We start from the raw sequence: 56,956 nt of genomic DNA, 5'->3' as shown, positions 1-56,956 counted from the left end.
GAAAAATAGATAGCGCCAGACGCGAGTCAAGGCGCACACGGAAGAACTCCCCCTGCTCAAAATGCGGCATCGCAACATAAAGACACGCCAGCGCCCCGCAGCAAGACGGCTACAATCAGCGCCGGAAGAAGGGGCCTGGCCCCTCCGTACAGTCAATATTGAAGGGAAGCAGAATGGAGTGCGTAGTTAAGTGGGTTGGCGACATGACCTTCATCGCGGAAACGGGCTCCGGCCATATCGTCACCATGGATGGTGCCCCGGAAGCGGGCGGGCGCGATCTTGCCCCCCGGCCGATGGAGCTGATGCTGGCCGGCGCAGGCGGCTGCACGGCGTTTGACGTCGTCCTGATCCTCAAGCGCGGCCGGCAGGATGTGCGGGACTGCAGCGTCCGCCTGACGGCGGCTCGCGCCGAAACCGACCCCAAGGTGTTCACCCGCATCGCGTTCCACTACACCGTCACGGGGCACGACTTGAAGCCGGAAAGCGTCGAGCGCGCCATCAAGCTGTCCTCCGACAAGTACTGCTCCGCCACGATCATGCTCAGCAAGACCGCTGACATCGAACACACCTGGGAAATCGTTCAGGTCTAGGCGTCGCCCGGATCAAAGCCAGTACGCAACACCGGTCATGAGCTTCGAGGTGGCCTTCATGGCTGCCTTGACCGGGGCTGGCAATTCAACCGCACCAAGGCGCACAGCCGTATCGGCATGCGCAACCTCGTCGATCTTCATCTGCTCCACGATCTCACGGGAGCGTTGATCCTGCTCCGGCAAGCGATCGAGGTGGCTATCCAAATGCGCCTCGACCTGGCGCTCGGTTTCGGCCAGGAAGCCCAGATTCACGCCGTCACCAAAGCGGGCTGCCACCATTCCGATGGCCAGCGATCCGCTGTACCAGAGTGGGTTCAGGAAACTCTTCCTCCCACCTAGCTCCGCAATCCGGCGTTCGGTCCACGCCAGATGTTCCGTCTCCTCGTGCGCAGCGCCGGCCAACGCTTCCTTGATGCCCTCATTGCGGGACATCAGCGCCTGCCCCTGATACAAGGCCTGGGCGCAGATTTCGCCACAGTGGTTCACCCGCATCAGAGATGCAGCATGACGCTTCTCCTGTTCACTCAGGTCGGCCTCAGGCAGCGCCTCGCCTGGCACCGGGCGCACGGAGTAGGCATCCGCAAAAACCGTACGCAAGGCCTTGTCAAAACCAATGATCAACTGATCCAGCATCGCAGCAACTCCACTCGAAATTTGACGTCAACGCAGGCCCGCCGCCTGCCGCAGGGATCGCACGATCTCTTCGCGGTTTGGCAGGATGGTCCCCCGCGGACAAAAGAAATCCATCGCCAGCAATGCGTACTGACGGTTAAATGCGTTGTCTGAAATCCTCTGCCAGTCGCTAGCGCGAGGCCTGATCCACTCCCGGTCATTGCGGCCTATCGCGTAGAGCTTGCGCTCCGCCTTTTCACAGCGGATACCCTCGAAACTCACGTTCTGGGCACCACCCGCAGCACGCACAACCAATGTAAAGCGCACGACACCGTCTTCCGCAAGCGTCAGCGATTTTTCATCAATGAAGGACAAGGAGGTTGATTCGGTCCCCAAGTCGAGGGGGATCAGATTGGCGCGCTCGGGAAATGCCGGAAGCTCCGGCTCGATTTCCTTCCAGGCGGCCTTGGTTTCTCCTTCAAACAGGGAGGTACGACCACCGGCACATCCCACGAGCGCGACGCTTGCCGCAGCAAAGAAAAACGGAATGCATGAGCGGGCCAAACGGGAAACTGCAGCCATCGGGTTTCAAAGGGAAGGATGGAGAAGAGCCGCGATTCTACTCCCCTCCCCTTTCGCCAGGCCAAACCCGCGCTGCGCCCGGCACTTGCCGGCCCGCCAACTCAACTCCTGATGGCAGCCTCGATCTCGGCAAACGTACGCGCCACCTCCGTGGTCTGCAGGGGAATGCCCATCTGACGTGCAATCTGCGAGGCCGAGAAAATGCCCCGGATCACCGGCGCCATACCGCCCTCCTCTTCCACCACGAGCGCATGCTGCCGCCCACAGGCCTTGAGCATCGCCACGACATGCCCCACCTCCGCACGCAGGACATCGGACATCGTCACCGCATCGAGCTCTTCGGTGGCCACCATGATGTCACGCACGGTCAGTTCCTCGTGCCGAGACATCCGCTCCCGTGCAACCCGCGTGGGTTTCTCGCCCAACAGATCGTTGGACGTGATGATGCCCACCACGCGGCGATCGTTATCCGTCGCGAAGAGCATCCGCACGCCGCGCAGAATCATGCTGTGATTGGCTTCGACCAGCGAAACCGTATCGGAAATGGTTGCCGCGGGAATTCGTCGCAGGTCGGTCATCACTTCAATGGCCGGCGACGACGCAACAACCTTTGTCAGGCTCCAGGCATCCGCGACTTCGCAGGTGCCGCTCTTGACCCGGAACTGCCGGATCGGCTGATAGTGCAAGCGCTCCATGGTGTCTCCTCCCGATGTGCCCCTACAGCGATGAACCAAGACTACCTGACGGCAATCCCGGACCCGTCGTCGCGTAGAACTCGACGACAAAAATCAGCAGCAATCGACCGGTGAGACAAAAAGACGCGTGCCGAGTTTCAACTCGGCACGCGTCTTGTCAGGAGAGGGAGGTTTTTCCCGGAGATTCCGGGGTCACGACGATCGGTCGGTAACTTTCCGGGATATCGAGGGTTCGATCACGGAACAGCAGGCGGGACAATTCAAGCAGCGCCGCCTGATAAACACCGCGCTTGAACTCGATGACCGCCTCAAGGGGCACCCAATAATAACTCCAGCGCCAGGCATCGAACTCCGGGTGAGTACTTGCACGCAGGCAAACGTCGGAATCGCGTCCCACCAGTCGCAACAGGAACCAGATCTGCTTCTGGCCGCGATAGGTGTTACGCCATTCCCGCTTGATCCAGTGCTTGGGCACGTCATAGCGCAACCAGCCGCGTGTGCGGCCGATGATACGAACGTGCTCAGGCTTCAAGCCGACTTCTTCAAAGAGCTCACGGTACATGGCCTGTTCCGGCGACTCGCCGTGCTTGATTCCGCCCTGCGGAAACTGCCAGGAATGTTCTCGTATCCGTTTGCCCCAGAAAACCTCGTTGCGCGCATTCACCAGAATGATGCCGACGTTAGGCCTGTAGCCTTCACGGTCGAGCATGGTGCAACCTTTAATTCATGAACTGTGCGGAATTCTTCCATATTTCCCCTTGCCACGGAAGCCGACGCCCCGAATCGGTGCAATGCAACAGAAGCGGCGCCAAGGCGCAAGGTGCACGTTAAAATTGCATGCTGTACTAACAATGGACTCCGTCATGCGTGCCTCCCAGTTCTTCCTCTCCACCCTCAAGGAAGCCCCTTCCGACGCGGAAGTCATCAGCCACAAACTGATGATGCGCGCGGGGCTGATCAAGCGCCTCGCCGGCGGTATCTACACCTGGATGCCTCTGGGCCTGCGCGCCCTGCGCAAGGTGGAAGCCATCGTGCGAGAGGAGATGAACCGGGCCGGCGCCATCGAAGTGCTGATGCCCGCCGTGCAGCCCGCCGAGCTGTGGCAGGAGTCCGGCCGCTGGGACTTCTACGGCCCCGAGCTGCTGCGCTTCAAGGACCGCCACGACCGTGATTTCGTCGTCGGCCCGACCCACGAGGAAGTCATCACCGACGTGGTGCGCAAGGAACTGAAGAGCTACCGCCAGCTGCCCAAGCACTTCTACCAGGTCCAGATGAAGTTCCGCGACGAGATCCGCCCCCGTTTCGGCGTGATGCGCGGCCGCGAATTCGTCATGAAGGACGGCTACTCGTTCCACAGCTCCTTCGAGGACCTGCAGCGGGAGTACCGCAACATGTACGACACCTACCACCGCATCTTCAACCGGCTCGGCCTGAAGTTCCGCGCCGTGGCGGCGGATACCGGCTCGATCGGCGGCACCGGCTCCCACGAATTCCATGTGATCGCCGAAACCGGCGAGGATGACATCGCCTACTGCCCGGACTCCGACTACGCCGCCAACGTGGAGCTCGCCGAAGCCCTGGCACCGGCCACCCCGCGCCCCGCCGCCAGCGCTGCGCTGACCAAGGTGCACACGCCCGGCGCCAAGACCATCGACGAACTGGCTGCCTTCCTGAAGATCCCCGCCACCGAGACCGTCAAGGCCATCGTGGTGGATGGCGACGAAGCGTCCGGCGGCAAGCCCGTGCTGTTCCTGCTGCGTGGCGACCACGAACTGAACGAGGTCAAGGCCCAGAAGGTGGCGGGCGTCAAGAATCCGCTGACCTTCGCCTCTCCGGCCTCCATCCTGGCCGCCTTCGGCGCCAACGCCGGCTCCCTCGGCCCCGTCGGCTTCCAGGGCCGCGTGGTCATGGACCGCACCGTTGCGGCGATGGCCGATTTCGTCACCGGCGCCAACGAGGACGACTACCACTACACGGGCGTCAACATCGGCCGTGACTTCCCCGAAGCCGAAGTGGCCGACCTGCGCAACGTCGTCGTCGGCGACCCCTCGCCGGACGGCAAGGGCAGCCTCAACATCTGCCGCGGCATCGAAGTCGGCCACATCTTCCAGCTGCGCACCAAGTACTCCGAAGCCCTCGGCTGCAAGTTCCTCAATGAGCAGGGCAAGGAACAGGTCATGGAGATGGGCTGCTACGGCATCGGCGTGTCGCGCATCCTCGGCGCTGCCATCGAGCAGAACAACGACGCCCGCGGCATCATCTGGCCGGACGGCATCGCCCCCTTCCAGGTCGCCATCGTGCCGATGGGCTACGCCAAGTCCGAAGCGGTGCGTGAAACCGCCGACAAGCTGTACGGTGAACTGGTCGCGGCCGGCATCGATGCCTTCCTCGACGACCGGGACGAGCGTCCGGGCTCCCTGCTGGCCGACAACGAGCTGATCGGCACGCCGCACCGTGTCGTCATCGGCGACCGCGGCCTGAAGGAAGGTGTCGTCGAATACCAGGGCCGCCGCGACGCCGAAGCCACCAAGCTGGCCGTTGGCGACGTCGCCGCCACGGTCATCGCCAAGCTGAAGGGCTGAGAAGCATGCTGCCCATGCGTTCCATCGTCGCCCGCCTGCTGGCCACCTGCCTGCTGGGCGGAACGACGATGGCGCATGCCGGCAACCAGACCTACGAGCCGCTCGCCGCCAGCGTGCAGGCTGCGCTGCATGCGGCCGTCGCCGACCAAGCCCCGCTCGACCCGAGCTTCGATCGCTCTCCCGAGCGGGCCCGCTGGCTGGCCGAGATGTCCCGCCGCCTGGCCAAGCGCATCCCCGACGAAACCTATCGCTCCGAGCTCCTTAGGGCGATCCACTACGAAGCCACCCGCGCCGGCCTCGATCCCCAACTGGTGCTGGGCCTGATCCAGGTGGAAAGCGGCTTCAAGAAATACGCCCTGTCTTCAGCGGGCGCCCGTGGCTACATGCAGGTCATGCCGTTCTGGGTCAAGCTGATCGGCAACCAGGAGAGCAATCTCTTCTACATGCGCACCAACCTGCGCTTTGGTTGCACGATCCTGCGCCATTACCTGGACATCGAGCGGGGCGACCTGTTCCGCGCGCTGGGGCGCTACAACGGCAGCCTTGGGCGGCCCGAATACCCGAACATGGTGCGTGCCGCGTGGGAGCACAACTGGGCCTATCCGAACTTCCGACTGGCTCAGAACCCTTAAAAACAAACGGGCGCCACACAGCGCCCGTTTGTTTTTGCATCAACAGAAGCTTCAGGCCGTGATGATCCCGCCGCCCAGGCAGACCCGGCTTTCGTAGATCACCACGCTCTGCCCCGGCGTCACCGCCCACTGGGGTTGCGCGAAGGCGATCTCGGCGCGGCCGTCGGCGAGCGCGTCGATCTCGCAGGGCGCATCCGGCGTCCGGTAACGCGGCTTGGCCGTGTAAACCCAATTGGTACGCGGATCCTGGCCGGACACCCAGCTCAGGTCGGTGATGATGAGGCGATCCTTCAGCAGCGCCGGGTGATCGTGCCCCTGCACCACGTACAGCACGTTCTTCGCCATGTCCTTCTGCGCCACGTACCAGGCATCGTGCTCACCCGCGTCATCCTGGTTGCCCTTGATGCCGCCGATCTGCAAGCCCTTGCGCTGGCCGATGGTGTGATGCATCAGGCCCTGATGCTGGCCGATCACCTTGTCGCCTTCCAGCGTACGGATCTCGCCCGGCTTGGCCGGCAGGTAGCGGGACAGGAATTCGCGGAACGGGCGCTCGCCGATAAAACAGATGCCCGTCGAATCCTTCTTGGCATGCACATGCAGGTTGGCGGCCTCGGCCATCTTGCGCACGTCGCGCTTGTAGAGATGGCCGATGGGGAACAAGGCCTTCGACAGCTGAGCCTGGTTCAGGCGGTACAGGAAGTAGCTCTGGTCCTTAGTGCCGTCTTCCGCCTTAAGCAACTGGTACTCGGTGCGCCCGTCGTTGGTCCATTTGCGCACCTGGGCGTAATGCCCGGTGGCGATACGGTCCGCGCCCAAAGCCAGCGCGTGATCGAGGAAGGCCTTGAACTTGATTTCCGAGTTGCACAGGATGTCCGGATTGGGCGTGCGACCCGCCTCGTACTCGCGCAGGAAATCGGCGAACACCCGCTCCTTGTATTCCTTGGAGAAGTTCACCACTTCCAGCTCGATGCCCAGCACGTCGGCCACCGACACCACGTCCACCAGGTCTGCCCGGGTGGAACAGTATTCATCGTCGTCATCGTCTTCCCAGTTCTTCATGAACAGGCCGACCACGTCGTAGCCCTGCTGCTTGAGCAGCATCGCCGCCACGGACGAATCCACGCCGCCGGACATGCCGACGATGACTTTTTCCTTACGAGACATTCGGTCCTTCTCCATCCAGCCAATCTTCCAGGGGCAACACCACGGCAGGATCGCCGTGCTCCCCAAACCAGGAGTCCACTACGAATCGCGCCCCACCCACCGGCGCGGCTGCGTCCTTTTCGCGAATCACCGCCGAGAAATGCTGGGCAAGCAGCCAGCGCACCCGGCGATGCACTTCATCCACCACATGAAAACGCAGCATGCCGCGCCGTTCCAGCATCTTCAACAGGCGCGTCGTCGTCTCTGCATGATCGATGCAGTCCATCTTGCCGAGCACATCGTCATCGAGGAAATCCCCTGGCCTGTCGGCATGAATCGGCGACTGCTCGCCAGCCCAGCGATAAAGCTGCCCGATGACCTGGGCCAGAATGGCCCGTTCCTCGAGCGGTGACTCGGCCCGCTGCAGGTGTTCGCCAGCCTCGGCGAGGCGCACGTCGGAATACACAACCGTAACCTCGCTCAGGCAGCCGTAGTTGAAACACACCACAACCTGCTCGGCGGCCTGCGCAGCACCAAAGCACAGCAACAACGCCGCGGCCAGCCCCCACCTGCGCACCATCAGGCGTCGTAATGACGCACCAGATCCAACGGATAGCGCCGACCGGCAAGATAATCCTCGCAACATTGCAGGATCAGCGGGCTGCGATGGCGCTCCCGCGTCTCCCGCAACTCGTCCAACGTCAGCCACACGGCCCTCACGATCCCCGAATCCAGCTGCCGGTCCGGATCGAAACCGGTCACACTGCCGCCAAAAGTGAAACGCAGATACGTGATGTCGCTATCGGGCTTGGGCCACTGGTAGATTCCCACCAGAAACTCCGGCCGGAAGTGATGAGCGGTTTCCTCGAGCGCTTCGCGGGTTACCGCCTGCAGCAGGGATTCCCCCCGATCCAGGTGCCCGGCCGGCTGATTGAAACGCAGACCGGTCTCGGTCTCCTCCTCGACGACCAGGAAGCGCCCGTCACGCTCGACCACGGCCGCCACCGTCACATTCGGCTTCCAGACTCTCATCGCCATCCCGCTGCGGACAAAGGCGGCATTTTACCCCCTTCCGGCTGAGGGTCCGCAGTCCCCGCGGAATGAGCTAGAATCGTGGGCTCGAAATTTACTGTTTTCAGCTGGAGATCCCCACAATGTCAATGGCAGACCGCGACGGTTTCATCTGGTACGACGGCAAGCTCGTGCCGTGGCGCGAAGCGACCACCCACGTGCTCACCCACTCCCTGCACTACGGCTTGTCCGTGTTCGAGGGCGTCCGCGCGTACAAGACCGTCAAGGGCACGGCGATCTTCCGTCTCGCCGAACACACCCAGCGCCTGCTCAACTCCGGCAAGATCTACATGATGAACATTCCTTACTCTAAGGAAGTTCTGATGGAGGCCCAGCTGGAAGTGGTCCGCGCCAACAAGCTCGAATCCTGCTACCTGCGCCCGATCGCCTTCTACGGCTCCGAAAAGATGGGCATCTCCACCAAGGGCGCCACCATCCACGTGGCCATCGCCGCCTGGCCGTGGGGTGCCTACCTGGGTGAAGACGGCCTCGAAAAGGGCATCCGCGTGAAGACCTCGTCCTTCGCCCGCCACCACGTCAACGTCACCATGCCGCGCGCCAAGCTGGCCTCCACCTACGCCAACTCCATCCTGGCCAACCTGGAAGCCACCGAAGCCGGCTACGACGAAGCCCTGCTGCTCGACACCAACGGCTTCGTCGCCGAAGGCGCCGGCGAAAACCTCTTCGTGATCAAGGACGGCGCCATCTACGAACCCGAGATCGCCTCCGCGCTGACCGGCATCACCCGCGCCTCCGTGATCCGCGTGGCCAAGGAATTCGGCCTCGACGTGGTTTCCAAGCGCATTACCCGCGACGACATCTACATCGCCGATGAAGCCTTCTTCACCGGCACGGCCGCCGAAGTGACCCCGATCCGCGAACTGGACGGCCGCACCATCGGCGAAGGCAAGCGTGGCCCGATCACCGAGAAGCTGCAGAGCCGCTTCTTCCAGATCGTCGGCGGCCAAGCCCCCGAATACGAAGAATGGCTGTCTTACATTTAAGATCCCACGGAGCAACCCATGCCTGAAAATCAGGACAAGTCGAAGCCGATCGAAGTCACCGCCCACGAGCTGCCGCTGCACTGCCCGATGCCTGACGCCCCATTGTGGGCACGGCACCCGCGCGTCTTCCTTGACGTCACCAAGGAAGGCGAGGCAACCTGCCCGTACTGCGGCGCAAAATACGTCTTCACGGGTGAACTACCCAAGGGACACCACTGAGGCTCCTCATCGGACCACAGTCAGAACGGGGGCGGCAACGCCCCCGTGTCGCATGCGAACGTCCATTCGAGAAACCCGCATGAGCAACCCGATCTACACCTCCCCCGAAGACGCCGAAGCCGCTTTCTACGCCGCACTGACCCGCGCCGACATCGACGGCATGATGGCCGTCTGGTCGGAGGACGAGGAGGTCGTTTGCGTCCAGCCCGGTAGCATCCGCCTCGTCGGGCTCGCCGCGATCCGCGAATCCTGGCGCCAGCTCTTCGCCAGTGGCACCCGCATCAACGTCAATATCAGCCACCCGGTCCGCTGGGTCAGCGTCATGACGGCCGTGCACACCCTGCAGCAGCATGTGCACGTAGAGGGCGACGACCGCCTCCACCCACCGATCATCGCCACCAACGTATTCACCCGCGGTGCGCTGGGCTGGCGCATGGTCATGCATCACGCCTCCCTTGCGCCCGACATGGACAGCCTGCACAGCAACGACGCCCCCCACGTGGTCCATTGACAACCAACTCACCAGCCACAGGGGACTATGTCGCCCCCCGCTGGCTTCCCGGCGGACATGCCCAGACCATCTGGCCGCTGCTACGCAAGGGGCCGCTACCGGCCTTCCAGCGTGAGCGCTGGGATACGCCAGACGGCGACTTCATCGACCTCGACTGGTTGCCGCATCAACCCGACGCACCGCTGGTCGTCCTCTTCCATGGTCTCGAAGGCTCGAGCCGGTCGCCGTACGCGCGCCACCTCATGCGACATCTGGCGGAACAAGGCTGGAATGGCGTGATCCCGCATTTCCGCGGCTGTTCCGGCGAACCCAACCGCCTGCCCCGCGGCTACCACGCCGGTGACGCCGACGAAGTCGGCTGGATCCTGGAGCGCCTGGCCAGTCTTTTTCCGACGCAGCCCCGCTACGCCGCCGGTGTCTCACTCGGTGGCAACGCCCTGCTTCTGTGGCTCGGCACCCGCGGCAACGCGGCCACCGGGCTGCTCACCGCCGCCGCTGCAATCTGCCCCCCGGTCGACATGACGGCGACGGGCCACGTGCTGGCCCGCGGCTTCAACCGCCTCTACACCCGCCACTTCCTGGCCACCCTCAAGCACAATGCAGCCGTCAAGCTGAGCCAGCATCCGGGGCTTTTCGACGGCCAGACCATGGGGCGCACGCGTACGCTGTACGAATTCGACGACCTGGTGACCGCTCCCCTGCATGGCTTTCGAAGCGCGGACGACTACTGGCACCAAGCGTCGAGCAAGCCACACTTGCGAGGAATCCAGGTACCGACCCTGCTCCTCAATCCCTTGAATGATCCATTCCTGCCCGCCCATCATCTACCGGGCCGGCAGGATGTTTCCGACATGGTGCTGCTGGAACAGCCCCCGGAGGGCGGCCACGTGGGTTTCGTCAGCGGCGCATGGCCCGGTCACCTGCACTGGCTGCCGCAGCGCATGCTGTCCTTTTTTCAGACAGGACGCTGATCACTCCAGCTGCCAGCCAGGCAGATCAGCAAGAAAACGTTAAATCCCGTGCCACCGACCCACCCAGTCGTCATGGTGCACCGCGTATAATCGAACCCTCATCGTTTCCGACCGGAGTCCACAGCATGTTCGTTCCCGCCCCAGAGATCTTCAAGGCCTATGACATTCGCGGCATCGTTAACAAGACCCTGACTGCCGAAGCCGTACGGGCGATCGGCCAGGCCCTCGGTTCCGAAGCAGTTGCCCGCGGTCAGAAAGCCATCGCAGTGGGACGGGATGGGCGCCTCTCCGGTCCGGAGCTGGCCGGTGCGCTGGCCGACGGCATCCGGGCCGCCGGGGTCGACGTCATCGACGTCGGCTGTGTACCGACCCCGCTCACCTACTTCGCCGCCTACGAACTGGGCACCCACTCCTGTGTGTCCGTCACCGGCAGCCACAACCCGCCCGACTACAACGGCCTGAAAATGGTCCTCGGCGGCCAGACCCTGTTCGGCGAACTGATCCAGGGCCTGCGCCAGCGCATCATCGACGGCAACCTCGTAACCGCCGCCGAACCCGGCAAGCTTACCCACGCTGACGTAGTGCCCGCCTATGTCGAAAAAATCGTCGGCGACGTGAAGCTGTCCCGCCCGATGAAGGTCGTCATGGATTGCGGCAACGGCGTAGCCGGTGCGGTCGCGCCGGAACTCTTCAAGCGCCTCGGCTGCGAGCTGGTCGAACTGTTCTGCGACGTGGACGGCAATTTCCCCAATCACCACCCCGATCCCTCCAAGCCGGAAAACCTTCAGGACGTGATCCGCGCCCTGCGGGAAACCGGCGCGGAAATCGGCCTGGCCTTTGACGGCGACGGCGACCGCCTGGGCGTCGTCACCAAGGATGGCGAGATCATCTTCCCCGACCGCCAGCTGATGCTGTTCGCCGAAGACGTGCTGACCCGCGTTCCCGGCGGCGAGATCATCTACGACGTCAAATGCACCCGCAACCTGGCCGGCTGGATCAAGGACCGCGGCGGCAAGCCCACCATGTGGAACACCGGCCACGCGCTGGTCAAGGCCAAGCTGAAGGAAACCGGCGCCCCGCTGGCCGGCGAGATGAGCGGCCACGTGTTCTTCAAGGAACGCTGGTACGGCTTCGATGACGGCCTCTACACCGGCGCGCGCCTGCTCGAGATCCTGTCCCGCCACACCGACGCCAACCCGGTGCTGAAGGGCCTGCCGAACGCCACCAGCACCCCCGAACTGAACATCAAGATGAACGAAGGCGAGCCCTTCGCGCTGGTGGACAAGCTCAAGGCCGAAGCCCAGTTCAACGGCGCGGAAAGCATCCTGACCATCGACGGCGTGCGCGTCGAATACGCTGACGGCTTCGGCCTGGCCCGTCCGTCGAACACCACGCCGGTCGTCGTCCTGCGTTTCGAAGCCGACAACCAGGCCGCCATCGAGCGCATCCAGGCCGATTTCCGCCGTGCCATCGAAGGCGTCTGGCCGGGCGTCGCGCTGCCGTTCTGATCCATCCGGCCGGGCTTGCCGCTCCATCGCCAAGCCCGGCTGGATGGTTTTTTACACAAATCGCTTCCTCCCTTGTGAGAAAAAAGTGAGACTGGCGGCTGGCAACAGCCGAGCAGCCCTCACCGGGACGCTGTCATAAGTTCCACGCCTCGATGGAGGAGCAGCCATGAAGGCTGTGCCCACTTTTCAGTCGGCAAGCTTCAGCGCATCCCAATTCCGGACACGGCTGATCATCGCCGTGGTTTTGCTGAACCTGATGGTCATCGGCCTGGCCTTCCAATCCCTGTACCAGGGGCTGGAACAGTCGCGGGCACGCGCCATCGTCAACACCCGCAATCTGGCACAGCTGCTCGATCACGACATAGCCGCCATCTTCGATCGCATCGACCTGACGCTTCAGGCCCTCGTAGACGATCTCGACGATGGCCTTGCGAGCAAGCACGACACCAAGCGCTACCAGAGCATTGTCCAGCAGCACTTCGCCAGGCAGCCTGCCCTGCACAGCCTGCTGGTCGTCGATGAACGGGGCAGCCTGCTCGCCAGTAGCGGCCAGTTGAACCGGACCCCCGCTCTGCTGGCCGATCGAGATTATTTCCGGCGCCACCGCGACTCGGCATCGGCCGGCCTCGTCATATCCGCACCCCTGCAGGGACGTGTCGGCGGAGAGTGGATCATCACCTTGAGCCGCCGCATCAATGCCAGCGACGGCCAGTTTGCCGGCATCGCCGTCGCCAGCATCCGCCTGGCCCACCTGCGCGAGCTGTTTGCTGGTATCAATCTCGGGCCGGGCGGTGCGATCACCCTGCGCGATACCAACCTCGGCCTGGTCACCCGCCATCCAGCGCCAAGCACACCCGAGGTACAGATCGGCTCACGAGCCGTCTCCCCCCAGCTCGCCGCCGCAATCCGGGCCAATCCAGAGCAGGGAGCCTATCTCGCCGTCACGCAGATCGACGGCATCGAACGGACCAATGCCTATCAGCGCATGGACCACTACCCTTACTACATCATCGTCGGGCTGGCCGATGACGACTACCTGCTCGGCTGGTACCGGGAACTCACCAAGACGGCCGTACAGGTCGCTGCTTTCATAGTGGCAACCCTCCTCATGCTGAGCCTGCTGATCCACACCTGGTCGCTCCGGGAACGGGATCTGAAGCACATCGCCAGCAAGGAACTGGAACTGCGCATCCTGCTCGACACCGCGCCCGACGCGATCATCATCATCGACTCGTCCGGGCATGTCCGCCGTGCCAACCAACGCGCACTGAGCACCTTCGGCTATCAGTACGAAGACCTGATCGGACGCCCCGTCGGCAACCTGCTGGCATCCGAGTGGAGCGAGCTGGCCCAGCCGTCCCAGTCCGTTGCCGACGTGGACCTCATCGCCCTCGCAGCGGATGGCCGCCGCTTCCCGATCAGCGCCAGCATGACCCCGACCGAAACCGAGAGCGGGCGCATGGCGACGCTGGTGATCCGGGACAGCAGCGAACGCCGCGAGCGGGAAGATGCCCTGCGGCTGGCGTCGCTCGTCTACCAGGCGGTCGGCGAAGCCATCATGGTCACCGACACCACCAATCGCATCGTCGCCATCAACCCCGCCTTCACCCGGCTCACCGGCTTCACGCCCGAAGAGGCGATTGGGCAACAAGCCGCCTTTTTCAGCTCCGGGCGCCACGACCACACCTTCTTCCGCAACATGCGGGAAAGCCTGGACGCCACCGGCACCTGGAAAGGGGAAATACTGAACCGCCGGCGCGACGGGGAAATCGCAGCCGACTGGCTGATGATCAACACGATCTACGACGACAACGGCCAGGTGCAGTGGCGGGTCGGCATGTACTCCAGCGTTACCGAACAGAAGCGCGCGGAAGAGCAGCTATGGCGGCAGGCCAGCTACGACTCGCTGACAGACCTGCCCAACCGCCGCCTGCTGCTGGACCGCCTGCAGCAAGACATGAGCATTGCCGACCGCACAAAGACAGAAGTCGCGCTGCTACTGGTGGACCTCGACTACTTCAAGGACGTTAACGACCGCCTCGGCCATCTGGCCGGCGATCAATTGCTGGTCGAAGTTGCCCACCGCCTGGAGTTCTGCATCCGCGAGATGGACACCGCGGCCCGTCTCGGCGGCGATGAATTCGCCGTGCTCCTGGGCGGCATCACGAATCGGCAGCACATCGAGCCCATCGCCCAGTCGATCCGCAGCGCGCTGGCCTCCCACTACGCCCTCAAGGAGGGTGACGCGCAAATCTCCGCCAGCATCGGCATCGCGCTGTACCCGTCAGACGCCAGGGACACCGAGACCCTGTTCCAAAAAGCTGACCAAGCCTTGTACCTCGTCAAGGGCAACGGTCGTAACGGTTTCAGTTTCTATTCGGAACCGTCCACGGAAAAACGGCCGGCAGACAGCCCGGCCGTTGATCTGGAAGCAGCTTCACCGACGGAAGAGAAAACCGGCGACACCTGAGGCAGTAGCGCTGGCGCGCTCCGCCCCAGGCACACAGCCCTGTGCTCAGCCCAGCCTGCCACCCACCCAGCCGGCCACCGCGGCCAGCGCGGCGGGAAGCGCCGCCGCATCGGTACCGCCCGCCTGGGCCATGTCGGGACGGCCGCCGCCCTTGCCGCCAACCTGCTGGGCGACGAAGTTGACCAGCTCGCCGGCCTTCACCTTACCGGTCAGGTCGGCCGTCACACCGGCGATCAGGCTGACCTTACCGTCGTTGACGCTGGACAGCACGATGGCCGCTGACTTGAGCTTGTCCTTCAGCTTGTCGAGGGTCTCGCGCAGGGTCGTCACGTCGGCGCCTTCCAGCGTCGCCGCCAGCACCTTGGCGCCCGCCACGTCGGTGGCCTGGGCCGCCAGATCGTCGCCCTGGCTGGCCGCCAGCTTGCTCTTCAGGCGGGCGAGTTCCTTTTCTAGGGCCTTCACGTTGTCCATCACCTGGGTCACACGCCCCAGCACGTCCTGCGGCTGGGCCTTGAGGGCACCGGTCACGCCGTCGAGCAAAGCCTGCTGCGCCTGCACCAGGGCCAGCGCCACATCGCCGCACACCGCTTCGATACGCCGCACGCCCGCGGCCACGCCGCCTTCAAGGGTGATTTTGAACAGGCCGATGTCGCCGGTACGCGCCACGTGGGTGCCACCGCACAGCTCCTTGGAGGAGCCGATGGTCAGCACACGCACCTCGTCGCCGTACTTCTCGCCGAACAGCATCATCGCACCGGTCTTCTGCGCGGATTCGATGTCCATCACGCTGGCATCGGTGGCGGCGTTGGCGAGGATCTCGTCATTGACGATGCGCTCGATACGGGCGATCTCCTCGGCCGTCACCGGCTGGGTGTGGGCGAAGTCGAAGCGGGTCTTGTCCGGATCGACCTGGGAGCCCTTCTGCTGGACGTGGTTGCCGAGCACTTCGCGCAACGCCTTGTGCAGCAGGTGGGTCGCCGAGTGATGGCGCGCGGTACGGGCGCGTGCCTGGGTATCCACCTTGGCGCTGACGCCATTGCCGACAGTCAGCTTGCCGGTGGTGACCACGCCGTGATGGCCGAAGACAGCGGCCTGGATCTTCAGGGTGTCTTCCACTGCGAAGATGCCATGCACGGAGCGCAGCTCGCCGCGGTCGCCGACCTGGCCGCCAGACTCGGCGTAGAACGGCGTGTCGTCGAGAACCACGACACCCATTTCGCCTTCGTTGAGTTCATTGACGGCCACACCGTCCTTGTACAGGGCCAGCACGTTACCCGTGGCGTCGAGGCTCTCATAGCCGTGGAAAGTGGTCGCCGGGCCGTCGTACTCCAGGTTGGCTGCCATCTTGAACTTGCCGGCAGCGCGGGCCTGTTCCTTCTGGCGGGCCATCGCGGCGTCGAAGGTGGCGCTGTCCACAGTCACGTTGCGCTCGCGGCAGACATCGGCGGTCAGGTCGAGCGGGAAGCCGAAGGTGTCGTGCAGCTTGAAGGCGGTTTCACCGTTGAACACGGTGGCGCCAGCGGCAGCCATCGCCGCCAGTTCGCCTTCGAGGATGGCCATGCCGTTCTCGATAGTGGCGAAGAAACGGTCTTCCTCCTGCTTGAGGATGTCGGTCACACGGGCTTGGCCAGCCTTCAGCTCGGGATAGGCCTCGCCCATCTCTGCGACCAGGTCCGGCACCAGCTTGTGGAAGAAGGCCGCGCGGGCGCCCAGCTTGTAGCCGTGGCGGATGGCGCGGCGGATGATCCGGCGCAGCACGTAGCCGCGACCTTCGTTGCCGGGGATCACTCCGTCGGCGATCAGGAAGGAGCAGGCGCGGATGTGATCGGCCAGCACCTTGAGGGACGGGCTGTCCATGTCGGCGTCGGCGGTTTCACGGGCCGCGGCCTTGATCAGGGTCTGGAACAGATCGATCTCGTAGTTGGCATGCACGCCCTGCAACACAGCGGAAACCCGCTCCAGGCCCATGCCGGTATCCACCGAGGGCTTGGGCAGCGGATGCATCATGCCAGCCTCGTCCCGGTTGAACTGCATGAACACGTTGTTCCAGATCTCGATGAAACGGTCGCCGTCTTCCTCGGGGGATCCCGGGGGGCCGCCCCAGATATGCGCGCCGTGGTCGTAGAAGATCTCGGTGCACGGGCCGCAGGGGCCGGTGTCGCCCATCATCCAGAAGTTGTCGGACGCGTAGCGGGCGCCCTTGTTGTCGCCGATGCGGATGACCTTGTCGGCCGGCACGCCAACTTCCTTGGTCCAGATGTCGTAGGCCTCGTCGTCTTCCGCATAGACGGTGACGGTGAGCTTGTCCTTGGGCAGCTTGAAGACTTCGGTCAGCAGTTCCCATGCGTAGTGGATCGCGTCGCGCTTGAAGTAGTCGCCGAAGCTGAAGTTGCCCAGCATCTCGAAGAAGGTGTGATGGCGGGCGGTATAGCCGACATTTTCCAGGTCGTTGTGCTTGCCGCCGGCGCGCACACACTTCTGGGACGTGGTCGCGCGGGAGTAGGGGCGCTTGTCGAAGCCGAGGAAGACATCCTTGAACTGGTTCATGCCCGCGTTGGTGAACAGCAGGGTCGGATCCTCATGGGGAACCAGCGAGCTGGACGCCACGATCTGGTGGCCCTTGGAGGCGAAGAATTCGAGGAACTTCTGGCGGATTTCGGCGCTTTTCATCGGCGTGGGGTCTCCGGTTGTCTCAACTGCGACGGTCGGGGAAGGACAGGTATCAAAGCCGCAAATTGTAGCATCCCTCCCCACCGGCCCCTGCTGGCTATAATCGGCCTTCCAAAAACACAAACTCCTCAGGAGACAGCACAATGGGCCACCGCCTGTCCAAGATCTATACCCGCACCGGCGACGCCGGCACCACCGGCCTCGGCAACGGCAACCGGGTTTCCAAGAACAGCCTGCGCATCCACACCCTCGGCGAAGTGGACGAGGTCAATGCGGCCATCGGCGTACTGCTGTGCGAGGAACTGCCGGACGACGTGCGCACGCTGCTGACCAACGTGCAGCACGACCTTTTCGATCTGGGCGGCGAGGTGTGCATCCCCGGCATGGAGATGATCACAGCCAAGCAGGTGCAATACCTGGAAGACGAACTGGACCGCTTCAACGACGACCTCGAACCACTGAAGGATTTCATCCTGCCCGGCGGCACCCGCGCCGCCGCCCTCGCCCACCAGGCCCGCACCATCTGCCGCCGCGGCGAGCGGATGATCGTCGCGCTGGCCCAGGAAGAGGCCGTGAATGACGCACCGCGCCAGTATTTGAACCGCTTGTCCGACCTGCTCTTCGTGCTTGGCCGCGTCCTCAACCGCGCCGGCGGCCGCGGCGACGTGCTGTGGCAGAAACGCAAGAACGCGTGAATTGAAAAAGGCTGCAGATCACGCAGCCTTTTTCATAGGTCGGTCAGAACCGCGATCACCAGTCCACTTTCTGGACTTGCCCCAGCGAACGCCCGAGGAAACGCTCGCCGATGGTCTGGAAGCGCAGCGGGATGTCGGTGACGGTATAGCGGTACATGGACAGGCTGTCGCCCGGATTGGCGATGCCCATCTCGGTCAGCGTACGCGCCGCCTGCTCGGCGACGGTGATGGCGGAATCGACCAGCCGCACGTCCGGCCCGACGACGTCCTGCAGCAGCGGCTTGATCAGCGGATAGTGGGTACAACCGAGGACCAGCGTATCCACGTTTTCGGCCAGCACCGGCTTGAGGTACTCCTGGGCCGTCAGCCGGGTGACTTCATGCTCCAGCCAGCCCTCTTCGACCAAGGGCACGAACAAGGGGCAGGCCTGGGAGTACACACGCACGTTCGGGTCCATGGCATGCATGCGGCGCGCGTAGGCATTGCTGTTGACCGTCGTCGGCGTACCGATCACGCCGATCGCCCGCGAGCGAGACTCGGCGACCGCCGCCCGGGCCCCTGCGTCGATCACGTCGAGCACTGGAATACCATCCGCCTTCTGCTTGACCACCTGAGCCGCCACCGCCGCCATCGTGTTGCAGGCGATGATCAGCATCTTGACGCCCTGCTCGAGCAGGTAATCGGTGATCTGCCCGGTGAAGTGCTCGATGGTCGCCACCGATTTCACACCGTAAGGCACACGGGCCGTATCGCCGAAATAAACGATGTTCTCGAGGGGCAGGCGCTCCATCAGCGCACGCACGACGGTTAGTCCGCCCACGCCGGAATCGAAGACGCCAATGGGCAGTTTGCCAGGATCAGACATGAAAATGCGGGGGAAAGAGAAGCCGCGATTCTACGCCAGCCCGCCCCTGCAGGGGCGGGCTGGCCCTATCAGTTCTTGAGGCGCTCGATCATTTCCAGTTCTTCTTCAGGCGTGAAGGCGAACTTGTAGATCGATTTCTCATCTGGCAGCTCGCGCCAGCGCCCGCCGATTTCCTTCATCCGCTGCTCGATGCGCGCGCATGATATATGCATCAGAAGGGCCGGTGCCTTGACACGCTCACACGTACGCTCCTCGCCCAGCTGGCGGAATTCCAGCATCTTCTCGTAGAAGTCCCGATGGCGCGGATTGATCTCGATGAGGATATCGGTACACCCTTTGACGCGCGCCGAATAGACGTAGAGCAGATTGAACAGGGAGGCGATGAGGCGCTTGGAGCGGGCCGAAGGGTCGATCGCGAACCGGCCGAACTCGCACAGCTTGCGCCCCTGCGCGCGCAGGCGTGCAGCTTCGGCTCCATAGGTGTTGTCGAGCGCCAGTCCAGCGGGCGAGTCCACATTGACCGTGAGGGTTGCATAGACGCGGCCGAACAGTTCGGCGTTCATCGTCAGCTGATTCGGCTCATCCTGCGAGTCCAGCTGGCCGTAACCGCGCCATGCATAGCGCTTCTGGATCAGGAGTTCGGTTTCGCGGCGGCGCTCGCCGTCACGCATCAGCATCTTGATCCGGAACTTGTCCGGCCGGTGGCTGGGCGCATCGACCTTCGGATCGTCTTCTGCGATACACAGGGGGTCGAACCGCCAGGACTCCATGGCCGTCACTTCCGCCAGGGTCTGCGGAGCCGGAGCTACATGCTCGGGGAGTTTTGACTGTTTTCGAAACATCGTCACCAACTATACCGCGGCATCCGCAGGCAATGTATCGTGTTGTTGCAGCGCCCAAATAATATGCTCGGCCAGTAATGGCGACGCGCCCTCCAGGCGAGCCTTCAGAGCCTGCCCCACCTCCGCCTCACGCGGTGCATTACCCAGCGCTACGGCCAAGTTCCGTGACCAACGCTCGAAACCTATTCGGTATATCGGACTGCCAGCCATACGTTCGAGGAAATCCCTTTCTGTCCAATGGAATAACTCTACCAGTTTTGCATGATCAAGCCCATGTCGGGGAGCAAATTCTGCTTCACTCGAGAGCCTTGCAAAGCGATTCCAAGGGCATATTACCTGACAATCATCGCAGCCATAAATCCGGTTTCCAAGCAGCGGCCTAAATTCCAGGGGAATGGCCCCCTTCAACTCGATGGTCAGGTAGGAAATACAGCGACGGGCATCCACCTGATAAGGTGCAACGATTGCGCCGGTCGGACAGGCGGCGATGCAGGCGGAGCAACTGCCGCAATGGGCTTCCACCGGCGCATCCACCGGCAAGGGTAGATCGGTGTAGATCTCGCCTAGGAAAAAGAACGAGCCCGCCTTCCGCGACAGCAGCAAGCTGTGCTTGCCGCGCCAGCCCAGCCCGGCTTTGTCGGCCAGCGCCACTTCCATCACCGGTGCGGAATCCACGAATACCCGGTATCCATGGGGTACGGCCTCGGCAATCCGGTCCGCCAGTTTCTGCAGGCGGCCGCGCAGAACCTTGTGGTAATCGCGCCCCAGTGCATAGCGAGACACGTAGGCAAGCGAGGAGTCTCCCAGGACTTCTCCGGCCGGTCTGGCATCCGGCCAGTAGGACATACGTACGGAGATGACCCGCTGCGTGCCTGGCACGAGCTCGGCCGGACGGGAACGCTTGGTCCCGTGTTTGTACATATAATCCATCTGTCCGTGGCAGCCGGCAGCAATCCAGTTTTCCAGGCCGGCTTCGGCATCGCTCAGGTCGATGTCCGAAATGCCCGCCTCGTCAAAACCCAGGGCGTGCGCCCAGCCCTTGATCTGCCCCGCGAGGGATGCCAGATCGTCTTGTCCACCAGAAGGATCATCGTGTCTCACGTTCATCCCAGTCATGATAACGCCCCCTTCCGGAGCCTGTACCTCGCCAATGAAGATGCCACCCTCGCCGCCGGCGAACAGCTGGCGACGGCCCTGCCGGAACGCCTGACAGTCCTCCTTCGCGGCGACCTGGGCGCAGGCAAAACCACGCTCACCCGCGGCCTGCTACGCGGCCTCGGCTTCACCGGAAAGGTGAAGAGCCCAACATATACCTTGGTCGAACCGTATAAAGATTCTAGAATTGTCGTATATCACTTTGATTTTTATCGCTTCACTCACGCGGAAGAATTCCTCGAGGCGGGGCTGGAAGAATACTTCGAAGGCGACGGCATTCGTATTGTGGAGTGGCCTGATCGTGCTAACCCCTATCTTCCGGCAGCAGACCTCGAGCTTCATCTGCAGATTTCCGCCGAAGGCGGTCGCACGCTGGAACTACGGCCGCTGAGTGGAGAAGGTCGCATATGCCTGGAACGTTTCGCCGCATCCCATCCCCTCTGAACCCTCTGCGCGTCGACGCCAACCTGCGTCGGCGTTTCATCGGCTCCGCAGGAGCCAGCCTCCTCTTGCTGATCAGCCCCCTCGGCCGCGCCGCCCAGAGCAGCGTGCTGGCCGTGCGGGTCTGGCCGGCCAAGGACTACACCCGCATCACCCTGGAAAGCCGCGACGTCCTCAACTTCACCCACCAGTTGGTGCACAGCCCGGAACGGCTGGTCGTCGACCTGGAAGGCGTCGAGCTCAACGAGGTGCTCCAATCCCTGCCTACCAAGATCACCGGCCAGGATCCGTACATCCAGCTGATCCGCGCCGGCCGCAACCGGCCGGGCGTCGTACGGCTGGTCATCGAACTGAAGGCCGAAATCAGTCCCCAGGTATTCACGCTGAAGCCGATCGGCGAATACGGCCATCGCCTGGTGCTCGATCTCTATCCGACCGAACCGGTCGACCCGCTGCTGGCGCTGCTCGAGAAGATCACGCCTGAAGAAGCCGTCGTCGGCGGCGCGCCACCGCCCCAGAAACCGGAAAAACCCGAAGAGCCGCGCAAGGCTGTCGAGGTGGCACGCAAGCCTGAACAGCCCCCGAAACGCGAGCCGACCAGCACCGAGCCGCCCCAGCAGGCATCCCGCCCCGCCGCCAAGCCGGCTGACGAGGACGGCAGCATCAGCCGCCTGATCACCATCACCATCGACCCCGGCCATGGCGGCGAAGATCCGGGCGCCGTCGGGGCGGCCGGCAGCTACGAAAAGCACGTCACGCTATCGGTGGGAAAGCGGCTGAAGGCCAAGATCGATGCCGAACCCAACATGCGTGCCATGCTGACCCGCGACGCGGACTATTTCGTACCGTTGCAGCAGCGCGTCGCCAAGGCCCGTCGGGTGCAGGCCGACCTGTTCGTGTCGATCCATGCCGACGCCTTCATCAGCCCGACGGCCCGCGGCAGCTCGGTATTCGTGCTGTCCGAAAAGGGCGCCTCGAGCACCGCCGCGCGCTGGCTGGCCCAGAAGGAAAACGCCGCCGACTTGATCGGCGGCGTCAATCTGGGCGTAAAGGACGATCATCTGGCCCGCACGCTGCTCGACCTGTCCCAGACCGCTGCGCTCAACGACAGCATGAAAGTTGGTAAGGCGGTCCTCGGCGAACTCGGCAACATCAACCGCCTGCACAAGGGCGAAGTCGAGCAGGCGAGCTTCGCGGTGCTGAAGGCACCGGACATTCCATCCATCCTGGTAGAGACCGCCTTCATCTCTAACCCGGATGAAGAAGCTAGGCTCAACGACGAGGCCTACCAGGACCGCATGGCCGACGCGATCCTGCGCGGGCTGCGCCGCTACTTCGCCAAGAACCCGCCGATGGCCAAATCCAAGCTGGCCCGCCTCGACTGAGAGAGCGGGCCCCTGTGAGCAAGGTCAGCGGATGCAGACCTTGCTCACCTGCTTCAGGTCGGTCAGGCCGTCCAGCACTTTCTCGATGCCATCCTGGCGCAAGGTCCGCATCCCCTCTTCAAGGGCGGTGGCCAGCAGCACGGCAACCCGGGCACGTTCCTGGATCAGCTCCTTGATCCTGTCCGTCCCGACCATCAGTTCGTGCAGGCCCAGGCGGCCCTTGTAGCCGCCAGTGCAGTGCTCGCAGCCCACCGGCGCATACAGCGTGAACCGTCCTTGCGCATCCGCGTAGCGCTGGTGCCAGGCATTGAGAATGTCTCCGCGCGCGCGCACCGGATCCCCCTGGAACGCGGTGGTGTTACGCAAGTCCTCGCAATACTCGTCCAGCAAGCGACGTATCTCCGTCTCGTCCGGCTGATAGGCCTGCTTGCACTTCCCGCACAGGCGCTTGGCCAGACGCTGGGCCAGCACGCCCAGCAGCGCGTCGGAGAAGTTGAACGGGTCCATACCCATGTCCAGCAGGCGCACCACGGATTCCGGCGCGCTGTTGGTGTGCAGTGTGCTGAACACCAGGTGACCTGTCAGCGAAGCCTCCAGGCCGATGGACACGGTCTCCTTGTCGCGCATTTCGCCAACCATGATCACGTCGGGGTCGGCCCGCAGGAAGGAGCGCATCACCGTCGGGAAATCGAGCCCCGCCTTGCGATTCACCTGCACTTGGCGCAAGCCCTTCTGGGTGATTTCGACCGGGTCCTCTGCGGTCCAGATCTTGGTCTCAGGGGTGTTGATCGAGCCCAGGATGGAATGCAGCGTGGTGGTCTTGCCGGACCCCGTCGGGCCGCACACGAAGAAGATCCCGTAAGGCTTGGTGATCGTCTGCTGCAGGCGGGTGAAGTTGTTTTCCAGCAAGCCCAGTTTGTCGAGCGGCAAAGGTTCGCTGTTGGCCAGCAGACGCATCACCACGTCTTCCATGCCGCCGGCAGTAGGAATCGTCGCGACCCGCAGCTCGATGTCGAGGGGAGCGTAGCGGCGGAACCTGATCTTGCCATCCTGGGGCTTGCGGCGCTCCGAGATGTCCAGATCGCACATGATCTTGATGCGGGTGACGATTGGACTCCGGTAGCTGGCCGGGATCTCGATATAGGGCACTAGGGAACCGTCCTTGCGGAAACGGATCTGGGTCTTGTCCTTGCCGGGCCGCGGCTCGATGTGGATGTCCGACGCACCCTGGCGATGGGCGTCGATGATGATCCGGTTTACGAGCTTGACCAGTTCATTGTCTACCGCCGCCGACGCGTCGTCAGTAGCGATGGCGGCGCTATCCCTATCGTCCTCGCCCATGTCGGACAACAGATCGCTCACCGACGCATCGTCAGCCCCGCCCGTGAACAATTGGGTCACGGTCTGCGCAAACTCCAGGTGCGTCGTCACGCAGAACACCGGCACAGCCTTCGGGAAGACGTTCTGCACGACCCGCGAAGCCGTAGCCTGCTCCGGATCGGTGACCATTACCAGCAAACCGTCCGCCCCCTCCTCGAGGGGCACCCACTCCGCCTGCAGCACATACTCCCGCTTCAGATTGCGGAGCAGATCGATCTGCCGGACCCGACCGGGGCGATAAGGCTCGTAGGGCACGCCAAAGAAACGGGAAATCGCATTCCCGATATCGGCTGGCTTGACGCCGTATTCGGCAATCAGGAATTGCTCGATGGACACGCCTTGCTCACGGGCCTGGCTGGTGGCCGTCTGAAGCTCCTGCTCGGTCAGCTTGGCATCATGAACCAGGCCTTCATACTTGGACTTCGGCTGGGTCAGCGCGTGGCGGCGATGGGAAAAGGCCACCGCGAGCGTCTGCCCGAGGCCCTGGATGCCCTCTTCGGCCACCACCGAAAAAGCGTCGCCGCCACGGTTGTTGATGAGCTGGATCACCCCCAGCACATCGCCGTCCTCTTGCTTGATTGGTGCCACCAGCATCTGGTGGGAGCGATAGCCCGAACGCTCATCCACTTCACGGCGGAACTCCATGCGCGGAGAAATCGCCTTCAGCGCGGCGTCATCATAGACGTCGGCGATGTTGAGCAGTCTCCCCGTCAGCGCCACGTAGCCCGCCACACTGTTCTCGGCAATGGGCAGACGAATCGTACGAATCGTCTGCAAGCCGGTCTTGATCCGCGACGAGATCGTGCTGCGGTTGTCATCGACGACGTAGATCGTCATGCGCTCGGCCGCGAATAGCGCGCAGATCTCCGACGACAGTTCGAAGATGATCTCGTCGATGTTCTGCGTCGCATGGATCCGGTTGGTGACCGCCTGAAGTCCCTTGAAAAAGGCCAGACGGCTGGCCACATCGCTGCCACCCGCCCTGCTCGGAGCGCTGCTTCTCATAGCAAAGTCATATCCGGAAATTTAAGTCGCCCACATGGGCGAAGGACCCGTTCGTCCGATGATGCGGCAAGCGGGCAAGCATCTTTGTGCCGACACATACAGGATTCAGAGCTCGATCTCGAGGCCGTTGTACAAGGCCTTCGGTGCAAACTGCCCGCAGTTGTCGGCTATCTCCTGAAGCGTCGTCTGGGCCCGGCTCGGCTTGAGGTGGGTGATCCACACCTCGGGTTTCGCCTTCACCTTTTCAAGGAACAGAGCCAGCAGGCTTGGGCACAGGTGCCGGGACGCCAGCGCCAGATCCTGCTGCGCGTCGGGAAAGGCCGTTTCGATGATCAGGTGGCGCAGATCGGGGATTTCGTTGACGGCGGCAATGAGAGCGTCGGAATAGGCCGTATCGCCGGAAAACACCAGACTTCGACCGCCTTCGGACAGCTGATAGGCCACCGCCGGCACCGTATGCAGCGCGGGCAACATCGTGACCTGGCGCCCAGCCCCTATCCGTGCCGTCTCCCCGACCCGCATCTCCTGGAAACGCAGGAAAGGATTGCCGCGATCGGGAATCGACGAGAAGTCGGGCCACACCAGCCAGTTGAAAATATGCGAGCGCAGGATGCGCAGCGTCTCGGGCGAACCATGCACGACGATGGGCATCGAGCGCGCATCCCCCACCGTATCCACGAGCAGCGGGATCATCGCGATATGATCGAGATGAGCATGGGTTACGAATACGTGGTCGATGCGCAGGAGCTCCTCGAACTCCAGGTCGCCAACGCCCGTGCCGGCATCGATCAACACATCATGATCCACCAGCAAGGCCGTGGTGCGCTGGCTGCGCCCACCGATACCGCCGCTGCACCCGAGAACCTTTATTTTCATTTTGCTCTCTCGGCACCTCTCGAGTGCGATCGGCCGCTCCGCCAGCCTTCGCGAGTCGTCAGAAAGAAAAGCATCGGACCACGGACCAGACCCCGATCAGCATGGCGAAGCCTCTGCCACGATGCCCGGCCCGCCTGCATCAAGCCGGGCTCTTCGTGAAGAACTCCATCTTGACGCCGGCAATCTCGATCACGTCGTTATCGTTCAGGCGATGGGCCTGCGCATCCAGCGGCCGCCCATTCACGACCGGGAAGACCGTGCCTTCCACATGGGTGATGAAATAGCCATGCGGACGGCGGGTGATGACCGCCACCTGCGTACCCGGTTTTCCGAGCGTCGTCAGGGACTTCGACAGTTCCAGCGTACGCCCGGCGTGCGCGCCGCTGAGGATCTGGATCATGCCGAGCGCCCCGACTGGCGCTGCCGCGTTGGTTGAGGTCAAATCGGACTGCGCATTCGGTGGCTGCCCCGCGTCCGTTGCCACCGACGCCTGGGCATAGCTCATGGCCTCATCCTGCTCCGAGCCCGCGGCGGCACTGTCAGCCAGATACTTCAGCCGGTACTTGCCCAGTTCAATGACATCGTTGCTCTTCAGGACATGCTTCTTGACCGGCTGCCCATTCACATAGGTGCCATTGGTGCTGTTCATGTCCTCGAGAAACGCATCGTTGAGGATGGTCACGATCGCCGCATGCTCGCCGCTGATCGCAAGATTGTCGATCTGAATGTCGTTATGCGGTTTCCGGCCGATGGTCGTGCGCTCCTTTTCAAGAGCCATCTCCTTCAACACCAGACCATCCATGCTCAATATCAACCTGGGCATCACTATTCCTATCTACAACCAGCCTCAATCAAATTCGGTGCCGAGCCGCCCTTCGTGGCGCGACGACACAATGACAACCGAAACATTATCCACGCCCCCCCGGTCATTAGCCAGATCGATGAGATGTTCGGCCGCCAGCCGGGGAGCCCCGCCGAGGGCCGCGAGGACATCCGCAATCTCGCTGTCGGGAAGCATATCGGTCAACCCGTCCGAACACAGGAGATAAATGTCACCATCCTGCAGCGGAAAATCAGCGACATCCGCCTCGACACAGGCCGCCACACCCACGGCCCGGGTCAGCAGGCCACGCAAGGCGGCAGACCTGGAAGACAGGGGGTCAATCATGCCCGCGTCGGATTGCTCCCGCAATACGCTGTGGTCGCGGGTCAGGCATTCGAACCCGTCGTCGCGCAGGCGGTAAATGCGGGAGTCCCCCACATGGCAGGCCAGCAGGCTGCTCCGGACAGGATCCAGGCAGACGCCGGCCAGTGTGGTCCCCATGTGCCGCAGGAGCGGGTCCCGCTGCGCCTCATCGAAGACGGTCTGATTGGCCGCCGCCACCGCCATCCGAAGATCTCCCTCGGTGGCCGCACCGCGCGCCACGACGAACGCCATGCAATCCATCCAGGCATCCGCGGCGAGACGGGACGCCACAGCGCCGCCCGCGTGCCCGCCCATTCCGTCGGTCAATACGGCCAGGCCCAGATCCTCGGCGCAACGGACGCAATCCTCGTTGCGGGTACGAACGCGTCCCCCATGGGACATCATGGCCATGTGCCAGCGCATCGTTTGCTGTTGGTCCATGAGCGAAGTTTAGAAAACCCGCGTCAAAGAATCTGGCGTTCCGGAACGTCCCCGGCCCGCTTCCGCAGCACCCGGGCCACCCCGAGCACGACCAGCGCGCCCACAAGCCCCGCCAGCGGCCGCAACCAGACCGGGCGATCAAGCAGGACGGTGCGCCACAGGGGATCATCCACGATCATGCCGCCAGCCACCCACCCCAGCAGCGCAGCGCCGAGCGTGACGATCAGCGGGAAGCGCTCCATGCCCTTCATGATGAGTTGGCTGGACCACACGATGATCGGGATGCTCACCGCCAGCCCGAGCCCCAGCAGCACGAGACTGTCACCCGCGGCACCCGCGACACCGATGACGTTATCGACGCTCATCACGAAGTCGGCCACGATGATCGTCTTGACCGCTCCGGCCACCGAGGTCGCCGCATCGATCTCGTGATCGCCGTCATCCTCCGGCAGCAACAGCTTGGTACCGATCCACAGCAGTACGAGTCCACCAATCAGCTTGAGCCAGGCCAGTCCAAGCAGGCTCGCCGCAAATGCGGTCAGCACCACGCGCAGGCCAACGGCCCCTGCCACGCCCCAGAAGATACCGACCTTCCGCTGCTCCGGCTGCAGGCGCCGGCATGCCAACGCGATCACCACAGCGTTGTCACCGGACAGCACCAGGTCGATGGCCACGATCTGCAGCAAGCCAATCCAGAACGTCGGTAGCAGGAACTCGGACATGTAAGACTCAACCGATGAAAAATAAGGGTACTAAAAACAAAACCGCGCCCGGGCGGCAGCCACGGGCGCGGTTTACTTCAGGCAACAGACCTGATTACAGCATGGCCTTCAGCAGCTTGGCCATTTCGGACGGGTTGCGCGTCACGGTGAAACCGCACTCTTCCATGATGGCGAGCTTGGCGTCAGCAGTGTCGGCACCGCCGGAGATCAGCGCGCCTGCATGGCCCATGCGCTTGCCCGCGGGGGCAGTCACGCCGGCGATGAAGCCGACGATCGGCTTCTTCATGTTGGCCTTGCACCACTGGGCGGCTTCAGCCTCATCGGGACCACCGATTTCGCCGATCATGATGACGGCGTCGGTATCCGGATCGTCATTGAACATGCGCATGACGTCGATGTGCTTCAGGCCGTTGATCGGGTCACCGCCGATGCCGACTGCGGAAGACTGGCCCAGACCGATTTCGGTCAGCTGGGCAACGGCTTCGTAGGTCAGGGTGCCGGAGCGGGAAACCACGCCGATGCGACCCTTGCGGTGGATGTGGCCCGGCATGATGCCGATCTTGATTTCATCGGGGGTGATGAGACCCGGGCAGTTGGGGCCCAGCAGCAGGGTTTCCTTGCCGCCGGCAGCAACCTTGGCCTTCATCTTGTTGCGCACTTCCAGCATGTCCCGGACGGGGATGCCTTCGGTGATGCAGATCGCCAGGTCCAGGTCGGCCTCGACGGCTTCCCAGATCGCGGCAGCAGCGCCTGCGGGCGGCACGTAGATCACGGAAACGGTGGCGCCGGTTTCGGCAGCCGCTTCCTTGACGGACGCGTAGATGGGGATGTCGAAGATCTTCTCGCCAGCCTTCTTGGGGTTCACACCGGCGACGAAGCATTCCTTGCCGTTCGCGTACTCCTGGCACTTCTCGGTGTGGAACTGACCGGTCTTGCCGGTGATACCCTGGGTGATGACCTTGGTGTCTTTGTTGATCAGGATGGACATTCGCTAACTCCTCACTTGACCGCGTCGACGATCTTCTGGGCCGCTTCGGCCATGGTGTCGGCCGCGATGATCGGGAGGCCCGAATCGCGCAGGATCTGCTTGCCGATCTCTTCGTTGGTGCCCTTCATGCGGACGACCAGCGGGACGGACAGGTGCACTTCCTTGGCCGCGGTGACCACGCCGGTGGCGATGGTGTCGCAGCGCATGATGCCGCCGAAGATGTTGACGAGAATGCCCTTGACCTTGGGGTTCTTGAGCATGATCTTGAAGGCTTCGGTCACCTTCTCGGTGGTGGCGCCGCCGCCCACGTCGAGGAAGTTGGCCGGTTCGGCACCGAACAGCTTGATGGTGTCCATGGTGGCCATCGCCAGACCGGCACCGTTCACCAGACAGCCAATGTTGCCGTCCAGGGAGATGTAGGCCAGATCGAACTTGGAGGCTTCGATTTCGTCCGCGTCTTCTTCATCCAGGTCGCGGTACTCGACGATCTCGGGATGACGGTAAAGGGCGTTGGAGTCGAAATTGAACTTGGCGTCCAGAGCCTTGATGGTGCCGTTGCCTTCCAGAATCAGCGGGTTGATTTCCGCCAGGGAAGCATCGGTTTCCATGTAGGTGGTGTACAGCTTCTTGAGGGTATCCACGGCCTGGGCGGTGGAGCCTTCGGGAACGCCGATACCATTCGAGAGGTACAGGGCTTGTTCGTCGGTCAGGCCGGTGGCCGGATCAACGAAAACCTTGAGGATCTTCTCGGGGGTGCTGTGAGCAACTTCCTCGATGTCCATACCGCCTTCGCTGGAAGCCATCATGGCGACCTTCTGCGTGGCGCGGTCGGTCAGCGCGGCAACGTAGTATTCCTTCTTGATGTCGGCGCCTTCCTCGATGAGCAGACGACGCACCTTCTGGCCTTCAGGGCCGGTCTGGTGGGTAACGAGCTGCATGCCAAGGATCTGGCCGGCGTACTGCTTGAGTTCGTCCAGGGACTTGGCGACCTTGACGCCACCGCCCTTGCCGCGACCACCGGCATGAATCTGAGCCTTGACGACCCAGACCTTGCCGCCCAGCGTTTCCGCTGCCTTGACTGCCTCATCGACTGAGAAACACGGCACGCCGCGCGGCGTGGTGACGCCAAATTTTCTCAGGATTTCCTTGCCCTGATATTCGTGAATTTTCATGGTTGCCCTTCGATCGAAGTCTTGGCCTTATAAAGGCCGCTCACGCTTGGTTGATGGGACTCTTCGGGGCCAGCACGCACCCCGCGACACACACGTCGTTCTCCCTCGTCCAACGTATGTACCGCCCCGCTTTCCGCCCTACCCGCTTATGCTGCCGGGCTGACCGGAAAACCATCCTCAACCGACCTGCTTCTTGACATGTCGGTATTTGGACCGACCGATTATATACGAAACATCGGATGCGACCGCTTTCACGCTGCACCGCACACCGGCAGCGGCACGGGCTATGCCGGATCGGGCTTGCGGTACCAGCGCGGGTAATAGCGCATCACCGTCGGAGAGGTGGTTTCGAGGGCATGACAGCGGTCGAGCTGGAAGGGTTTTTCGCCCCCCTCGCCCCCCTCTTCCGTATCGCGCCGGAAAGTAGCGAGGGTCTGGATGGCCGCCGTCGGCAGGGAGGCCAGCAACTCGGTGAGATGGGAGCACCCGCGCACGTCGCCGAACATCTCGCTGACCGCCTTGCGGAAGCCACGCACGAGATTCAGGCCGATCAGCGCCCGATAGGCCGGCGCGATGGTGTCGCATCCACCCGGGTAGGGCACCCATTCGGAACAGGCTTCCACGTCGACAACCTCGAAGGCGCTGTCGATGGTGACGCGGATGAACAGGTCATGCACCGGATCGCCCACCTTGCGGATGCCGGACGCCAGCGGATAGTCCGCATCCTTCTCGTCGGTGAGGCGGGCGTCCAGGTCGAACAGCCCGTCATCCCTCAGGAAGCCCTGGACATCGATACGGCGGGTATGGGCGCGGCTGCGCCGGACAACGGGTGTGGAAAGCGGCATGGGGAATCAGGGAGCACCAGGGCAGAAAACAACACATCAGCAGATGCAGCGCGCAAACCGTCGACCATTTCACGACACGTAACATTTGCCCCTGCCTGGCTAAAAACAAGGCACCGCGCCTACTGACAAATTTCACTAGAATATTGTATCGACTGCGGCGCACCGGTGGATGCCGCAACGCACAACAAAGCAACCGCGATCCCTCGCCTCTGTCCCTATTGATGAACAGCGCGCAAAAGCCCCTTTCCCTACTCGTCGCGACGCTTGTCCCGCTATTTGCGCCCACCGTCATGGCGGCCGGGTTAAGCGATCTCATCGTCCACTCTGCCTTGGGAGAGCCCCTGCGCGCGGAAATCAGGCTGCCCCCTTCCACGGGGGAGACGCTGGATCCATCCTGTTTCCGGATCGTCTCGCAGGCATCGAACCCCGATGACCTGCCGTGGATCCGCAACGCCCGCGTCTCGATCAGCGGAGACCGGCTGCGCATCACGACCCGCGAGCCCGTCAGCCATCCGCTCGCCATGCTCGGAGTCCGCGTCGCCTGCGGCATCGAGCTCCAACGGGACTATCCGCTCCTCCTGCAGCCGCCGATGGCCCGCACGGCCACCCCAGACATCGGCCTGCCAACGGCCGAAGCCCCGACACGGTCAGCGGCCAGCCGCAGCGCCACCACCGTCCGCAAGCTCCCGCGCAGCGGCGCAGCCGCCGGCGGACGTGCCGAACGCAACGGCGCAGCGCAGGCCCGCCCCCACGGAGCCACGGCCAAAGCGGCGGCAGCCAAGACCAAGCCCCCACGCGGCGACCGGCTGGTCATCAGCAAAGACAAGGCGCAATCACTCCGCCTCGAATACCAGCTGTCCCATCCCCAGGCGGCAAACACTACCCCTGCCCCGCAAGGCCCGGCCGGAAAGCCCACGCTGTCCACCTATGACGAGAGCGTCACGGCTCAGCTTGAACTCGACGAGAAGATCAAACGCCTGGAGGAATACCAGACGGTGCTGCGCAAGCGCATTGCCGAACTGGATCAGCTGGCCGCCACGGTACAGGTGCAGAACGCTCCGCCATCCCGGCCGCAACCCGCCCCCGCAGCCGCTACATCAGCCGAAAGTGCCCCCAACTGGTTCGGCCTGCTTGCCGGCGGTGCCGTGGCGGTCGCCGCAGGTGGCCTGGCCTTGTTGTGGATGCGTCGCCGACGTTCGGAAGCACCGCCACCGGAGCTCGATACGCAACTACCGGACGAGCCCGGATTTTCGGGCATCCCGGAGAGCGAATTCCCCTCAGCCGCCAAAACCGCGCCCCACCAGCCGGCACCTCCGGTCGCCGCTCAGCCTGTCGCAGCGCAATCAGCCGCAGCCCAGCCTGTGACGGCCCCGGCACCGCAGTCCTATGCACCACCGTCCCAGATGCCGGACGAATCCATGGACTGGGAAGATCCCACGTTCACGCCGCCCCATCCGATTCCCTTCGACGAAACCGTCGACGAGCAGGACTCCGCCCTCGAACTGGCCGAGATCATGATGTCCTTCGGCCGCACGCAGGGCGCCGCCGAGACCCTCGCCGACTATATCCGCGGCAATCCGCGCCAGGCGGTCAAGCCGTGGATCAAGCTGCTCGACGTCTACCATGTGGCCGGCATGCGGGCCGAGTTCGAGGCCCTCACGCGCCAGCTCAACAAGACCTTCAACGTCAAGACGATCACCTGGGACGATTTCAAGGCAACCCGCAACGCACCCGACTCCATCGAGCAGATGGGACACGTAACACAGCAATTGCAGGAGCTGTGGGGCACCCAGGAAGCCCAGATCTACATCCACCAGTTGCTGCGCGACAACCGCAACGGCACGCGACAAGGCTTTCCCCTCTGCGTGGTCGAGGAGCTCCTGCTCCTGCTCGCCGTCCTCGACGACACGCTGGGCACCTACCGGCCGAACACAGAACTCACCCTGGCCGACATGGAAGCGCGCCCGAACAGCAAGGCTGCCTGATCAGACCGGGTTGTCCACCTCGACGAATTCGGCCTCGATGCCGAAAGTGTCGGCCAGGTGGCGGCCCAACGCCTGCACGCCATAGCGTTCGCTGGCATGGTGGCCGACCGCCAGGTAGGCCACTCCGGACTCCCGCGCCAGGTGGGTCGTCTGCTCCGACACCTCACCGGAGACGAAGCAGTCCACACCGGTCGCAATGGCCTGCTCGAAATAGCCCTGCGCCCCACCGGTGCACCAGGCCACGCGCCGCACCTGCCGCTCCGCATCGCCGAGCACCAGCGGCTCGCGCCCGAGCCGTGCGGCAGCCTGCCGAGCCAGCGCCGTCAGCGTGGTTTCATGGGATAAGGAACCGGTCCAGCCCAGATCCTGCTCGCCAAAGCGCCCCTCCCCATGCCAGCCCATCAGCTTGCCCAGCTGCGCGTTGTTGCCCAGCTCCGCATGGGCATCCAGCGGCAGGTGGTAGGCGAACAGGTTGATGTCGTTGTTGAGCAGCGTCGCCAGGCGGCGCTTGCGCATGCCGGTGATGCGCCCGTCCTCGCCGCGCCAGAAGTAGCCGTGGTGGACCAGCACCGTGTCCGCCCCCTTCGCCACCGCCGCATCGAGGAGCGCCTGGCTGGCCGTCACGCCGCACACCACGCGGCGCACCTCGGCCCGTCCTTCCACCTGCAACCCGTTTGGGCAATAATCCTTGAATCCGCCGACATTCAGCAGAGTGTCGAGATAGCGCTGCAATTCGGCTCTGTCCATGGCCGCCTCTCCTTAACCCTTCAGATTTCCGGACGCCCGCGGGCGCCTCCGGTGGCAGATTCTACGATGCATCGCCTGTGGATGATCTTTACCCAAGCCGTCACCATCTCGGTGGCGCTCCTGTTCGTGGTCAGCACGCTGAAACCCGAATGGATCGGCGAACGCGCCGTGCTTCCGTCCGTCACCATCCAGGAAGCGGTCACCCCCGCCTCGCTGCCGGCCGGCAAGGGGCCGGCCTCCTATGCCGACGCCGCCAAGGCCGCACTGCCAGCCGTGGTGCACGTGTTCACCAGCAAGGAAGTGAAGGCCCAGCGCAATCCCTTCAGCGACGACCCGCTGTTCCGCCACTTCTTCGGCGACCGTCTGAACAATAACAACAAGCCCCAGCAGCGTGCCTCCGGCCTGGGCTCCGGTGTCATCGTGTCACCGGAAGGTTACATTCTCACCAACAACCACGTCATCGAAGCCGCCGACGAGATCGAGGTCTCCCTCAACGACGGCCGCAAGCTGCCGGCCCGCATCGTCGGCCGCGACCCCGAATCCGACCTGGCCGTGCTGCAGATCAAGACCGACAGCAAGCTGCACCCGATCACCTTCGGCCACACCGAACAACTCCACGTCGGTGACGTGGTGCTCGCCATCGGCAACCCCTTCGGCGTCGGGCAGACCGTCACGATGGGCATCGTGTCGGCCCTCGGCCGCTCCCACCTGGGCATCAACACCTTCGAGGACTTCATCCAGACCGACGCGGCGATCAACCCCGGCAACTCCGGCGGCGCGCTGATCGACGCGGCTGGCAACCTGGTCGGCATCAACGCGGCGATCTACTCCCGCTCCGGCGGCTCCCTCGGTATCGGCTTCGCGATCCCAGTGTCCCTGGCCCGCAGCGTGATGGAGCAGATCATCCAGAGTGGCTCGGTCACACGCGGCTGGATCGGCGTCGAAGTACAGGCCATCACGTCCGACCTGGCCGACTCCTTCGGCATGCCATCCAGCGACGGCACGCTGATCTCCGGTGTCATGCGCGGCAGCCCCGCCGACCGCGCCGGCGTCAAGCCGGGCGATGTGCTGCTGACCGTCGAGGGGCGCAAGGTCAATGACCCGCAGATCATGCTGGAAGCCATCGCGGCGCTCCTGCCGGGGCGCAAGGCCAGCGTCGAACTGCGCCGTGGCAAGGACAAGCTCGACCTCAAGGTGGAAATCGGCCGCCGCCCGGCGCTGTCCCGCGGCGAATGAGCGCCCCTGCCCCCGATCCCCACGCGCCGGATTTCCTGCGTCGACACCGCCCCTTCGTGCTGTTCTGGCTGGCCCGCATCCTGTACGGCGGCGGCAGCCAGATCAAGGACGTGGCTGTCGGCTGGCAGGTCTATCAACTCACCGGCAGCGCGCTCGATCTGGGCCTGGTCGGGCTGATCCAGTTCCTGCCGCGCATACTGCTCACCGCCATCGCCGGCGACCTGGCAGACCGTCATGACCGGCGCTGGCTGACCGTCGCCGCCCAGCTGGTGCAGACCGTCGGCCTGGCCGTCCTCGCCATCGCCAGCGCCACCGGCTTCGTCAGCCGCGAGCTGATCTTCGGCGTAGTGCTGGTCCTGGGCGCCGCCCAGACATTCCAGATGCCGGCCAGCGCGTCCCTGCTGCCGAGCCTGGTGCCCGCCGCCGCGCTGCCGCGGGCGCTGGCCCTGAGCGCCTCGGCGATGCAGGCGGCAACCATCGTCGCGCCGGCCCTCGGCGGCTTCCTGTATGTGTTCGGCGCACCGCTGGTGTATGGCCTCACCACGCTGCTGCTGGCCCTCTCGTCGATATTCCTGGCGCGCCTGCCCGACGTACACGTGGAGCGCGTGCTGTCCGGCTCGGCCTGGCAACGCTTCGTCGCCGGCATCCGCTTCATCCGCGGCCAGGGCATCGTCTTCGGCGCCATGTCGCTGGACCTCTTCGCCGTGTTGTTCGGCGGCGCCACCGCGTTGCTGCCGATCATTGCCCACGAGGTGCTGCACACCGGCTCCTGGGGCCTCGGCCTGCTCCGCTCGGGGCCGGCCATCGGCGCGCTGGCAATGGCCCTGTGGCTGGCCCGCAATCCGCTGCGCCATTCGGTCGGGCGCATCCTGTACGGGGCGGTGGCCGCCTACGGGCTGTCCATCATCGCCTTCGGCCTGTCGTCCAACCTGTGGCTGTCGGTGTTCTTCCTCGCCATCGGCGGCGCCACCGACATGGTCAGCATGGTGATCCGCCAGTCCCTGGTGCAGTTGCAGACGCCGGACGACATGCGCGGCCGGGTCAGCGCGGTCCATTCCATCTTCGTCGGCGCGTCCAACCAGCTCGGCGAATTCGAATCCGGTCTCACGGCCGCATGGTTCGGCGCAGTGCCCTCGGTACTGATCGGCGGCGCGGCCACGCTGATCGTCGTGGCACTATGGACGCGCCTGTTCCCGCAATTGAGACAGACTGAAACCCTGCACGGCACGCCGCAGCGCTGAAAGCAACGCGGCGCCCCCTCAGGTCGATGGACGCCCGGGCGCGCATGACGCGCAGCCCCCGCACCCAAGCTCGTCGTCCAGGCGGCCGGTCTCCGGTAGAGCGCCGCCCCGCCCTCAGCCCATCCGCGAACCCCAGAACGCAGCCACGTCCACCATCCGGTTGGCGAAGCCCCATTCGTTGTCGAACCACACCAGCAGATTGAGCAGGCGGTCACCGCTCATGCGGGTCTGGCCTCCGTCCACGATGGCCGAGTGGGGACTGTGGTTGAAGTCGATGGAGGCGTGCGGCTCATCGGTGTAGGCCATGCGGCCCGAGCCCTGGCCTTCTACCGCCGCCCGCAGGCGGGCCTTCACGTCGGCCGCGTCGGTGCCGCGCTTCAAGGTCACCAGCAGGTCGATGGCCGACACATTCACCACCGGCACGCGGATCGCCTTTGACTCGATGCGCCCGGCCAAGTGCGGCAGCAGACGTTGCACGCCGCGGGCCAGGCCGGTGGATACCGGGATCATCGACTGCATCGCCGAACGCGTGCGGTGCAGGTCGGTATGGTGATAGCCGTCGATCAGCGGCTGGTCGTTCATCACCGAATGCAGCGTGGTCAGCATCGCGTGGTCCAGCCCATAGGCCTCGTCGAGGATGGACAGCACCGGCACGATGGCGTTGGTGGTGCAGGATGCCGCCGACACGATGCGCTCCGCGCCGCTCAGCAGCTCGTGGTTCATGCCGAAGACGATGGTCTGGTCCACGTCCCCGGCGCTATGCCCCGGATGGGACAGCAGCAGGCGCCGGCAACCAGCGTCGAGGAAGCGCTGCAGTTCCGGCCGGTAGCTGTAGCGCCCGGAGGCCTCCACCAGCACGTCCACGCCAATCTTTGCCCAGTCCACACCCTCCGGCGTATCCGCGTGGAAGACCGGGATGTCCTTGCCGTCGATGCGCAGGCAGCCGTCACCGACCTCGACGGTGCCCGGAAAACAGCCGTGGGTGGAATCGAAGCGGGTCAGGTAGGCCATGCTGTCCAGATCGGCCGGCTCGTTGATCGCCACCACCGAAAAACCTTCCCGCATCGGCGAGGCCAGCAAGGCCCGCAGGAAACACCGTCCGATCCGCCCGTACCCGTTTATTGCAATCCGCAAAGACATCGATCCACTCGTCACACACCGCATCCGGCCCGCATCCCGGTCGTCCCGACCGGCCTCGACGCATCACGCTGGGCGCGACGCATGACGGACAGGAGCGACCGACGCCCGTCCGACAGGGGCGAGACTACACCCTCCGGGCCATCCGCGTCCGCTCCGGCCCCTTTCACCGCGCCGTACAGGGAACCACCGCGGGCTTGAGACAACTGTCTCGCCTGTCTCGGCCAGACTGCCCGAATTGAGAGGGATGTCTCGCCCGCCGACCGCCCCCCGAACGCAAGCCCTTGTTAAGAAAAGATTTCACCGTCTGGCACAAAGCTGGCTGAAGGAACTGGCCGGCCGTTGCGACACCACCTCGCGCGCCCCGACGACAAGCCTCACCACACCACGCTCAAAGCGGGAGACAAAACGATGAGAAAAACCCAACGCATTTCCAGGTCCGTACTGGCCGCCTCGCTGGCGACCCTGTTCGCCACCGGCGCCCTGGCGGCCGACGCGGCCCCTGCCGATCCGGAGCCGCCCCTCGGCGTCGACGTCCTGGAAGCCGGCTTCAAGTGGCGCCCCAACTACGTGTCCGAGGACATGCTGATCAACGCCGACAAGGACGCCAACAACTGGCTGCACTACGGCAAGGACTACCAGGCCACGCGCTTCAGCCAGTTGCACCAGATCACCCGCGACAACGTCGTGCGGCTGGTGCCCAAGTGGAACCTGTCCTTCGGCGTGAACGACGCCCAGGACAGCCAGACCACTGTCGTCAACGGCCGCATCTACGTGACCGCCAGCCAGAACAAGGTCTTCTCCCTCGACGGCGAGAGCGGCCGCATGCTGTGGAAGTACGAGCACCCGCTGCCCGGCGACATCGGCCCGCGCCTGTGCTGCGAGGCCGTCAACCGCGGCGTCGCGGTGTTCAAGAACATGGTCTATATGGCGACCCTCGACAGCCACGTGGTCGCCCTCGATAACACCACCGGCCGCGTGCTGTGGGACGTCGCGCTCGGCGACTACCGCACCGGCGAGATCTACACATCGATGCCGCTGGTCGCCAACGGCCTGATCGTAGTCGGCAACTCCGGCTCCGACGTGGGCGGCAACGTCGGCAAGATCACAGCCCTCGACCCGGACACCGGCAAGACCGTGTGGCAGACCACCACCCGCCCGACCAGCGCCAACGACCCCGCCGCCAAGACCTGGGCCAACGACTCGTGGAAGACCGGCGGCGCCTCCGCCTGGCTGACCGGCAACTACGACCCCAAGACCAAGACCATCTTCTGGGGCGTCGGCAACCCCTCGCCAGACTTCGACCCCCGCGTGCGCGCCGGCGACAACCTGTACAGCAACTCCACGCTGGCCCTCGATGCCGCCACCGGCAAGATCAAGCACCACTTCCAGTACACCCCCAACGACTCCTGGGATTACGACGGCAACAACGAGACCATCCTGGTGGACGACGACCAGGGCCGCAAGGTGTGGCTGCATGCCGACCGCAACGGCCACGTCTATTCCATCAACCGGGACAGCGGCAAGTGCAACTGGGTGGTGCCGATCGCCCGCGTGAACTGGGTCACCGGCTTCCAGGGCAACTGTCGCCCGATCGTCAATCCGGACAAGGTGCCCGGCTACGACAAGGTCGCCACCGACGTCGCCCCCATCCTCGACGGCGGCAAGGAATGGCACCCGGCGGCCTACAGCCCGCTCACCAAGCTGCTCTACGTGCCCTACATCGACAGCTCGATGGACATCCAGGCCAAGAAGATGGAATGGAAGCAGGGCGAGTGGTTCCTGTCGTCCAAGGTCCTCAAGGCCAACCCCTACACCGGCGGCGTGAAGGCCTTCGACGCCACCACCGGCAAGCTGGCATGGTCCCGCCCGCAGAGCACGCCGGCCACCAGCGGCCTGCTCGCCACCGCCGGCGGGCTGGTCTTCTCCGGCGACGCCGAAGGCTACTTCTCGGCGATGCGCGACGACACCGGCGAAACCCTGTGGCGCTTCAACGTCGGCACCGGCATCCACGGCAACCCGACCACCTTCAACGTAAACGGCCAGCAGTACGTGGCCATCGTCTACGGCCCCGGCGGCGGCAGCCTGTGGCCGCTGGTGTACGGTGAGCTGTTCAAGCACCAGAACCGCGGCGGCGGCATGATGGTTTTCGCCCTCACGCCCCAGTACCGCTAACCCCCTGCCCTAGCGACGGGCGCGGCGGCCGAAATGCGGCCGCGCCCACGGAGCGATCCATGACACAGCGCACACGCCTTTGCGGCGCCTTGCTGGCCCTGCTCGCCCACGGCCAGCCGACCAACAGCGCGCCGCCCCCGGCAGAATCAGGCGGCGGCCCGCTGACCGTCTGCCTCGCCGAAGCCAACCCCCCGTTCTCGGCCAGCAGCCTGCCGGACGGCGGCATCGACGCCGAACTGGCCCGCGCCGTCGCCGCGCAGCTCGGTCGGGAAGTCCGCCTGCAGTGGGTAACCATCCCGAACCGTGGCGGCCTCGGCAAGGCCCTCGCGCAGAACCTGGCCGGCGATGCCTGCGCGCTGTTCTCCGGCATCCCGGAAAGCGGCGGGCCCAACGAGGAGCTGGCCGAGAAGCACTTGGCGGCCAGCACCCCCTACCTGGAAACCGGCTACGTGCTGGTCGGCGCCCGCACCCCGGTGCGCAACCTCGACGATGCCCGCCGGCTCGGCCGGATCGGCGTGGTCACCGCCACGCCGGCCGATCTGTACCTGTTCCAGCAGCACCTGCACCGGGTGCCCTACGGCAACAACGGCGCACTCCTCGCAGCCCTCGCCGACGGCAGCGTGGACGCCGCCGCACTGTGGCAGCCGGCCCTCGCCGAGGCCCGGCGGCTGGGCAAGGCACCGACGATGGACGGGCTGGCGCTGCCCGACGCCGGCCGCACCCACTTTGTCTTCGCGCTGCGCCGTGGCGCCCCGGCCCTGCTGGCCGACGTCAATGCCGCGGTGGACAGCCTGCGCAGCGACGGCCGCCTCGCCGCCATCCTGAGGGCCCACGGCCTGGCGCCGTGATCAAACTCCAACGATCCCCACACCAGAGAACCATGAAACACGCCACCTCCCCCACGTCCCTCACCGCCCGTGCCGTCCGGCAACGGGCCTCCGCCATCGGCCTGTGCCTCGCCCTCGGGCTCAGCGGCCTGGCCCACGCCTTCGGCGTGACGCCGGCCGGCGGTGCGCCCGCCACTGCGTCGGCCAATCCCCTCGCCGGCAGCGCCGAGGCCGCCCGCAAGGGCGAGGAGCTCTTCGGCCGCAACTGCCAGCAGTGCCACAACACCCGCGGCCACGGCGGCAAGTGCCCGCAGCTCGTGCGCGGCGCCTGGGCCCCCGGCGGCCCCAACTCCGACAAATTCATGTTCGACACCATCTCCAAGGGCCGCCCCAACACCCAGATGGGCTCCTTCGGCATGGCCCTCGGCGAGGAGGAGATCTGGCAGATCGTCACCTTCCTGCGCGAAGAGGCCGTCCGCGTGAAGGCCGCCGCCCGCAAGGCGACCGACGACGACGATTCGAACTGGTACTGAGCCCTCTCGCCCGCCGCACCGTTCGGATTTCCGGACGCCTTTCCAGGCCCTTTTCCGGAAATCCGAACGCCCACGTAACCGGAGAAAACAAAACCCTTTAAAAACAGATCGATAAAAACCCGGATCGAGCTCCGGGCGGTGGCACAGCTCCTGCAAATGAATGGGCACGACGGCCTCTCCAAGGGCCCGCCAAATCACATTCAAAAGCACTGGAGACACGATGACCACCCCGATCTACCGCACGGAGCACGACCTGCTCGGCGACCGCCAGGTTCCCACCGCCGCCTACTACGGCGTGCACACCCTGCGGGCCCTGGAGAACTTCAACATCAGCGGCATCTCCATCGCCGCCTATCCCGATCTGGTGCGCGCCCTCGCCCAGATCAAGCTCGCCGCCGCCCAGGCCAACCAGGAGCTGGGCCTGCTCGACAGCGAGCGCACCGAGGCCATCGTCAAGGCCTGCCGCGAAGTGATCGCCGGCCAGTACCACGACCACTTCGTGGTGGACGTCATCCAGGGCGGCGCCGGCACCTCCACCAACATGAACGCCAACGAGGTGATCGCCAACCGCGCGCTGGAGATCATGGGCCACCGGCGCGGGGAGTACCTGTTCCTGCACCCCAACGAACACGTCAACATGAGCCAGTCCACCAATGACGTGTATCCCACCGCCCTCAAGCTGGCCACCTACGTCGGCATCTTCCGCCTGGTGGACGCCATGGCCCACTTGCGCTTCGCCTTCGAGCGCAAGGCTGACGAATTCGCCGACGTGTTGAAGATGGGCCGCACCCAGTTGCAGGACGCGGTGCCGATGACCCTCGGCCAGGAGTTCTCCACCTACGCCACCATGCTGGGCGAGGACGAGGAGCGCCTGAAGGAAGCCGCGCTGCTGATCCGCGAGATCAACCTCGGCGCCACCGCCATCGGCACCGGCATCAACGCCCACCCGGACTACGCCGGCCTGGTGTGCCGCCGTCTGGTCGAAGTCAGCGGCATCCCGGTGGTCACCGCCCCCAACCTCATCGAAGCCACCCAGGACTGTGGTTCCTTCATCCAGCTGTCCGGCGTGCTCAAGCGCGTCGCCGCCAAGCTGTCCAAGGTCTGCAACGACCTGCGCCTGCTGTCCTCCGGCCCCCGCGCCGGCTTCTGCGAGATCAACCTGCCGGCCCGCCAGGCCGGCTCCTCGATCATGCCGGGCAAGGTCAACCCGGTGATTCCGGAAGTGGTGAACCAGATCGCCTTCGAAGTCATCGGCAACGACATGACCGTCACCTTCGCCGCCGAAGCCGGCCAACTGCAGCTCAACGCCTTCGAGCCGATCATCGCCCATAGCCTGTTCAAGAGCGTGCTGCACCTGTCCCGCGGCTGCACCACGCTGGCCGACCTGTGCGTGGATGGCATCACCGCCAACCGGGACGCCCTGCGCGCCAGCGTCGAACGCTCCATCGGCATCGTCACCGCGCTGAACCCCTACATCGGCTACGCCAACGCCACCGACGTGGCCGCCGAAGCCCACGCCACCGGCAAGGGCGTCGCCGAGATCGTGCTCGCGCGCCAGCTGATGAACGCCGAGCAGCTGGCCGAGGTGCTGCGCCCGGAAATACTGACCAAGCCGCAAATGATCCCGACCCGGGCCGCCTGAGCAGCCCTCCATTTCTGGAAACAAGGAGAACACCATGAAAATGAACCGGCTGACGACCCTGATCGGGATCGCCCTGGTGCTCGGCATCATTGTCGGCTACGCCTGCAACACGCTGGCCGCCACCCCCGCCCAGGCCAAGGAAATCGCCTCCTACTTCGGCATCCTGACCGACGTCTTCCTGCGCCTGATCAAGATGATCATCGCCCCGCTGGTCTTCGCGACCCTGGTTGCCGGCCTGGCCGGCATGGGCGACACCAAGACGGTCGGCCGCATCGGCCTCAAGGCCCTCGGCTGGTTCGTCGGCGCCTCGTTCTGTTCGCTGCTGCTCGGCCTGCTGTTCGCCAACCTGCTGCAGCCGGGCGCCTCGCTCGCGGTGCCGCTACCGGAAGCCGGCACCGCCACCAATCTGAAGACCGGCGCGCTGAACCTGAAGGACTTCATCACCCACGTCTTCCCGAAGAACATCTTCGAAGCAATGGCGGCCAATGAAATCCTGCAGATCCTGGTCTTCGCCGTGTTCTTTGGCACCGCCCTCGGCCACCTGCATAGCCAGACGGCACGCAGCCTGGTGTGCACGATGGAAGAAGTCGTCCATGTGATGCTCAAGGTCACCGACTACGTGATGCGCTTCGCCCCGGTCGGTGTCTTCGGCGCCGTCGCCGGCATCATCACGACCAACGGTCTGGGTATGCTGTTCGTCTTCGGCAAGCTGCTGCTCAGCTTCTACACCGCGCTCGCCGCCCTGTGGGTCGTGCTGATCGCTGCCGGCTACTTCGTGCTCGGCAAGGACATCTTCCGCCTGCTCAAGCTGATCCGCGGCCCGATGCTGCTTGGCTTCTCCACCGCCTCCAGCGAATCGGCTTACCCGAAACTGATGGAGCAACTTGAGAAGTTCGGCATCAAGAACCGCGTCACCAGCTTCGTGCTGCCGCTGGGCTACTCCTTCAACCTCGACGGCTCGATGATTTACACCACCTTCGCCGCGCTGTTCGTGGCCCAGGCCTACGGCATCGAGATGAGCCTGACCACGCAGATCACCATGCTGCTGGTGCTGATGGTGTCCTCCAAGGGCATCGCCGGCGTGCCGCGCGCCTCGCTGGTCGTCGTTGCCGCCGTGCTGCCGATGTTCAACCTGCCGGAAGCCGGCCTGCTGCTGGTGCTGGGCATCGACCACTTCCTCGACATGGGCCGCACCGTGACCAACGTGCTCGGCAACGCCATCGCCACCAGCGTCGTCGCCAAATGGGAAAACGCCATCGTCCCGGTCAATACCGCCTTCGACGACGAAGATGAAGCCCTGCCGGTGGACGAAGCCCCCTCCGTAGCCTGATCCACCTTCGTCCCCCGAAACTCGCCCCCCTTGCGGGGGCGAACTCATTCGCCCTCGGCCACAAGATCCGCCAGGAGGACGCATGATTTCGCCCCAACGGAAATCGCCTTCCCCATGTCCCTCGAACTCCTGCTGCTCGGCAGCGTGGCCTTCTTCGCCGGTGCGGTCGATGCCGTCGTCGGCGGCGGCGGCTTGATCCAGATCCCGGTCCTGCTCGGTCACTTTCCGCAGGTCGCCATCCCGACCCTGTTCGGCACCAACAAGCTGTCGAGCATCGCCGGCACCGGCGCCTCCCTGTGGCAGTACGCGCGGACGGTGCGGATCCCGTGGTTCGTCGTGCTGCCGGCGGCGCTGGCCGCGTTGGCCGGCGCCTGGCTCGGCGCCGCGGTGGTGGCCTGGCTGCCCCGCGAGGCGATGCGCCCGCTGGTGATGGTGCTGATGCTGGCGGTGGCCATCTACACCTTCCGCCGCAAGGAACTCGGCCAGGCACCGACGCGCGAACTGCGCCCGTCCGACCGCTGGCGCGCCGCCGCCTTTGGCGCCGTGATCGGCTTCTACGACGGCTTCTTCGGCCCCGGCACCGGCAGCTTCCTGATCTTCGGCTTCGTGCGCCTGTTCGGCATGGACTTCCTGCGCGCCTCGGCCAGCGCCAAGCTGGTCAACGTCGCCACCAACCTGTCCGCCATCGCCTTCTTCGCCAGCCACGGTCCGCTGCTGTGGGGCATCGGGCTGACGATGGCGGTGTGCAACCTGGCCGGCGCCCAGGTCGGCACGCGACTGGCCGTTCGCCACGGCAGCGGCTTCGTCCGCAAGGCCTTCCTGGCGGTGGTAACGGTGCTGATCGGCAAGCTGGGCTGGGAGATGATCCAGGGGCTTTGAGCCCCCCAGCCCGCCTTTCTTCGAGAGGCCGGAACCTCAGGCCACCAGCCCCTGCAACGTCGCGGCGACCGCCGCACCAAGTTCGGCCGTCGTGGCCTGGCCACCCATGTCCGGGGTGCGCGGCCCATGGACGAGGACGTGCTCGATGGCCTGCATGATCCCGTCGTGGGCGGCCTTGTAGCGGGCGTCGCCGTTACCGAGGAAGTCGAGCATCATTGCGCCGGACCAGATCATGGCGACCGGGTTGGCGATGCCCTGGCCGTAGATGTCCGGCGCCGAGCCATGCACCGGCTCGAACAGCGACGGGAAGGTCCGCTCCGGGTTGAGGTTGGCCGACGGCGCGATGCCGATGGTGCCGGTACATGCCGGGCCGAGGTCGGACAGGATGTCGCCGAACAGGTTGGAGGCCACCACCACGTCGAAGCGCTCCGGGCTCAGCACGAAGCGCGCGGTCAGGATGTCGATGTGGTACTTGTCCCAGCGCACATCCGGGTACTGGCCGGCCATCGCTTCGAGGCGCTCGTCCCAGTAGGGCATGCTGATGGCGATGCCGTTCGACTTGGTGGCGGAGGTCACGTGCTTCTTGGGGCGCGTCTGGGCCAGGTCGAAGGCGAACTTGAGGATGCGGTCCACGCCCTTGCGCGTGAAGATCGATTCCTGGACCACCGTCTCCCGCTCGGTGCCTTCGAAGATCCGCCCGCCGACCGACGAATACTCGCCCTCGGTGTTCTCGCGGATCACGAAGAAGTCGATGTCGCCGACCTTGCGGTTGGCCAGCGGGCACGGAATGCCCGGCATCAGGCGGACCGGCCGCACGTTGGCGTACTGGTCGAAGTCGCGCCGGAACTTGATCAGCGAACCCCACAGGGAGATGTGGTCGGGCACCGTCGCCGGCCAGCCGACCGCGCCGAAATAGATCGCGTCGAAACCCTTCAGCTGCTCGAACCAGTCGTCCGGCATCATCTTGCCGTGCTGCAGGTAGTAGTCGCAGTTGGCCCATTCGAAGGTGGTGAATTCCAGTTCGAGGCCGAACTTGCGCTGCGCCACCTCAAGGGCGCGCAGGCCCTCGGGCATGACTTCCTTGCCGATGCCGTCGCCGGCGATGACTGCGATGCGGTGTTTCATGGGCGTCTCCACGTTGTGGTGTGAATGCGGAACCGGCAGATTACTGGCGCACGAAGTATTTACAATCACCACTCTCGTAAATCCAGTGACCACACATCGTGAACAGTAAAGCCCAGCTGGACGATCTTCGCGTGTTCTGCATGGTCGTGCGCCAGCGCAGCTTCGCTGCCACATCCCGCGAGCTGGGGCTGTCCAAGGCGGCCGTCAGCAAGCGCATCGCAATGCTCGAAGCGGCGCTGCAGGAAAAACTGCTGCACCGGACCACGCGGCAGATCTCCTTGACCGCCCAGGGGGAGATCGTGCACCAGTGGGCCCAGCGCATCCTCGAGGATGTGGACCTGATGGGCGAAGCGCTGAGCAGCGAGAAGGCCGTGCCACGGGGCCTGCTGCGCATCTGCAGCAGCACCGGCTTCGGCCGCAACCGGCTGGCGCCGGCCCTGTCCGAGCTGGCGCGGCGCTACCCCGAACTCGAGATCCAGGTGGAACTGCTGGACCGGGCCGTGGACCTGGTCGAGGAAGGCTTCCAGCTCGACATTCGCGTCGGCCAGGTGCGCGAGGGCAATCTCATCACGCGCTGCATCGCGCGCAACCAGCGCATCCTGTGCGCCGCGCCGGCCTACCTGCAAGGCTTCGGCACGCCCCGCACGCTGGACGATCTCAAGGCCCACCGCTGCATCGCGATCCGCGAGCGCGACCAGGACTTCGGCCGCTGGGACCTCAGCGGCCCCGACGGTCCGGCGTCGGTCAAGGTGAGCGGCCCGCTGTCGGCCAACAACGGGGAGATCGTCCGCCAGTGGGCCATCGACGGCCACGGCATCATCCTGCGCTCCGGCTGGGATGTCGGGCGCGACGTGGACACCGGCGCGCTGGTGCAGGTGCTGCCGCAATACGTCCAGCCGGCCGACGTGTGGGCGGTCTATCCGTCGCGCCTGTCGGCGTCGGCCAAGCTCAGGCTGTGCGTCGAATTCCTGGCCGAGTGGTTCGCCCGCAGCGGCCTGCCGACCTGAGGCGGCACGGGCCTACCAGTTGAGGCCGCTCTCCGCGGGCCGGTCGGCGTGCTGGGCGAGGTATTCGCGCAGGTAGTCCACGAAATAGGCGACCTTGGCCGACAGGTTGAGGCGCTCCATGTACACCGCGTAAACATCGGCGGACGGCGTCTCGCAGTCGGCCAGCACCTGTTCCAGGCGACCGCTGCGCAGGTATTTCGCCACGTCCCACTCGGCGCGCATCAGGATGCCGTGCCCTTCCAACGCCCAGTTCAGGGCCACTTCGCCATCGTTGGTGCTCAGCTTGCCCTGCACCTTGACAGTCTCGGTCTGCTTGCCGCGACTCAGCTTCCAGCTGCCGTAGGCGGACTCGTTCTGGCGCAGCACGATGCACTGGTGCTGCGCCAGTTCCTGGGGATGCGTGGGGATGCCGGCTGACCTAAGGTAGGAAGGAGAAGCGCACAGCAGGCGGCGGTTGGCGGCGATCTTCTTGGCGATCAGGCGCGAATCGGGAATCTCGCCGAAGCGGATCGACACGTCGGTAGCGTCGTCGGGCAGCGCCACCGGGCGGTCCGTCAGCTGGAGCTGGACCTCCACGTCCGGGTACTTGCGGTTGAAGCCGGAAATCGCGGGTCCGATGTACGAACGTCCGAAGCCCAGCGGGGCATTCACGCGCAGCTGCCCGCGCGGCGCGGCGCGGCTGCTCGAGATGACCCGTTCGAGTTCCTCGATCTCGCCGAGGATGCGCTGCGCATGAGTGAAATAGACCTCGCCCTCGGTGGTCAGGCCGAGCCGCCGCGTGGTGCGGTTGAGCAGGCGCACGCCCAGCCGCTCCTCGATCTGCGCGAGGCGGCGCGACACCGACGGCGGCGTCAGGTTCAGCTCCCGCGCCACCGCCACCATGCTGCCCAGCTTGACCAGCGCACAGAAGAAAGCGAGTTCCGAGGCGTCGTTCATTATTACGTTTTTCGTAAAGATGTTTTAAGTCTAGCTCGATTCATCTTTCTGATGAAGTGATTAATCTTCTCCTCAGGCAACACCACACAGAGAACAGGCCCCGCCCGGGACGGCCCGGCAGGCTTGAACAAGCTGCAGCAGACAGCGCCTGACATTCGCAAATCAACACGGAGGAGACTTCTCGTGGCTACGGATATCGAACAACGCACCCTGCGCCGGATCAGCTGGCGGATCGTGCCTTTCATCATGCTGCTGTACTTCGTCGCCTACATCGACCGGGTCAATATCGGCTTTGCCGCGCTGACCATGAAGGAAGACCTGGGCTTCACCGCGTCGATGCTGGGCTTCGGCGCCGGCATCTTCTTCTGGGGCTACTTCCTGTGCGAAGTGCCTTCCAACATCGTGCTGCACAAGGTCGGCGCCCGGCTGTGGATCGCCCGGGTGATGGTCACCTGGGGGATCATCTCCGGCGGCATGGCCTTCATCGAAGGCGCCACCAGCTTCTACGTGATGCGCTTCCTGCTCGGCGCCGCCGAAGCGGGTTTCTTCCCCGGCATCATCCTGTACCTCAGCTACTGGTTCCCGGCCCGCCACCGCGCTGGCGTCACGGCCTTCTTCATGGCCGCGGCACCGATCTCCACCGCCCTCGGCTCGCCGCTTTCCGCGGCCCTGCTCGAAATGAACGGCGTCGGCGGTATGCACGGCTGGCAGTGGATGTTCGTCCTCGAAGCCATCCCGGCCCTGATCCTCGGCGTGGTGGTCTTCTTCTACATGACCGACAAGCCCGAACAGGCCAAGTGGCTCAAGGATGACGAGCGTGCCTGGCTGGTCAAGGCGATGGCCGAAGAGAACGCCGGCAAGGGCGACAACGGCAAGCACGGCATCATCGCCGGCCTGGCCAACCCCCGCGTGCTGGCCCTGGCGATGATCTACTTCGGCACCTCCGCCGGCCTCTACACCCTCGGCATCTGGGCGCCGCAGATCATCAAGCAGCTCGGCGTCTCGTCGATGACCGTCGGCTTCCTGAACGCCATCCCGCCGATCGTCTCGGTGGTCGCCATGGTGCTGTGGTCGCGCCACTCCGACCGCACCGGCGAGCGTACCTGGCACGTCGTGCTGGCCTGTCTCGCCGCCGCCGTCGGCCTGGTGGTTGCCGCCGGCGCCAACAGCGTGGTCGGCCTGATCGCCGCGCTGACCCTGGTCAATATCGGCATCAGCTGCGCCAAGCCGCCCCTGTGGAGCATGCCGACCATGTTCCTGTCCGGCGCCGCCGCCGCCACCGGCATCGCCACGATCAACTCGATCGGCAACCTGGGCGGCTTCGCCGGCCCGGCGATGATCGGCTGGGTCAAGGACCAGACCGGCAGCTACAGCGGCGGCCTCTACTTCGTGGCCGGCCTGCTGATCATGTCCGCGGTACTCACCCTGCTGCTGTCCCGTTCGCAGAAGCCGCAGGTCGCAACCAGCGAAGCGACCGCCCACTAAAAAGCCGCACCCCCCCCAAACGAATTCACAAAGGAGCATCACATGGACAAGGAAGCCGCCGTCCAGTCCCTGACGGACACCATGGCCAAATTCACGTCTTACATCGGCAAGCGTCTGCCCAAGGACGTCAAGGCCAAGCTGGCCGAACTGCGCACGATGGAAACTAACCCGCTCGCGAAGTCGATCTACGACTCGATGCACGGCAACCAGGAGGCGGCCGACAAGCTCAACCGCCCGAGCTGCCAGGACACCGGCGTGATCCAGTACTTCGTCGAGGCCGGCGCCAATTTCCCGCTGCTCGGCGAACTGGAAGAAATCCTCAAGGAAGCCACCGCCGAAGCCACCCGCATGGGCCCGCTGCGCCACAACGCAGTGGAGACCTTCGACGAGAAGAACACCGGCACCAACACCGGCACCAACATCCCCTGGCTCGACTGGCGCATCGTCCCTGAAAAGGACAGCTGCACCATCGACGTCTACATGGCCGGCGGCGGCTGCACGCTGCCCGGCGCCGCCAAGGTGCTGATGCCGGGCCAGGGCTACGAGGGCGTGGCCGAGTTCGTGATGGACGTCATCACCGAGCGCGGCGTCAATGCCTGCCCGCCGCTCTTGGTCGGCGTCGGCGTGTCCACCTCAGTCGAGACCGCCGCCCGCCTGTCCAAGCTGGCGATCATGCGGCCGGTCGACTCGAAGAGCGAGAACCCCCGCGCCGCGCTGATGGAGCAACTGCTCGAAGAAGGCCTCAACGAGATCGGCATCGGCCCGCAAGGCCTCACCGGCAACAACAGCGTGATGGGCGTCAATATCGAATCGTCCGCCCGTCACCCCTCGACCATCGGCGTCGCCGTCAATACCGGCTGCTGGGCCCACCGCCGCGGCAAGATCCGCATCAACGCCGACATGTCCTACGAAATCATCTCCCACGAAGGAGTGGAGCTGTGAAAAAGATCCTCACCACGCCCATCAAGGACGAAGACCTGGAAAACCTCAACGTCGGCGACGTGGTCTATCTGACCGGCCGCCTGGTGACCTGCCGCGACGTGGCCCACCGCCGCCTCATCGAGCAGGGCCGCGAACTGCCGGTGAACCTGGAAGGCGGCGCGATCTTCCACGCCGGCCCGATCGTCCGCAAAAAGGATGACGGCAACTTCGAGATGGTCTCCATCGGCCCGACCACCAGCATGCGCATGGAGAAGTTCGAGCGCGAGTTCATCAAGCAGACCGGCGTCAAGCTGATCGTCGGCAAGGGCGGCATGGGCCCCGAGACCGCCGCCGGCTGCCAGGAGAACAAGGCCGTGCATGCGATCTTCCCCGGCGGCTGCGCGGTGCTGGCCGCGACGCAGGTCGAGGAGATCGAAGGCGCCGAATGGCAAGACCTCGGCATGCCCGAGACCCTGTGGATCAACCGCGTCAGGGAATTCGGCCCGCTGATCATCTCCATCGACACCAAGGGCAACAACCTGATCTCCCAGAACAAGGCCGGCTTCAACGAGAAGAAGAAGCCGATCCTCGAACGCATCAGCAAGCAGCTCAGCTTCATCAAGTAAGTCCCCCGGCGGCGGCCGGACCTCTCACCGGCCGCCGCCCCCTCCCCGCTCCAATCCCAACAAGAACACCATGCAGGGCCGGCCGGAAACGCGCCGGCGGGGGAAGGTTTTGCCTGCATATCCAGGAACGCTCCGGAGACACGACATGGACGCCAAGCAGCTGCGCGACGCCGCGCTGTACTACCACCGCCAGCCCCGGCCGGGGAAGATCGCGGTCAGCCCCACCAAGCAACTGACCAACCAGTACGACCTGGCCCTCGCCTACTCGCCCGGCGTGGCCTACGCCTGCGACGAGATCGCCGCCGATCCGGCCGAGGCCAGCACCCTCACCGCCCGCGCCAATCTGGTCGGCGTCATCACCAACGGCACCGCGGTGCTCGGCCTCGGCAACATCGGCCCGCTGGCCGCCAAGCCGGTGATGGAAGGCAAGGGCGTGCTGTTCAAGAAGTTCGCCAACATCGATGTCTTCGACCTGGAGATCGACGAACTCGACCCGGACAAGCTGATCGACACCATCGCGTCCCTGGAGCCGACCTTTGGCGGCATCAACCTGGAAGACATCAAGGCACCGGAGTGCTTCTACATCGAGCAGAAGCTGCGCGAGCGCATGAAGATCCCGGTCTTCCACGACGACCAGCACGGCACCGCCATCGTCGTCGGCGCGGCGATCCTCAACGGCCTGCACCTGATCGGCAAGGACATCCGCGAAGTCAAGATCGTCACCTCCGGCGCCGGCGCGGCGGCCCTCGCCTGCCTGGACCTGCTGGTGATGCTCGGCGCGCCGGTGGACAACATCTGGGTCACCGACATCAAGGGCGTGGTGTATGAAGGCCGTGTCGAGGAGATGGACCCGATCAAGGCGCGCTACGCCAAGAAGACCCGCGCGCGCGGCCTCGGCGAGGTGATCGAAGGTGCGGACGTGTTCCTCGGCCTGTCGGCCGGCGGCGTGCTGAAGCCGGAAATGGTCGCGCGGATGGCCGCCCGGCCGCTGGTGATGGCGCTGGCCAACCCGACGCCTGAGATCCTGCCGGAAGAGGTCAAGGCGGTGCGTGACGACGCGATCATCTGCACCGGCCGCTCGGACTACCCGAACCAGGTCAATAACGTGCTGTGCTTCCCGTTCATCTTCCGCGGCGCGCTGGACGTGGGCGCGACGACGATCACGGAGGAGATGAAGATGGCCGCCGTACGCGCCATCGCCGAGCTGGCCCGCGCCGAGCAATCGGAGGTGGTCGCCTCGGCCTACGGCGAGAAGGTCGCCGCCTTCGGCCCGGAATACCTGATCCCCAAACCCTTCGACCCGCGCCTGATCGTCAAGATCGCCCCGGCCGTGGCCCAGGCCGCCGTCGATTCCGGCGTGGCGACGCGGCCGATCAACGACTGGGCGGCCTACCTGGAGCGCCTCAACGCCTTCATCTACCACTCCGGCCTGATCATGAAGCCGGTGTTCACCCAGGCCAAGAACGCCCCAAAACGCATCGTCTTCGCCGAGGGCGAAGACGAGCGCGTGCTGCGCGCCGTGCAGGTGGTCCGCGACGAAGGCCTGGCCCGCCCGCTACTGATCGGGAGGCGCGAGGAGATCCTGCAGCGCATCGAGTCCGCCGGGCTGCGCATCCGCGAGCACGCCGACTTCGAGCTCATCGACGGCGCCGACAGTGCCTTCGGCCGCGCCCATTTCGACGAGTTCTGGCAGGCCTACCACCGCAAGATGGAACGCAAGGGCGTGTCGCCCGACTATGCCCGCCGCGAGGTGCGCCGCCGGTCCACCCTGTTCGGCGCGCTGATGGTCGAGCTGGGCTACGCCGACGGCCTCGTCTGCGGCACCTCGGGCCGCCACGAAACCCACCGGGAGTACATCGAGAACGTCATCGGCCGCCGCCCTGGTGTGCCGAACTACGCGGCGATGAACCTCTTGATGCTGCCGGGGCGCACGGTGTTCATCGCCGACACCTACGTCAATTACGACCCGACCGCCGAACAGCTTGCCGACATGACGCTGCTGGCCGCCGAGGAAATGCGCAATTTCGGCATCGAGCCGAAGGTGGCGCTACTGTCCCACTCCACCTTCGGCACCGCCGACACGCCCAGCGCGAAGAAGATGCGCCACACCCTGGCCATCCTCGAGCAGCGCGCGCCGCAGCTCGAAGTGGAAGGCGAGATGCACGGCGACGCGGCGCTGGACGAGCAGATCCGCCTCGCCACCTTCCCAAGCTCACGCCTCAAGGGGCAGGCCAACCTGCTGGTGATGCCGACGCTGGACGCCGCCAACATCGCCTTCAACCTGCTGAAGGTGGCCGCCGGCGACAACCTCACCGTCGGCCCCATCCTGCTCGGCACGGCCCGGCCGGTGAACATCCTGACGCCCACCGCCACCGTCCGGCGGATCGTCAACATGACGGCGCTGACCGTCGTGGAAGCGGGCTGAGCACAGCGGAGGCCCTGCGGGCAGCCCGCAGGGCCTTCCTGCCTTACACCTTCTGGTAGATCTCCGCGCCGCTCTTCACGAACTCGACGGCCTTGGTTTCCATGCCCTTGCTGAGCGCCTCGTCCTCACCGATGCCCTGCTTCGCCGCGAAGTCGCGCACGTCCTGGGTGATCTTCATCGAGCAGAAGTGCGGGCCGCACATGGAGCAGAAGTGGGCGACCTTGGCCGATTCCTTCGGCAGCGTTTCGTCGTGGAAGCTCTTGGCCTTGTCCGGGTCGAGGCCCAGGTTGAACTGGTCGTCCCAGCGGAACTCGTAACGGGCCTTGGACAGCGCGTTGTCGCGGATCTGCGCGCCCGGGTGGCCCTTGGCGAGGTCGGCGGCGTGGGCGGCCAGCTTGTAGGTGATGATGCCTTCCTTCACATCGTTCTTGTCCGGCAGGCCCAGGTGCTCCTTGGGGGTCACGTAGCACAGCATGGCGGTGCCGTACCAGCCGATCATCGCGGCGCCGATGCCGCTGGTGATGTGGTCGTAGCCGGGGGCGATATCGGTGGTCAGCGGGCCAAGGGTGTAGAACGGGGCTTCCTTGCAGTGCTTCAACTGCAGGTCCATGTTCTCCTTGATCAGGTGCATCGGCACATGGCCCGGGCCTTCGATGATGGTCTGCACGTCGTGCTTCCAGGCGATGTCGGTCAGCTCCCCGAGGGTTTCCAGCTCGCCGAGCTGCGCCGCGTCGTTGGCGTCGTAGATGGAGCCGGGGCGCAGGCCGTCGCCGAGGCTGAAGGCCACGTCGTAGGCCTTCATGATCTCGCAGATCTCCTCGAAGTTCGTGTAGAGGAAGCTCTCCTTGTGATGCGCCAGGCACCACTTGGCCATGATCGAGCCGCCGCGGCTGACGATGCCGGTCATGCGGTTGGCGGTCATCGGGATGTAGCGCAGCAGCACGCCGGCGTGGATCGTGAAGTAGTCGACGCCCTGCTCGGCCTGTTCGATCAGCGTGTCGCGGAAGATCTCCCAGGTCAGCTCCTCGGCCTTGCCGTCGACCTTTTCCAGGGCCTGGTAGATGGGCACGGTGCCGATCGGCACCGGGCTGTTACGGATGATCCATTCGCGGGTTTCGTGGATGTTCTTGCCGGTGGACAGGTCCATCACCGTGTCGCCGCCCCAGCGGGTGGCCCAGGTCATCTTGTCCACTTCCTCGTTGATCGAGGAGCCGAGCGCCGAGTTGCCGATGTTGGCGTTGATCTTCACGAGGAAGTTGCGGCCGATGATCATCGGCTCACTTTCCGGGTGGTTGATGTTGTTGGGGATGATGGCGCGGCCGCGGGCGACTTCGGAGCGCACGAATTCGGGGGTGATCTCGCCGGGGATGGCGGCGCCGAAGTCCTGGCCCTTGTGCTGGCGGGTCAGGAGCGCGGCCATCTTCTCGCCCTGCGGGCCGGTTGCACGCAGGCTTGCCAGGTAGGCGGCCCGATTCACGTTCTCGCGGATGGCGACGAATTCCATCTCCGGCGTGATGATGCCCTGACGGGCGTAGTGCATCTGGGAGACGTTCTTGCCGGGCAGCGCACGGCGCGGCTTGCGGTGCAGGCCGGGGAAGCGCAGCTCGTCGAGTTTCGGATCGGCAGCGCGGGCGCGGCCGAACTCGGAGGACAGGTCAGGCAGCACTTCGGTGTCGCCGCGCTCTTCGATCCAGCCCTGGCGCAGGGCCGGCAGGCCGGAGCGGATGTCGATCTTCGCGCTCGGGTCGGTGTAGGGGCCGGAACAGTCGTAGACGAAGATCGGCGGGTTCTTCTCGCCGCCGAAGCCGGTGGGGGTGTCGGCCTGGGTGATCTCGCGCATCGGCACCTGGATGTCCGGGCGGCTGCCTTCGACGTGGATTTTGCGGGAATTGGGCAGCGGCGCAACGGCCGCTTCGTCCACGTGGGCGGACGCGGCGAGGAATTGTTCTTTGGCGTTCATGGAGGCTCCTTTGGGGATTGGAATTCGGTCTATGCTCGTTATATAAATGGCGTGCCATTTCCAGTACGGCTTTCAGCAAATTCCACGCCACACCGCGCCAGCCCTGGCAAAGCGCCCATCCCGCCAATAAGCGCCCAATCCGCCCCCAAATCGGCGTGAGACGGCGGAGACAGAAGAGACGCCTGTCTCCATTCCCCCCCCGCCAATTGAGACATCTGTCTCGACTTTCATTTCCCATTTCGCCCAAATTCCCCGTCAGGATTGGAAAAACGCGACCTGGCAAACAAATTGCAATTCCCTCCTCGCCACCGGCCTATTAAGCCGGCGGAATCCGGATGCTTCCGGCGCAATAGCTGGAAGAACAATAACGAGGAGACATACTCATGATTCAGCACTCATCCGCATCCAAGGGCCGTCTGCAGAACCCGCGTATCCTGCGCCACGCCATCGCCATCGCAGTGGCCGGTCTGGCCCTGCCCGCACTGGCCGAAACCAATGTGGCGATCTACGGCATCATCGACGCCGGCCTGCTCTACCAGAGCAAGACCGGCACCGACGGCAAGAGCAAGTCGTCGATGGAAACCAGCGGCCTGCGCCAGACCATCATCGGTTTCAAGGGGGACCGTGACCTGGGCCAGGGCCTGGAAGGCTTCTTCAACCTCGAAGCCCACTTCGACACCAACAACGGCCAGTTCCACGGCACCGGCGACGCCCAGGGCAACGGCACCCCGTTCTTCCGCCGCCAGGCCAACCTGGGCCTGCGCGGCGACTGGGGCAGCGTGACCTTCGGCCGCCAGTACGGCCCCGCCCTGCTGGCCCACATCGGCACCGAGCCGCGCGCCTTCAAGGAACAGTTCTCCAACCTGTACGCCTGGGCCTACAACCAGTACGCCGCCACCAACGGCGCGCCGGGCACCGACCGCAACACCAACAACGACGTCGGCATCTTCTTCAGCAACGCCATCCAGTACCGCAACACCCTCGGCCCCTACAGCTTTGGCGTGCTGTATTCCCCCGGCGGCCAGGCCGGCAGCCTGGACAAGAACAGCGTGTGGGCGGTGGGCGGCACCTACACCGGCCCGGTGGTGCTGTCGGCGTCCTACCAGGTCATCAAGGACCAATCCACCGCCAACGACAACGTCCGCCACGGCGGCCTCGGCTTCGCGGTGCCCTTCGGCGACTTCACCTTCAAGGCCAACTACCTCAACGCGCGCAATTCCCTCAGCACCGGCGCCAACGTCTCCAACGTCAACGCGATCGGTGTCGGCACCGACTGGAAGTGGCATCCCAAGAACACCGCGACCCTTGCCTACTACGACAACAAGGACCGCATGAACAAGGACGACCACACGCGCAACATCGTCATCAGCAACGACTACTCGCTGCGTAGCGACACCATCCTGTACGCTCAGATGGCCTACGTGGATGCGGGCGATGCCGCCACCATCAAGACCAGCATCGTCGCCGCCGGCATTCCGAGC

General features: G+C 64.7%; 51 protein-coding genes (1 of these 51 running past the window's edge). 27 read left to right on the top strand and 24 right to left on the bottom strand.

From position 1 onward, the window contains the following. Window positions 1-173 precede the first annotated feature (173 nt). Window positions 174-590, top strand: a complete 417-nt coding sequence (locus tag AC3QL2_RS17010; RefSeq protein WP_493235786.1) for an OsmC family protein — start codon at window positions 174-176, stop codon at window positions 588-590. Between the two features lie 12 nt (window positions 591-602). On the opposite strand, the gene coq7 is transcribed toward AC3QL2_RS17010, so the two are convergent. The 4 genes from coq7 to AC3QL2_RS16990 form a co-directional block, all read right to left on the bottom strand. Next, window positions 603-1,223: a 2-polyprenyl-3-methyl-6-methoxy-1,4-benzoquinone monooxygenase gene (gene coq7 / locus AC3QL2_RS17005; RefSeq protein WP_493235787.1), complete on the bottom strand. Its 621-nt coding sequence runs from the start codon at window positions 1,221-1,223 to the stop codon at window positions 603-605. Window positions 1,224-1,250: 27 nt separating this feature from the next. After that, window positions 1,251-1,784, bottom strand: a complete 534-nt coding sequence (locus AC3QL2_RS17000) for a CNP1-like family protein (RefSeq protein WP_493235788.1) — start codon at window positions 1,782-1,784, stop codon at window positions 1,251-1,253. 101 nt (window positions 1,785-1,885) lie between these two features. Next, window positions 1,886-2,479 carry a CBS domain-containing protein gene (locus AC3QL2_RS16995; RefSeq protein ID WP_493235789.1) on the bottom strand — a complete coding sequence of 198 codons (594 nt, stop codon included), beginning with the start codon at window positions 2,477-2,479 and terminating at the stop codon, window positions 1,886-1,888. 157 nt (window positions 2,480-2,636) lie between these two features. Continuing rightward, a complete protein-coding gene (locus AC3QL2_RS16990) occupies window positions 2,637-3,188 on the bottom strand; it encodes an RNA pyrophosphohydrolase (protein ID WP_493235790.1) in 552 nt (183 codons plus the stop codon). Between the two features lie 154 nt (window positions 3,189-3,342). Here AC3QL2_RS16990 and AC3QL2_RS16985 point away from each other — a divergent pair, with 154 nt between their 5' ends. Continuing rightward, on the top strand, window positions 3,343-5,061 hold the full coding sequence (locus AC3QL2_RS16985; protein WP_493235791.1) for a proline--tRNA ligase: 1,719 nt from the start codon (window positions 3,343-3,345) through the stop codon (window positions 5,059-5,061). 14 nt (window positions 5,062-5,075) lie between these two features. Further along, window positions 5,076-5,693 carry a lytic transglycosylase domain-containing protein gene (locus AC3QL2_RS16980; protein ID WP_493235792.1) on the top strand — a complete coding sequence of 206 codons (618 nt, stop codon included), beginning with the start codon at window positions 5,076-5,078 and terminating at the stop codon, window positions 5,691-5,693. A 51-nt stretch (window positions 5,694-5,744) separates the two neighbouring features. Here AC3QL2_RS16980 and mnmA read toward each other — a convergent pair whose 3' ends face one another. From mnmA to AC3QL2_RS16965, 3 genes are read right to left on the bottom strand one after another with little or no spacing between them, the layout of a single operon-like run. Further along, window positions 5,745-6,857: a tRNA 2-thiouridine(34) synthase MnmA gene (gene mnmA, locus AC3QL2_RS16975; protein ID WP_493235793.1), complete on the bottom strand. Its 1,113-nt coding sequence runs from the start codon at window positions 6,855-6,857 to the stop codon at window positions 5,745-5,747. Continuing rightward, a complete protein-coding gene (locus AC3QL2_RS16970; protein ID WP_493235794.1) occupies window positions 6,847-7,416 on the bottom strand; it encodes a hypothetical protein in 570 nt (189 codons plus the stop codon). Before AC3QL2_RS16970 ends, mnmA begins: the two co-directional genes overlap by 11 nt. Further along, window positions 7,416-7,874: an NUDIX hydrolase gene (locus tag AC3QL2_RS16965; RefSeq protein ID WP_493235795.1), complete on the bottom strand. Its 459-nt coding sequence runs from the start codon at window positions 7,872-7,874 to the stop codon at window positions 7,416-7,418. The genes AC3QL2_RS16970 and AC3QL2_RS16965 overlap by 1 nt, the downstream gene beginning before the upstream one ends. Window positions 7,875-7,990: 116 nt before the next feature. Here AC3QL2_RS16965 and AC3QL2_RS16960 point away from each other — a divergent pair, with 116 nt between their 5' ends. The 6 genes from AC3QL2_RS16960 (at window position 7,991) to AC3QL2_RS16935 (ending at window position 14,590) form a co-directional block, all read left to right on the top strand. Beyond that, on the top strand, window positions 7,991-8,911 hold the full coding sequence (locus AC3QL2_RS16960) for a branched-chain amino acid transaminase (protein WP_493235796.1): 921 nt from the start codon (window positions 7,991-7,993) through the stop codon (window positions 8,909-8,911). Between the two features lie 18 nt (window positions 8,912-8,929). Then, window positions 8,930-9,130: a zinc-finger domain-containing protein gene (locus tag AC3QL2_RS16955; RefSeq protein ID WP_493235797.1), complete on the top strand. Its 201-nt coding sequence runs from the start codon at window positions 8,930-8,932 to the stop codon at window positions 9,128-9,130. Between the two features lie 79 nt (window positions 9,131-9,209). After that, complete coding sequence (locus tag AC3QL2_RS16950; protein WP_493235798.1) at window positions 9,210-9,641, top strand: YybH family protein; 432 nt, start codon at window positions 9,210-9,212, stop codon at window positions 9,639-9,641. Further along, window positions 9,638-10,612 (top strand): hydrolase, encoded by a 975-nt coding sequence (locus tag AC3QL2_RS16945; RefSeq protein WP_493235799.1) that lies wholly within the window; start codon window positions 9,638-9,640, stop codon window positions 10,610-10,612. The genes AC3QL2_RS16950 and AC3QL2_RS16945 overlap by 4 nt, the downstream gene beginning before the upstream one ends. A gap of 125 nt (window positions 10,613-10,737) precedes the next feature. Next, on the top strand, window positions 10,738-12,120 hold the full coding sequence (locus tag AC3QL2_RS16940) for a phosphomannomutase/phosphoglucomutase (protein WP_493235800.1): 1,383 nt from the start codon (window positions 10,738-10,740) through the stop codon (window positions 12,118-12,120). Between the two features lie 166 nt (window positions 12,121-12,286). Continuing rightward, a complete protein-coding gene (locus AC3QL2_RS16935) occupies window positions 12,287-14,590 on the top strand; it encodes a bifunctional diguanylate cyclase/phosphodiesterase (protein ID WP_493235801.1) in 2,304 nt (767 codons plus the stop codon). A 45-nt stretch (window positions 14,591-14,635) separates the two neighbouring features. Here the strand turns inward: AC3QL2_RS16935 and alaS are convergent, their stop codons facing one another. Continuing rightward, a complete protein-coding gene (alaS, locus tag AC3QL2_RS16930; protein WP_493235802.1) occupies window positions 14,636-17,260 on the bottom strand; it encodes an alanine--tRNA ligase in 2,625 nt (874 codons plus the stop codon). 143 nt (window positions 17,261-17,403) lie between these two features. Here alaS and AC3QL2_RS16925 point away from each other — a divergent pair, with 143 nt between their 5' ends. Further along, a complete protein-coding gene (locus AC3QL2_RS16925; RefSeq protein ID WP_493235803.1) occupies window positions 17,404-17,955 on the top strand; it encodes a cob(I)yrinic acid a,c-diamide adenosyltransferase in 552 nt (183 codons plus the stop codon). Between the two features lie 55 nt (window positions 17,956-18,010). Here the strand turns inward: AC3QL2_RS16925 and murI are convergent, their stop codons facing one another. From murI to queG, 3 genes are all read right to left on the bottom strand, one after another. Next, entirely contained in the window at window positions 18,011-18,820 is an 810-nt protein-coding gene (gene murI, locus AC3QL2_RS16920; protein WP_493235804.1) for a glutamate racemase, read from the bottom strand. Window positions 18,821-18,888: 68 nt separating this feature from the next. Next, entirely contained in the window at window positions 18,889-19,590 is a 702-nt protein-coding gene (locus AC3QL2_RS16915) for an N-acyl amino acid synthase FeeM domain-containing protein (protein ID WP_493235805.1), read from the bottom strand. 81 nt (window positions 19,591-19,671) lie between these two features. Beyond that, complete coding sequence (queG, locus tag AC3QL2_RS16910; protein ID WP_493235807.1) at window positions 19,672-20,778, bottom strand: tRNA epoxyqueuosine(34) reductase QueG; 1,107 nt, start codon at window positions 20,776-20,778, stop codon at window positions 19,672-19,674. On the opposite strand from queG, the gene tsaE reads away from it, so the two are divergent. Then, window positions 20,755-21,261 carry a tRNA (adenosine(37)-N6)-threonylcarbamoyltransferase complex ATPase subunit type 1 TsaE gene (gene tsaE / locus AC3QL2_RS16905; protein WP_493235809.1) on the top strand — a complete coding sequence of 169 codons (507 nt, stop codon included), beginning with the start codon at window positions 20,755-20,757 and terminating at the stop codon, window positions 21,259-21,261. The two genes, queG and tsaE, sit on opposite strands and share 24 nt — an antisense overlap. Next, window positions 21,225-22,643, top strand: a complete 1,419-nt coding sequence (locus AC3QL2_RS16900; protein WP_493235811.1) for an N-acetylmuramoyl-L-alanine amidase — start codon at window positions 21,225-21,227, stop codon at window positions 22,641-22,643. Before tsaE ends, AC3QL2_RS16900 begins: the two co-directional genes overlap by 37 nt. Window positions 22,644-22,667: 24 nt before the next feature. Here the strand turns inward: AC3QL2_RS16900 and AC3QL2_RS16895 are convergent, their stop codons facing one another. The 8 genes from AC3QL2_RS16895 to AC3QL2_RS16860 form a co-directional block, all read right to left on the bottom strand. Beyond that, entirely contained in the window at window positions 22,668-25,028 is a 2,361-nt protein-coding gene (locus tag AC3QL2_RS16895) for a GspE/PulE family protein (protein ID WP_493235813.1), read from the bottom strand. Window positions 25,029-25,133: 105 nt separating this feature from the next. After that, window positions 25,134-25,904 (bottom strand): 3',5'-cyclic-nucleotide phosphodiesterase, encoded by a 771-nt coding sequence (locus tag AC3QL2_RS16890; RefSeq protein WP_493235815.1) that lies wholly within the window; start codon window positions 25,902-25,904, stop codon window positions 25,134-25,136. A 139-nt stretch (window positions 25,905-26,043) separates the two neighbouring features. After that, window positions 26,044-26,727 carry an FHA domain-containing protein gene (locus tag AC3QL2_RS16885; RefSeq protein WP_493235816.1) on the bottom strand — a complete coding sequence of 228 codons (684 nt, stop codon included), beginning with the start codon at window positions 26,725-26,727 and terminating at the stop codon, window positions 26,044-26,046. 24 nt (window positions 26,728-26,751) lie between these two features. After that, the gene (locus AC3QL2_RS16880) at window positions 26,752-27,531 is read right to left on the bottom strand and encodes a PP2C family protein-serine/threonine phosphatase (protein ID WP_493235818.1); all 780 of its coding nucleotides are present in this window, start codon (window positions 27,529-27,531) and stop codon (window positions 26,752-26,754) included. A gap of 23 nt (window positions 27,532-27,554) precedes the next feature. Next, the gene (locus AC3QL2_RS16875) at window positions 27,555-28,253 is read right to left on the bottom strand and encodes a TerC family protein (RefSeq protein ID WP_493235820.1); all 699 of its coding nucleotides are present in this window, start codon (window positions 28,251-28,253) and stop codon (window positions 27,555-27,557) included. Between the two features lie 94 nt (window positions 28,254-28,347). Then, window positions 28,348-29,241, bottom strand: coding sequence for a succinate--CoA ligase subunit alpha (gene sucD / locus AC3QL2_RS16870; RefSeq protein WP_079437074.1), 894 nt, complete (start codon window positions 29,239-29,241; stop codon window positions 28,348-28,350). 11 nt (window positions 29,242-29,252) lie between these two features. After that, window positions 29,253-30,413, bottom strand: coding sequence for an ADP-forming succinate--CoA ligase subunit beta (gene sucC / locus AC3QL2_RS16865; protein ID WP_079437075.1), 1,161 nt, complete (start codon window positions 30,411-30,413; stop codon window positions 29,253-29,255). A gap of 284 nt (window positions 30,414-30,697) precedes the next feature. Next, complete coding sequence (locus tag AC3QL2_RS16860) at window positions 30,698-31,258, bottom strand: DUF2889 domain-containing protein (protein WP_493235822.1); 561 nt, start codon at window positions 31,256-31,258, stop codon at window positions 30,698-30,700. A 329-nt stretch (window positions 31,259-31,587) separates the two neighbouring features. Here AC3QL2_RS16860 and AC3QL2_RS16855 point away from each other — a divergent pair, with 329 nt between their 5' ends. Beyond that, window positions 31,588-33,243 carry a type IV pilus assembly protein FimV gene (locus AC3QL2_RS16855; RefSeq protein ID WP_493240272.1) on the top strand — a complete coding sequence of 552 codons (1,656 nt, stop codon included), beginning with the start codon at window positions 31,588-31,590 and terminating at the stop codon, window positions 33,241-33,243. Here the strand turns inward: AC3QL2_RS16855 and AC3QL2_RS16850 are convergent, their stop codons facing one another. Then, window positions 33,244-33,990, bottom strand: a complete 747-nt coding sequence (locus tag AC3QL2_RS16850) for a Nif3-like dinuclear metal center hexameric protein (protein ID WP_493235825.1) — start codon at window positions 33,988-33,990, stop codon at window positions 33,244-33,246. A gap of 66 nt (window positions 33,991-34,056) precedes the next feature. On the opposite strand from AC3QL2_RS16850, the gene AC3QL2_RS16845 reads away from it, so the two are divergent. Together AC3QL2_RS16845 and AC3QL2_RS16840 are read left to right on the top strand one after the other, a co-directional pair. Next, on the top strand, window positions 34,057-35,226 hold the full coding sequence (locus tag AC3QL2_RS16845; RefSeq protein WP_493235827.1) for a Do family serine endopeptidase: 1,170 nt from the start codon (window positions 34,057-34,059) through the stop codon (window positions 35,224-35,226). Continuing rightward, complete coding sequence (locus AC3QL2_RS16840; RefSeq protein ID WP_493235828.1) at window positions 35,223-36,467, top strand: MFS transporter; 1,245 nt, start codon at window positions 35,223-35,225, stop codon at window positions 36,465-36,467. Before AC3QL2_RS16845 ends, AC3QL2_RS16840 begins: the two co-directional genes overlap by 4 nt. Window positions 36,468-36,581: 114 nt before the next feature. Here AC3QL2_RS16840 and AC3QL2_RS16835 read toward each other — a convergent pair whose 3' ends face one another. After that, window positions 36,582-37,607, bottom strand: a complete 1,026-nt coding sequence (locus AC3QL2_RS16835) for a type I glyceraldehyde-3-phosphate dehydrogenase (protein ID WP_493235829.1) — start codon at window positions 37,605-37,607, stop codon at window positions 36,582-36,584. Window positions 37,608-38,015: 408 nt separating this feature from the next. Between AC3QL2_RS16835 and AC3QL2_RS16830 the strand changes: the two genes are divergently transcribed. The 6 genes from AC3QL2_RS16830 to AC3QL2_RS16805 all read left to right on the top strand — a co-directional run bounded on the left by AC3QL2_RS16830 (window position 38,016) and on the right by AC3QL2_RS16805 (window position 44,990). After that, entirely contained in the window at window positions 38,016-39,779 is a 1,764-nt protein-coding gene (locus AC3QL2_RS16830) for a PQQ-dependent dehydrogenase, methanol/ethanol family (RefSeq protein ID WP_493235831.1), read from the top strand. Window positions 39,780-39,838: 59 nt separating this feature from the next. Next, complete coding sequence (locus AC3QL2_RS16825) at window positions 39,839-40,627, top strand: transporter substrate-binding domain-containing protein (protein WP_493235832.1); 789 nt, start codon at window positions 39,839-39,841, stop codon at window positions 40,625-40,627. Window positions 40,628-40,659: 32 nt separating this feature from the next. Beyond that, window positions 40,660-41,139 carry a c-type cytochrome gene (locus AC3QL2_RS16820; RefSeq protein WP_493235833.1) on the top strand — a complete coding sequence of 160 codons (480 nt, stop codon included), beginning with the start codon at window positions 40,660-40,662 and terminating at the stop codon, window positions 41,137-41,139. A gap of 220 nt (window positions 41,140-41,359) precedes the next feature. Next, window positions 41,360-42,781, top strand: a complete 1,422-nt coding sequence (gene aspA / locus AC3QL2_RS16815; protein WP_493235835.1) for an aspartate ammonia-lyase — start codon at window positions 41,360-41,362, stop codon at window positions 42,779-42,781. 34 nt (window positions 42,782-42,815) lie between these two features. Next, window positions 42,816-44,111 (top strand): dicarboxylate/amino acid:cation symporter, encoded by a 1,296-nt coding sequence (locus AC3QL2_RS16810; RefSeq protein WP_493235837.1) that lies wholly within the window; start codon window positions 42,816-42,818, stop codon window positions 44,109-44,111. A gap of 114 nt (window positions 44,112-44,225) precedes the next feature. Further along, complete coding sequence (locus AC3QL2_RS16805; protein WP_493235839.1) at window positions 44,226-44,990, top strand: sulfite exporter TauE/SafE family protein; 765 nt, start codon at window positions 44,226-44,228, stop codon at window positions 44,988-44,990. 36 nt (window positions 44,991-45,026) lie between these two features. Here AC3QL2_RS16805 and AC3QL2_RS16800 read toward each other — a convergent pair whose 3' ends face one another. Further along, window positions 45,027-46,115 (bottom strand): tartrate dehydrogenase, encoded by a 1,089-nt coding sequence (locus AC3QL2_RS16800; protein WP_493235840.1) that lies wholly within the window; start codon window positions 46,113-46,115, stop codon window positions 45,027-45,029. Window positions 46,116-46,213: 98 nt separating this feature from the next. On the opposite strand from AC3QL2_RS16800, the gene AC3QL2_RS16795 reads away from it, so the two are divergent. Next, window positions 46,214-47,122 (top strand): LysR family transcriptional regulator, encoded by a 909-nt coding sequence (locus AC3QL2_RS16795; RefSeq protein ID WP_493235841.1) that lies wholly within the window; start codon window positions 46,214-46,216, stop codon window positions 47,120-47,122. A gap of 12 nt (window positions 47,123-47,134) precedes the next feature. On the opposite strand, the gene AC3QL2_RS16790 is transcribed toward AC3QL2_RS16795, so the two are convergent. After that, entirely contained in the window at window positions 47,135-48,058 is a 924-nt protein-coding gene (locus AC3QL2_RS16790) for a LysR family transcriptional regulator (RefSeq protein WP_493235843.1), read from the bottom strand. A 183-nt stretch (window positions 48,059-48,241) separates the two neighbouring features. On the opposite strand from AC3QL2_RS16790, the gene AC3QL2_RS16785 reads away from it, so the two are divergent. The 4 genes from AC3QL2_RS16785 to AC3QL2_RS16770 all read left to right on the top strand — a co-directional run bounded on the left by AC3QL2_RS16785 (window position 48,242) and on the right by AC3QL2_RS16770 (window position 53,515). Continuing rightward, window positions 48,242-49,543 (top strand): MFS transporter, encoded by a 1,302-nt coding sequence (locus tag AC3QL2_RS16785; protein ID WP_493235844.1) that lies wholly within the window; start codon window positions 48,242-48,244, stop codon window positions 49,541-49,543. Window positions 49,544-49,585: 42 nt separating this feature from the next. Beyond that, the gene (gene ttdA, locus AC3QL2_RS16780; RefSeq protein WP_493235845.1) at window positions 49,586-50,485 is read left to right on the top strand and encodes a L(+)-tartrate dehydratase subunit alpha; all 900 of its coding nucleotides are present in this window, start codon (window positions 49,586-49,588) and stop codon (window positions 50,483-50,485) included. After that, a complete protein-coding gene (gene ttdB / locus AC3QL2_RS16775) occupies window positions 50,482-51,090 on the top strand; it encodes a L(+)-tartrate dehydratase subunit beta (RefSeq protein ID WP_493235847.1) in 609 nt (202 codons plus the stop codon). The genes ttdA and ttdB overlap by 4 nt, the downstream gene beginning before the upstream one ends. Window positions 51,091-51,235: 145 nt before the next feature. Continuing rightward, entirely contained in the window at window positions 51,236-53,515 is a 2,280-nt protein-coding gene (locus tag AC3QL2_RS16770) for an NADP-dependent malic enzyme (RefSeq protein WP_493235848.1), read from the top strand. A 43-nt stretch (window positions 53,516-53,558) separates the two neighbouring features. Here the strand turns inward: AC3QL2_RS16770 and thiC are convergent, their stop codons facing one another. Next, window positions 53,559-55,475: a phosphomethylpyrimidine synthase ThiC gene (thiC, locus tag AC3QL2_RS16765; RefSeq protein ID WP_493235850.1), complete on the bottom strand. Its 1,917-nt coding sequence runs from the start codon at window positions 55,473-55,475 to the stop codon at window positions 53,559-53,561. A 383-nt stretch (window positions 55,476-55,858) separates the two neighbouring features. Here thiC and AC3QL2_RS16760 point away from each other — a divergent pair, with 383 nt between their 5' ends. Continuing rightward, window positions 55,859-56,956, top strand: partial view of a porin gene (locus AC3QL2_RS16760; RefSeq protein ID WP_493235851.1) — the 5' portion only. Its footprint extends 51 nt past the window's final position; only the first 1,098 of its 1,149 coding nucleotides appear in the window; its start codon is at window positions 55,859-55,861; the stop codon falls past the right edge of the window.

It is taken from the genome of Zoogloea sp. GW822-FHT05C07 (genome assembly GCF_058800215.1).
This window is presented reverse-complemented; position numbering and strand designations above follow the sequence as displayed.

Coding starts and splice junctions, on each gene's coding strand:
- AC3QL2_RS16825 (WP_493235832.1), top strand. CDS start 39,839: ATGACACAGCGCACACGCCTTTGCGGCGCCTTGCTGGCCCTGCTCGCC.
- AC3QL2_RS16770 (WP_493235848.1), top strand. CDS start 51,236: ATGGACGCCAAGCAGCTGCGCGACGCCGCGCTGTACTACCACCGCCAG.
- AC3QL2_RS16880 (WP_493235818.1), bottom strand. CDS start 27,531: ATGGACCAACAGCAAACGATGCGCTGGCACATGGCCATGATGTCCCAT.
- alaS (WP_493235802.1), bottom strand. CDS start 17,260: ATGAAAAGCGCCGAAATCCGCCAGAAGTTCCTCGAATTCTTCGCCTCC.
- AC3QL2_RS16915 (WP_493235805.1), bottom strand. CDS start 19,590: ATGGAGTCCTGGCGGTTCGACCCCCTGTGTATCGCAGAAGACGATCCG.
- AC3QL2_RS16830 (WP_493235831.1), top strand. CDS start 38,016: ATGAGAAAAACCCAACGCATTTCCAGGTCCGTACTGGCCGCCTCGCTG.
- AC3QL2_RS16805 (WP_493235839.1), top strand. CDS start 44,226: ATGTCCCTCGAACTCCTGCTGCTCGGCAGCGTGGCCTTCTTCGCCGGT.
- AC3QL2_RS17010 (WP_493235786.1), top strand. CDS start 174: ATGGAGTGCGTAGTTAAGTGGGTTGGCGACATGACCTTCATCGCGGAA.
- AC3QL2_RS16850 (WP_493235825.1), bottom strand. CDS start 33,990: ATGGACAGAGCCGAATTGCAGCGCTATCTCGACACTCTGCTGAATGTC.
- AC3QL2_RS16955 (WP_493235797.1), top strand. CDS start 8,930: ATGCCTGAAAATCAGGACAAGTCGAAGCCGATCGAAGTCACCGCCCAC.
- AC3QL2_RS16990 (WP_493235790.1), bottom strand. CDS start 3,188: ATGCTCGACCGTGAAGGCTACAGGCCTAACGTCGGCATCATTCTGGTG.
- AC3QL2_RS16820 (WP_493235833.1), top strand. CDS start 40,660: ATGAAACACGCCACCTCCCCCACGTCCCTCACCGCCCGTGCCGTCCGG.
- AC3QL2_RS16860 (WP_493235822.1), bottom strand. CDS start 31,258: ATGCCGCTTTCCACACCCGTTGTCCGGCGCAGCCGCGCCCATACCCGC.
- AC3QL2_RS16950 (WP_493235798.1), top strand. CDS start 9,210: ATGAGCAACCCGATCTACACCTCCCCCGAAGACGCCGAAGCCGCTTTC.
- AC3QL2_RS16845 (WP_493235827.1), top strand. CDS start 34,057: ATGCATCGCCTGTGGATGATCTTTACCCAAGCCGTCACCATCTCGGTG.
- ttdA (WP_493235845.1), top strand. CDS start 49,586: ATGGACAAGGAAGCCGCCGTCCAGTCCCTGACGGACACCATGGCCAAA.
- queG (WP_493235807.1), bottom strand. CDS start 20,778: ATGACTGGGATGAACGTGAGACACGATGATCCTTCTGGTGGACAAGAC.
- mnmA (WP_493235793.1), bottom strand. CDS start 6,857: ATGTCTCGTAAGGAAAAAGTCATCGTCGGCATGTCCGGCGGCGTGGAT.
- coq7 (WP_493235787.1), bottom strand. CDS start 1,223: ATGCTGGATCAGTTGATCATTGGTTTTGACAAGGCCTTGCGTACGGTT.
- AC3QL2_RS16925 (WP_493235803.1), top strand. CDS start 17,404: ATGGGCCACCGCCTGTCCAAGATCTATACCCGCACCGGCGACGCCGGC.
- AC3QL2_RS16985 (WP_493235791.1), top strand. CDS start 3,343: ATGCGTGCCTCCCAGTTCTTCCTCTCCACCCTCAAGGAAGCCCCTTCC.
- AC3QL2_RS16960 (WP_493235796.1), top strand. CDS start 7,991: ATGTCAATGGCAGACCGCGACGGTTTCATCTGGTACGACGGCAAGCTC.
- AC3QL2_RS16790 (WP_493235843.1), bottom strand. CDS start 48,058: ATGAACGACGCCTCGGAACTCGCTTTCTTCTGTGCGCTGGTCAAGCTG.
- AC3QL2_RS16965 (WP_493235795.1), bottom strand. CDS start 7,874: ATGGCGATGAGAGTCTGGAAGCCGAATGTGACGGTGGCGGCCGTGGTC.
- aspA (WP_493235835.1), top strand. CDS start 41,360: ATGACCACCCCGATCTACCGCACGGAGCACGACCTGCTCGGCGACCGC.
- AC3QL2_RS16800 (WP_493235840.1), bottom strand. CDS start 46,115: ATGAAACACCGCATCGCAGTCATCGCCGGCGACGGCATCGGCAAGGAA.
- AC3QL2_RS16890 (WP_493235815.1), bottom strand. CDS start 25,904: ATGAAAATAAAGGTTCTCGGGTGCAGCGGCGGTATCGGTGGGCGCAGC.
- thiC (WP_493235850.1), bottom strand. CDS start 55,475: ATGAACGCCAAAGAACAATTCCTCGCCGCGTCCGCCCACGTGGACGAA.
- AC3QL2_RS16970 (WP_493235794.1), bottom strand. CDS start 7,416: ATGGTGCGCAGGTGGGGGCTGGCCGCGGCGTTGTTGCTGTGCTTTGGT.
- AC3QL2_RS16995 (WP_493235789.1), bottom strand. CDS start 2,479: ATGGAGCGCTTGCACTATCAGCCGATCCGGCAGTTCCGGGTCAAGAGC.
- AC3QL2_RS16885 (WP_493235816.1), bottom strand. CDS start 26,727: ATGCCCAGGTTGATATTGAGCATGGATGGTCTGGTGTTGAAGGAGATG.
- murI (WP_493235804.1), bottom strand. CDS start 18,820: ATGTCTGATCCTGGCAAACTGCCCATTGGCGTCTTCGATTCCGGCGTG.
- AC3QL2_RS16935 (WP_493235801.1), top strand. CDS start 12,287: ATGAAGGCTGTGCCCACTTTTCAGTCGGCAAGCTTCAGCGCATCCCAA.
- sucD (WP_079437074.1), bottom strand. CDS start 29,241: ATGTCCATCCTGATCAACAAAGACACCAAGGTCATCACCCAGGGTATC.
- AC3QL2_RS16835 (WP_493235829.1), bottom strand. CDS start 37,607: ATGTCTTTGCGGATTGCAATAAACGGGTACGGGCGGATCGGACGGTGT.
- AC3QL2_RS16810 (WP_493235837.1), top strand. CDS start 42,816: ATGAAAATGAACCGGCTGACGACCCTGATCGGGATCGCCCTGGTGCTC.
- AC3QL2_RS16895 (WP_493235813.1), bottom strand. CDS start 25,028: ATGAGAAGCAGCGCTCCGAGCAGGGCGGGTGGCAGCGATGTGGCCAGC.
- AC3QL2_RS17000 (WP_493235788.1), bottom strand. CDS start 1,784: ATGGCTGCAGTTTCCCGTTTGGCCCGCTCATGCATTCCGTTTTTCTTT.
- AC3QL2_RS16875 (WP_493235820.1), bottom strand. CDS start 28,253: ATGTCCGAGTTCCTGCTACCGACGTTCTGGATTGGCTTGCTGCAGATC.
- AC3QL2_RS16940 (WP_493235800.1), top strand. CDS start 10,738: ATGTTCGTTCCCGCCCCAGAGATCTTCAAGGCCTATGACATTCGCGGC.
- sucC (WP_079437075.1), bottom strand. CDS start 30,413: ATGAAAATTCACGAATATCAGGGCAAGGAAATCCTGAGAAAATTTGGC.
- AC3QL2_RS16840 (WP_493235828.1), top strand. CDS start 35,223: ATGAGCGCCCCTGCCCCCGATCCCCACGCGCCGGATTTCCTGCGTCGA.
- AC3QL2_RS16980 (WP_493235792.1), top strand. CDS start 5,076: ATGCGTTCCATCGTCGCCCGCCTGCTGGCCACCTGCCTGCTGGGCGGA.
- AC3QL2_RS16900 (WP_493235811.1), top strand. CDS start 21,225: ATGCCTGGAACGTTTCGCCGCATCCCATCCCCTCTGAACCCTCTGCGC.